Source organism: Glutamicibacter sp. BS14 (assembly GCF_056934375.1).
Genome location: NZ_CM167801.1, coordinates 456,731 through 512,237, shown reverse-complemented (window position 1 = coordinate 512,237; position 55,507 = coordinate 456,731). Strand labels below are relative to the sequence as shown.

At 62.8% G+C, this 55,507-nt stretch carries 56 protein-coding genes, 1 tRNA gene, 1 rRNA gene and 1 riboswitch (2 of these 59 cut by a window edge); of the genes, 34 read left to right on the top strand and 24 right to left on the bottom strand.

Annotated features, from left to right (window positions below; all coding sequences use genetic code 11):
• The 3 genes in view from AC1Z36_RS02470 to AC1Z36_RS02460 are tightly spaced (at most 3 nt apart) and all read right to left on the bottom strand, a layout consistent with a single transcriptional unit that may run on beyond the window.
• Window positions 1–1,010 carry the 5' portion of a PP2C family protein-serine/threonine phosphatase gene (locus AC1Z36_RS02470; protein ID WP_105658671.1) on the bottom strand. 385 nt of this gene lie to the left of the window's left edge, so only the first 1,010 of its 1,395 coding nucleotides appear in the window; its start codon is at window positions 1,008–1,010; its stop codon lies off the left edge, out of view.
• A gap of 3 nt (window positions 1,011–1,013) precedes the next feature.
• Window positions 1,014–1,493 carry an FHA domain-containing protein FhaB/FipA gene (locus AC1Z36_RS02465; RefSeq protein WP_105658670.1) on the bottom strand — a complete coding sequence of 160 codons (480 nt, stop codon included), beginning with the start codon at window positions 1,491–1,493 and terminating at the stop codon, window positions 1,014–1,016.
• Complete coding sequence (locus AC1Z36_RS02460) at window positions 1,490–2,305, bottom strand: FHA domain-containing protein (protein ID WP_181148929.1); 816 nt, start codon at window positions 2,303–2,305, stop codon at window positions 1,490–1,492. Before AC1Z36_RS02460 ends, AC1Z36_RS02465 begins: the two co-directional genes overlap by 4 nt.
• A gap of 283 nt (window positions 2,306–2,588) precedes the next feature.
• Between AC1Z36_RS02460 and AC1Z36_RS02455 the strand changes: the two genes are divergently transcribed.
• Window positions 2,589–2,672 (top strand) — tRNA-Leu (locus AC1Z36_RS02455).
• Window positions 2,673–2,757: 85 nt separating this feature from the next.
• On the opposite strand, the gene AC1Z36_RS02450 is transcribed toward AC1Z36_RS02455, so the two are convergent.
• The gene (locus AC1Z36_RS02450; RefSeq protein ID WP_483561622.1) at window positions 2,758–3,213 is read right to left on the bottom strand and encodes a 2-thiouracil desulfurase family protein; all 456 of its coding nucleotides are present in this window, start codon (window positions 3,211–3,213) and stop codon (window positions 2,758–2,760) included.
• Between the two features lie 78 nt (window positions 3,214–3,291).
• Between AC1Z36_RS02450 and AC1Z36_RS02445 the strand changes: the two genes are divergently transcribed.
• Window positions 3,292–3,828 (top strand): YdeI/OmpD-associated family protein, encoded by a 537-nt coding sequence (locus tag AC1Z36_RS02445; RefSeq protein WP_402735394.1) that lies wholly within the window; start codon window positions 3,292–3,294, stop codon window positions 3,826–3,828.
• Here the strand turns inward: AC1Z36_RS02445 and AC1Z36_RS02440 are convergent.
• The gene (locus AC1Z36_RS02440) at window positions 3,817–3,984 is read right to left on the bottom strand and encodes a hypothetical protein (protein WP_166650740.1); all 168 of its coding nucleotides are present in this window, start codon (window positions 3,982–3,984) and stop codon (window positions 3,817–3,819) included. The two genes, AC1Z36_RS02445 and AC1Z36_RS02440, sit on opposite strands and share 12 nt — an antisense overlap.
• Before the next feature lie 3 nt (window positions 3,985–3,987).
• On the bottom strand, window positions 3,988–5,037 hold the full coding sequence (locus AC1Z36_RS02435) for a LacI family DNA-binding transcriptional regulator (RefSeq protein WP_483561621.1): 1,050 nt from the start codon (window positions 5,035–5,037) through the stop codon (window positions 3,988–3,990).
• A 150-nt stretch (window positions 5,038–5,187) separates the two neighbouring features.
• Here AC1Z36_RS02435 and uriH point away from each other — a divergent pair, with 150 nt between their 5' ends.
• From uriH to AC1Z36_RS02390, 9 genes are all read left to right on the top strand, one after another.
• Entirely contained in the window at window positions 5,188–6,159 is a 972-nt protein-coding gene (gene uriH, locus AC1Z36_RS02430; protein ID WP_105658665.1) for a uridine-preferring nucleoside hydrolase UriH, read from the top strand.
• A gap of 87 nt (window positions 6,160–6,246) precedes the next feature.
• Complete coding sequence (locus AC1Z36_RS02425; RefSeq protein ID WP_483561620.1) at window positions 6,247–6,945, top strand: dienelactone hydrolase family protein; 699 nt, start codon at window positions 6,247–6,249, stop codon at window positions 6,943–6,945.
• 54 nt (window positions 6,946–6,999) lie between these two features.
• Window positions 7,000–7,431, top strand: coding sequence for a universal stress protein (locus AC1Z36_RS02420; protein ID WP_038992696.1), 432 nt, complete (start codon window positions 7,000–7,002; stop codon window positions 7,429–7,431).
• Between the two features lie 88 nt (window positions 7,432–7,519).
• Entirely contained in the window at window positions 7,520–8,236 is a 717-nt protein-coding gene (locus AC1Z36_RS02415; protein ID WP_359189300.1) for a LysR family transcriptional regulator substrate-binding protein, read from the top strand.
• A gap of 42 nt (window positions 8,237–8,278) precedes the next feature.
• Window positions 8,279–9,067, top strand: a complete 789-nt coding sequence (locus tag AC1Z36_RS02410; RefSeq protein WP_105662190.1) for an enoyl-CoA hydratase/isomerase family protein — start codon at window positions 8,279–8,281, stop codon at window positions 9,065–9,067.
• A 14-nt stretch (window positions 9,068–9,081) separates the two neighbouring features.
• Entirely contained in the window at window positions 9,082–9,747 is a 666-nt protein-coding gene (locus AC1Z36_RS02405) for an alpha/beta hydrolase (protein WP_332503170.1), read from the top strand.
• Between the two features lie 9 nt (window positions 9,748–9,756).
• Window positions 9,757–10,656: a PfkB family carbohydrate kinase gene (locus tag AC1Z36_RS02400; protein WP_359189306.1), complete on the top strand. Its 900-nt coding sequence runs from the start codon at window positions 9,757–9,759 to the stop codon at window positions 10,654–10,656.
• On the top strand, window positions 10,657–11,451 hold the full coding sequence (locus tag AC1Z36_RS02395; protein ID WP_105662188.1) for an HAD family hydrolase: 795 nt from the start codon (window positions 10,657–10,659) through the stop codon (window positions 11,449–11,451).
• Window positions 11,448–12,167, top strand: coding sequence for a glycerophosphodiester phosphodiesterase family protein (locus tag AC1Z36_RS02390; RefSeq protein WP_105658658.1), 720 nt, complete (start codon window positions 11,448–11,450; stop codon window positions 12,165–12,167). The genes AC1Z36_RS02395 and AC1Z36_RS02390 overlap by 4 nt, the downstream gene beginning before the upstream one ends.
• Before the next feature lie 9 nt (window positions 12,168–12,176).
• Here AC1Z36_RS02390 and AC1Z36_RS02385 read toward each other — a convergent pair whose 3' ends face one another.
• Window positions 12,177–13,154 carry a hypothetical protein gene (locus AC1Z36_RS02385; RefSeq protein ID WP_105658657.1) on the bottom strand — a complete coding sequence of 326 codons (978 nt, stop codon included), beginning with the start codon at window positions 13,152–13,154 and terminating at the stop codon, window positions 12,177–12,179.
• A 92-nt stretch (window positions 13,155–13,246) separates the two neighbouring features.
• On the opposite strand from AC1Z36_RS02385, the gene AC1Z36_RS02380 reads away from it, so the two are divergent.
• Window positions 13,247–16,429: an HAD-IA family hydrolase gene (locus tag AC1Z36_RS02380; protein ID WP_483561619.1), complete on the top strand. Its 3,183-nt coding sequence runs from the start codon at window positions 13,247–13,249 to the stop codon at window positions 16,427–16,429.
• Between the two features lie 82 nt (window positions 16,430–16,511).
• Here the strand turns inward: AC1Z36_RS02380 and AC1Z36_RS02375 are convergent, their stop codons facing one another.
• From AC1Z36_RS02375 to AC1Z36_RS02345, 7 genes are all read right to left on the bottom strand, one after another.
• A complete protein-coding gene (locus AC1Z36_RS02375; RefSeq protein ID WP_133833735.1) occupies window positions 16,512–17,918 on the bottom strand; it encodes a sugar porter family MFS transporter in 1,407 nt (468 codons plus the stop codon).
• Between the two features lie 215 nt (window positions 17,919–18,133).
• Window positions 18,134–19,417, bottom strand: a complete 1,284-nt coding sequence (locus AC1Z36_RS02370; RefSeq protein WP_105658654.1) for a uracil-xanthine permease family protein — start codon at window positions 19,415–19,417, stop codon at window positions 18,134–18,136.
• A 27-nt stretch (window positions 19,418–19,444) separates the two neighbouring features.
• Window positions 19,445–20,869, bottom strand: coding sequence for a bifunctional hydroxymethylpyrimidine kinase/phosphomethylpyrimidine kinase (gene thiD / locus AC1Z36_RS02365; protein WP_483561617.1), 1,425 nt, complete (start codon window positions 20,867–20,869; stop codon window positions 19,445–19,447).
• Window positions 20,866–21,507, bottom strand: a complete 642-nt coding sequence (gene thiE, locus AC1Z36_RS02360; RefSeq protein WP_483561616.1) for a thiamine phosphate synthase — start codon at window positions 21,505–21,507, stop codon at window positions 20,866–20,868. The genes thiD and thiE overlap by 4 nt, the downstream gene beginning before the upstream one ends.
• The gene (gene thiM, locus AC1Z36_RS02355) at window positions 21,500–22,294 is read right to left on the bottom strand and encodes a hydroxyethylthiazole kinase (RefSeq protein ID WP_013347455.1); all 795 of its coding nucleotides are present in this window, start codon (window positions 22,292–22,294) and stop codon (window positions 21,500–21,502) included. Before thiM ends, thiE begins: the two co-directional genes overlap by 8 nt.
• Window positions 22,284–22,378, bottom strand: a riboswitch (TPP riboswitch). (Overlaps the previous gene by 11 nt.)
• A gap of 34 nt (window positions 22,379–22,412) precedes the next feature.
• The gene (locus AC1Z36_RS02350; RefSeq protein WP_402741386.1) at window positions 22,413–22,781 is read right to left on the bottom strand and encodes a GntR family transcriptional regulator; all 369 of its coding nucleotides are present in this window, start codon (window positions 22,779–22,781) and stop codon (window positions 22,413–22,415) included.
• Window positions 22,778–24,307 carry a hypothetical protein gene (locus tag AC1Z36_RS02345; protein WP_483561614.1) on the bottom strand — a complete coding sequence of 510 codons (1,530 nt, stop codon included), beginning with the start codon at window positions 24,305–24,307 and terminating at the stop codon, window positions 22,778–22,780. Before AC1Z36_RS02345 ends, AC1Z36_RS02350 begins: the two co-directional genes overlap by 4 nt.
• Window positions 24,308–24,396: 89 nt before the next feature.
• Here AC1Z36_RS02345 and AC1Z36_RS02340 point away from each other — a divergent pair, with 89 nt between their 5' ends.
• Entirely contained in the window at window positions 24,397–25,830 is a 1,434-nt protein-coding gene (locus AC1Z36_RS02340; RefSeq protein WP_402741385.1) for an aldehyde dehydrogenase family protein, read from the top strand.
• Window positions 25,831–25,909: 79 nt separating this feature from the next.
• Window positions 25,910–27,358, top strand: coding sequence for an amino acid permease (locus tag AC1Z36_RS02335; protein WP_332487006.1), 1,449 nt, complete (start codon window positions 25,910–25,912; stop codon window positions 27,356–27,358).
• Here AC1Z36_RS02335 and pgm read toward each other — a convergent pair.
• Window positions 27,355–28,953: a phosphoglucomutase (alpha-D-glucose-1,6-bisphosphate-dependent) gene (pgm, locus tag AC1Z36_RS02330; protein ID WP_400341876.1), complete on the bottom strand. Its 1,599-nt coding sequence runs from the start codon at window positions 28,951–28,953 to the stop codon at window positions 27,355–27,357. The genes AC1Z36_RS02335 and pgm overlap by 4 nt on opposite strands.
• A gap of 56 nt (window positions 28,954–29,009) precedes the next feature.
• On the opposite strand from pgm, the gene AC1Z36_RS02325 reads away from it, so the two are divergent.
• Entirely contained in the window at window positions 29,010–29,348 is a 339-nt protein-coding gene (locus AC1Z36_RS02325) for a DUF4190 domain-containing protein (RefSeq protein WP_105658645.1), read from the top strand.
• A 63-nt stretch (window positions 29,349–29,411) separates the two neighbouring features.
• Here AC1Z36_RS02325 and AC1Z36_RS02320 read toward each other — a convergent pair whose 3' ends face one another.
• Window positions 29,412–30,869, bottom strand: coding sequence for a peptide MFS transporter (locus AC1Z36_RS02320; protein ID WP_105658644.1), 1,458 nt, complete (start codon window positions 30,867–30,869; stop codon window positions 29,412–29,414).
• Window positions 30,870–30,921: 52 nt separating this feature from the next.
• On the bottom strand, window positions 30,922–32,268 hold the full coding sequence (locus tag AC1Z36_RS02315; RefSeq protein ID WP_483561613.1) for an amidase: 1,347 nt from the start codon (window positions 32,266–32,268) through the stop codon (window positions 30,922–30,924).
• A 67-nt stretch (window positions 32,269–32,335) separates the two neighbouring features.
• On the opposite strand from AC1Z36_RS02315, the gene AC1Z36_RS02310 reads away from it, so the two are divergent.
• Together AC1Z36_RS02310 and pheA are read left to right on the top strand one after the other, a co-directional pair.
• Window positions 32,336–32,662 carry a rhodanese-like domain-containing protein gene (locus AC1Z36_RS02310; RefSeq protein WP_105658642.1) on the top strand — a complete coding sequence of 109 codons (327 nt, stop codon included), beginning with the start codon at window positions 32,336–32,338 and terminating at the stop codon, window positions 32,660–32,662.
• Window positions 32,659–33,582 carry a prephenate dehydratase gene (pheA, locus tag AC1Z36_RS02305; protein ID WP_133833728.1) on the top strand — a complete coding sequence of 308 codons (924 nt, stop codon included), beginning with the start codon at window positions 32,659–32,661 and terminating at the stop codon, window positions 33,580–33,582. The genes AC1Z36_RS02310 and pheA overlap by 4 nt, the downstream gene beginning before the upstream one ends.
• 65 nt (window positions 33,583–33,647) lie before the next feature.
• Here pheA and AC1Z36_RS02300 read toward each other — a convergent pair whose 3' ends face one another.
• Entirely contained in the window at window positions 33,648–34,694 is a 1,047-nt protein-coding gene (locus AC1Z36_RS02300; RefSeq protein ID WP_105658640.1) for a diacylglycerol/lipid kinase family protein, read from the bottom strand.
• Window positions 34,695–34,732: 38 nt separating this feature from the next.
• Here AC1Z36_RS02300 and serS point away from each other — a divergent pair, with 38 nt between their 5' ends.
• Window positions 34,733–36,010, top strand: a complete 1,278-nt coding sequence (serS, locus tag AC1Z36_RS02295; protein ID WP_105658639.1) for a serine--tRNA ligase — start codon at window positions 34,733–34,735, stop codon at window positions 36,008–36,010.
• Window positions 36,011–36,135: 125 nt separating this feature from the next.
• On the top strand, window positions 36,136–36,966 hold the full coding sequence (locus tag AC1Z36_RS02290) for an HAD family hydrolase (protein ID WP_483561611.1): 831 nt from the start codon (window positions 36,136–36,138) through the stop codon (window positions 36,964–36,966).
• A gap of 9 nt (window positions 36,967–36,975) precedes the next feature.
• Here AC1Z36_RS02290 and AC1Z36_RS02285 read toward each other — a convergent pair whose 3' ends face one another.
• The 4 genes from AC1Z36_RS02285 to AC1Z36_RS02270 form a co-directional block, all read right to left on the bottom strand.
• Window positions 36,976–37,578: a hypothetical protein gene (locus tag AC1Z36_RS02285; protein ID WP_105662174.1), complete on the bottom strand. Its 603-nt coding sequence runs from the start codon at window positions 37,576–37,578 to the stop codon at window positions 36,976–36,978.
• Window positions 37,579–37,690: 112 nt separating this feature from the next.
• On the bottom strand, window positions 37,691–38,350 hold the full coding sequence (gene yczE / locus AC1Z36_RS02280) for a membrane protein YczE (protein WP_105658636.1): 660 nt from the start codon (window positions 38,348–38,350) through the stop codon (window positions 37,691–37,693).
• A 179-nt stretch (window positions 38,351–38,529) separates the two neighbouring features.
• Window positions 38,530–38,751 (bottom strand): hypothetical protein, encoded by a 222-nt coding sequence (locus AC1Z36_RS02275; protein WP_133833724.1) that lies wholly within the window; start codon window positions 38,749–38,751, stop codon window positions 38,530–38,532.
• Between the two features lie 9 nt (window positions 38,752–38,760).
• On the bottom strand, window positions 38,761–39,384 hold the full coding sequence (locus tag AC1Z36_RS02270) for a pyroglutamyl-peptidase I (protein WP_483561610.1): 624 nt from the start codon (window positions 39,382–39,384) through the stop codon (window positions 38,761–38,763).
• A gap of 83 nt (window positions 39,385–39,467) precedes the next feature.
• Between AC1Z36_RS02270 and AC1Z36_RS02265 the strand changes: the two genes are divergently transcribed.
• On the top strand, window positions 39,468–40,676 hold the full coding sequence (locus AC1Z36_RS02265; protein ID WP_105662171.1) for a DNA recombination protein RmuC: 1,209 nt from the start codon (window positions 39,468–39,470) through the stop codon (window positions 40,674–40,676).
• Between the two features lie 100 nt (window positions 40,677–40,776).
• On the opposite strand, the gene AC1Z36_RS02260 is transcribed toward AC1Z36_RS02265, so the two are convergent.
• Window positions 40,777–41,256: an inorganic diphosphatase gene (locus AC1Z36_RS02260; RefSeq protein WP_105658632.1), complete on the bottom strand. Its 480-nt coding sequence runs from the start codon at window positions 41,254–41,256 to the stop codon at window positions 40,777–40,779.
• A gap of 97 nt (window positions 41,257–41,353) precedes the next feature.
• Between AC1Z36_RS02260 and dacB the strand changes: the two genes are divergently transcribed.
• From dacB to panC, 13 genes are all read left to right on the top strand, one after another.
• Complete coding sequence (dacB, locus tag AC1Z36_RS02255) at window positions 41,354–42,718, top strand: D-alanyl-D-alanine carboxypeptidase/D-alanyl-D-alanine endopeptidase (protein WP_105662170.1); 1,365 nt, start codon at window positions 41,354–41,356, stop codon at window positions 42,716–42,718.
• An 18-nt stretch (window positions 42,719–42,736) separates the two neighbouring features.
• A complete protein-coding gene (locus tag AC1Z36_RS02250; RefSeq protein ID WP_105662169.1) occupies window positions 42,737–43,663 on the top strand; it encodes a zinc-dependent metalloprotease in 927 nt (308 codons plus the stop codon).
• Window positions 43,660–44,586, top strand: coding sequence for a tRNA lysidine(34) synthetase TilS (gene tilS / locus AC1Z36_RS02245; RefSeq protein WP_286134349.1), 927 nt, complete (start codon window positions 43,660–43,662; stop codon window positions 44,584–44,586). Before AC1Z36_RS02250 ends, tilS begins: the two co-directional genes overlap by 4 nt.
• Before the next feature lie 64 nt (window positions 44,587–44,650).
• Window positions 44,651–45,202 carry a hypoxanthine phosphoribosyltransferase gene (gene hpt, locus AC1Z36_RS02240; protein WP_105658629.1) on the top strand — a complete coding sequence of 184 codons (552 nt, stop codon included), beginning with the start codon at window positions 44,651–44,653 and terminating at the stop codon, window positions 45,200–45,202.
• 107 nt (window positions 45,203–45,309) lie between these two features.
• Window positions 45,310–47,235 (top strand): ATP-dependent zinc metalloprotease FtsH, encoded by a 1,926-nt coding sequence (gene ftsH, locus AC1Z36_RS02235; RefSeq protein ID WP_402472122.1) that lies wholly within the window; start codon window positions 45,310–45,312, stop codon window positions 47,233–47,235.
• A gap of 9 nt (window positions 47,236–47,244) precedes the next feature.
• Window positions 47,245–47,823, top strand: coding sequence for a GTP cyclohydrolase I FolE (folE, locus tag AC1Z36_RS02230; RefSeq protein WP_286134348.1), 579 nt, complete (start codon window positions 47,245–47,247; stop codon window positions 47,821–47,823).
• An 8-nt stretch (window positions 47,824–47,831) separates the two neighbouring features.
• Window positions 47,832–48,734 carry a dihydropteroate synthase gene (gene folP, locus AC1Z36_RS02225; RefSeq protein WP_332728474.1) on the top strand — a complete coding sequence of 301 codons (903 nt, stop codon included), beginning with the start codon at window positions 47,832–47,834 and terminating at the stop codon, window positions 48,732–48,734.
• Window positions 48,721–49,563 carry a 2-amino-4-hydroxy-6-hydroxymethyldihydropteridine diphosphokinase gene (folK, locus tag AC1Z36_RS02220; RefSeq protein WP_166650737.1) on the top strand — a complete coding sequence of 281 codons (843 nt, stop codon included), beginning with the start codon at window positions 48,721–48,723 and terminating at the stop codon, window positions 49,561–49,563. Before folP ends, folK begins: the two co-directional genes overlap by 14 nt.
• Window positions 49,551–50,012 (top strand): DUF3180 domain-containing protein, encoded by a 462-nt coding sequence (locus tag AC1Z36_RS02215; RefSeq protein ID WP_105658625.1) that lies wholly within the window; start codon window positions 49,551–49,553, stop codon window positions 50,010–50,012. The genes folK and AC1Z36_RS02215 overlap by 13 nt, the downstream gene beginning before the upstream one ends.
• The gene (locus AC1Z36_RS02210; protein WP_332487030.1) at window positions 49,981–50,478 is read left to right on the top strand and encodes a PH domain-containing protein; all 498 of its coding nucleotides are present in this window, start codon (window positions 49,981–49,983) and stop codon (window positions 50,476–50,478) included. The genes AC1Z36_RS02215 and AC1Z36_RS02210 overlap by 32 nt, the downstream gene beginning before the upstream one ends.
• Complete coding sequence (locus AC1Z36_RS02205) at window positions 50,475–51,872, top strand: PH domain-containing protein (RefSeq protein ID WP_181148927.1); 1,398 nt, start codon at window positions 50,475–50,477, stop codon at window positions 51,870–51,872. The genes AC1Z36_RS02210 and AC1Z36_RS02205 overlap by 4 nt, the downstream gene beginning before the upstream one ends.
• A 2-nt stretch (window positions 51,873–51,874) precedes the next feature.
• Window positions 51,875–52,741: a Rossmann-like and DUF2520 domain-containing protein gene (locus tag AC1Z36_RS02200; RefSeq protein ID WP_332595340.1), complete on the top strand. Its 867-nt coding sequence runs from the start codon at window positions 51,875–51,877 to the stop codon at window positions 52,739–52,741.
• A 4-nt stretch (window positions 52,742–52,745) separates the two neighbouring features.
• Window positions 52,746–53,612: a pantoate--beta-alanine ligase gene (panC, locus tag AC1Z36_RS02195; RefSeq protein WP_402696970.1), complete on the top strand. Its 867-nt coding sequence runs from the start codon at window positions 52,746–52,748 to the stop codon at window positions 53,610–53,612.
• On the opposite strand, the gene AC1Z36_RS02190 is transcribed toward panC, so the two are convergent.
• Entirely contained in the window at window positions 53,609–54,562 is a 954-nt protein-coding gene (locus tag AC1Z36_RS02190; protein ID WP_105662165.1) for an NAD(P)H-dependent flavin oxidoreductase, read from the bottom strand. The genes panC and AC1Z36_RS02190 overlap by 4 nt on opposite strands.
• A 447-nt stretch (window positions 54,563–55,009) precedes the next feature.
• On the opposite strand from AC1Z36_RS02190, the gene AC1Z36_RS02185 reads away from it, so the two are divergent.
• Window positions 55,010–55,507, top strand: a 16S ribosomal RNA gene (locus AC1Z36_RS02185) (it continues 1,028 nt past the right edge of the window).

Genomic DNA, 55,507 nt, shown 5'->3' with positions numbered 1-55,507 from the left:
CGGCGCTGCTGCACCGGAGCATCCAGTGGATCCAGCACCTCGCCGGCCGCCGGGGAACGGTGGGTCAGCAAGGCAGCTGCACGGCGTTCGCCGGTGTGCTGGGTCACCACCGGGATCTGGCCGGTTTGCGTCGCAAGCTGGGCGGCGCCCACCAGCAGGTGGGGACGCTGGGAAATCTCATGGCGGAGCAGCGAAGCGCTGGCTTCGACATCGCCTTCGGCGGCAATGGTGAGCTGGCCGGTATCCGGTGCGGGTTCTGGTTCGGCGGGCGCTTCGCCTTCGACGACAGCGTTTTCGACAACCTCGAACATCACCACGGTGACGTTATCCGGCGCACCATTCTTCAAGGTGATGGCAACCAGGTCGTTGACCGCTTCATCCATATCGGCGGTAGTGCGGATGATCTGCTCGATTACCGGAACCGGCACCGCGTCGGTGAGTCCGTCAGAGCACAGCATCCAGCGTTCGCCGGGTTCTGCCTCGAATTGGTCGACATCGAGTTCCGGGGAGGCATCCGAGTCGCCCAGCACGCGCAAGAGCACGTTCTTATGCGGGTGGACCTCGGCCTCGGCCGGCTTGATGCGGCCTTCGTCGACCAGCCGCTGCACGAAGGTATGGTCCTTGCTGATCTGCTCGAAGACCCCGTGCTTCAAGCGGTAGGCGCGGGAGTCGCCGATGTGCGCCATGTGCAGGGTACTTCCCGAGAGCAGCAGGGAAGTGACGGTGGTACCCATCCCCGAAAGCTTCGGGTTGGCGCCGACGAGTTCATTCAGCACCAAATTGGCGGCCTGGATCTCATCCGGCAGGGCATTTTGCGGATCTGCGGTGCCATCGTGGTCCAGATGCACCAAATCAAGCACGGTGGAGGCTGACGCCACGTCACCGCCGACGTGTCCGCCCATGCCATCGGCAAGCACCGCGAGGTACGCGCCGGCGTAGGCGGAGTCGTCATTCTTCTTGCGAACCCGCCCCACGTCGGATTTCGCAGCAAATTTTAGTTTGAGGGCCATAGGCTAGGGCTTCAATTCCAGGACAGTCTTTCCGATGCGGATTCGCTGGCCGGGCTCCACTGCCTGGGCGCGTGAGAGCTGGTTGTCACCCACGAAGGTGCCGTTAGTTGAGCCGAGATCTTCAATGAACCAGCGCGATCCCTGCGGGAACAGGCGGGCATGGCGTCCCGAAGCGTAGTCATCATCGAGAACGACGGTGGCATCCTGAGCTCGCCCGAACATGATCGGTTGGCCGCGGAGGGGAATGCTGCTGCCGGCCAGTGGGCCCTCAACAACTTCCAATGACGTGGCGGCCTTGCGCGCAGGCACTTCTGGTTCCGCCAGCTCTGGATTCTTCTTCAGTTCCCGAGCGCTGGGCTTGCCGGTGCGTGCCCGCGATCCGATGGCCAAGTCGCGGCGCATCGATCCGACAACGCTTAATACGAGCAGCCATATGAGGACCAAAAAGCCCAATCGGAACAAGCTTAGAACCAGGTCGTTCACGCGCGGCCTCCGTTGTTCGAGGTAATCAGCCGAAAGACGATTTTTGTCTGTCCGATAGTAATGATCGAACCGTCAAATATACGGGTTTCTTCCGAAATCTTCTTGCCGTCCACGTAGGTTCCATTGGTTGAACCCAGATCGGTGACGACGAAACTGGTTTTGCCACGGGTTTCGACGCGCACATGCTGGCGGGAAACGCCGGAATCATCCACGGGAATATCGGTGCTGGCCGAACGGCCCAGCACGATGGAGTGGTGATGCAGGGCATAGCGCTGTCCAGCGACCTCAAGAATTGCCTGCTTCTGCATGGGCTTCTTGGGGATCTCTGCAATCGGACGGACCGATGGACGTGGCTGTGCGGTTGTCGGCGGGGTGGCGGATGGCGCTGCGGGCGCTGCTGCTCGCTCTTTTACCGGAGCCGAGGCTGCTGGGCGCGAGCTGGACTCCTTGACCGAGCTGGCAATCTCCATTTCTCCGGGCTTGAAATCGTCCTTGGAAACAAAATGGATCGTGATGTCGCCGTGGACCGAGTAGTCCTGGGCTGCCGCATGCTCAGCGGTGACCTTTGCCATTTCGTTGACGACGCCCCGCCCCCAACCCTGCGCGGTGTTGTAGTCCTTGGTGCTCAGCGAGACAACGAAGTCATTGGCTGCAAGGCTGCGGCCCTCGCTGATTGGCATGATTCCGCGGTCCATGTCATTGCGTAGCGCGGTAGTCAGTTCGACTGGCTTGAGATCTGCGGTGCTGGTGCCACGAAAGAAGCTAGTGACGACCTTCTCTAAGCCGCGTTCGACATTGTCGAGAAAGCCCATTATTCGTGCTCCTTCCTTAGGGTCCATGGCTGGTTATTGCGAGCCTGCATTCACGCCGTCCAAGCTGTGAACACAGAACTTCATATTCGATCTTACTGTTTTCAGCTGTGCAAATGCCGAAAAATCCTTGAGCGGCTCAAGTGCGTCAATATCAACGATAAATGCCCCAAAAAGGTTTCCCATGTGTCCCTAACCACAAATCAGGGTTTCGATTAGGTGAACGGAAAATGAGTGTGTAAGCTATTTCTTGTTGCAAAGAACGATGGCAACGAAAACAGAATATGCGCGAGTGGCGGAATTGGTAGACGCGCTGGCTTCAGGTGCCAGTGATCGCAAGGTCGTGGGGGTTCAAGTCCCCCCTCGCGCACAAATGGAAAATAACCCTTGATCTTCGGATCGAGGGTTATTTTTTTGTTTAAAAGAGCAACTGAATCGTTATCTTGCAGGGTGTGTCAGTTTGCCGGTGGCGCGCTGACATTGACGCCCCGGCGCTTGAGCAGGGCGGCCAGTACGCCATCGCCTGCAACGAGTTTTCCGGTGTGCGAGCCATCGTAGATGGTGCCGCAGCCGCACGAGGGGCTGCGATCCTGCAGGATCGCCTCGGTGATTCTCTGGTGCTGGACTAGATCCGAAACCTTCTGGGCACCAGCTATGAACTGCCCGCTGATGTCCTCGCCGTTGATGTCGATCACGCAGGCCCGGCCTTCCAGCACGTCGTGGCCATCGCCACCGACAATCTCCGCTGGCGGACGCGGAGTAGGGAGCTCACCCAATTCCTCAGCGCAGGCCGCAACGGCTTCTCCTCGTGCCACGGCCTCGACGATGGCAGGGTTTGTCTTCGCCTTGCCGTTGTAGCGGCAAGGGATGCCGGCCAGGCAGGAACTAACGAGCAGCGGAGGTTGGGTCATAACAGCAGTCTAGCCACGTGGAAGCGCAATGCCGCCGTGCCATAGACTGCCCTTGGACAACGGAGAAGGGGAATTCCCATGGCGGCATCCAATGAGATATTCGAACTGAATGGAACTGCAGATCTGGTCAACGATCGGAAGATAATCAGGCTCGACCAGGAATCCAGCGACAAATTGCCAAGCCGCGGACAGGTTGCGGTGGAACTTCTCCAGGCGCATGAAGGCCACGTGGTCGTGATAGATCCCGACGGGCGCCGAGGCCACTGGTTGGCCCTCGATGGACAGGGCGCGCCCCAGCTGTTGGCCGAGGCGGGGGATCAAGTGGAATTGACCGCCCGGGTCGCCCGAACTTGGCCGGAAACAGGCATTCCGCAGGACCTGGCCAGTGCCCTGGGCGAGGCTGGGGATCTGGATGAGATGTGGGCAGGGCTCACTGCCATGGCCCGCTGGGAATGGGTACGCTGGATCGGTGCGACCAAGAACCCTTCCACGCGCGAACGCCGAGTGGAGGCCAGTATTTCCAAGCTGCGTGATGGCAAGCGCCGGCCGTGCTGCTTCGATTTGTCCTCATGTACCGATCCCGAAGTTTCGAAGAGCGGAAAGCTAATCCAGTAGCACCCAGCTGCGCGCGGCGGATTCGATGCCGGTGCCCGGTGGGGTTGCCGGGCCGGTAATGAGGCCCAGCACTCCGCTGGACATGACGATCAGGCCCAAAGCAATCAGCAGGGCGATGGCGGCAGTGACCTTGGCAGGCCATTTATGCATGTTCACCGGCTAGTCTCCTTTGTTGCCCAGCGTCGATCCGCGGACAATCAACGAACTGGGCAGCATTGTCTGCAGTGGGTCAGGGGTTTTTCCATCGAGCAGCGCGCGCAGCTTCAATGCGGCCTGGCGCCCGCCTTCCTGGGCGTTGAGCTGCACGGAAGTGATGGAAGGGCTGGACGTCGCCGAGTAGGGAAGGTCGTCGAATCCGGCCACCGCAAGCTGCTGCGGAATGCGGATACCAAGCAGGCGCGAAGCATGCAGCACGCCGAAAGCGTGGTTATCGGTTGCGCAGCCCAGTGCGGTCACGCCCGATTCATGCCACTTGGGCCAATGCTGGCCAAAGGCTGCTGAAGCCTCAGTGACGTCGATCATCGAGTTGGCAACAGAAGATGGCAGCACTTCGATGCCGTACTCCCTTGCCGCCGCCAGGAAGGCCTCGCGGCGCACTGCCAGGGTCTCGGTGCCGGTGCTGGCATCCAGGTAGGCGGCCTTGGTGTGTCCCTGTGCAGCGAAATGGGCTACGACTTCCCGCGCTCCCTGGGCGACGTCCATATTCACGGCAGGAATCGATGGATCGATGCCCGGGGCATCCAGGGCCACCAGCGGGAGGTTGCTCGAAATTTCCTCGAGGAAATCCTGGCTTGGGGCATGGACCAGCAGCCCGGCCGGACGGAGGCCCATGATCTTCCTCGTTTCGCTGGCGCTGGGGGAGACGCCGGCATCCGTGACCGAGAGTAGGAGCTGGTAGTCGCTAGCCAATACCGAGCGCACGCCAGCGATCACCTTGGCAAAGAAGGGGTTGGAGATATCCGGGGCCACCAGGACCACCAGCGAACTGACGCCCTTGGCCAGCGAGCTGCCGATGCTGTCGACGAAGTAGCCCAATTCGCGAATTGATTCACGCACGCGCTGCTCATTCGCGGCCGAGACCCGGCCCGCCGACTTCCCGTTGGCAACAAGAGAGACCGTTGCGGTGGAAACGCCGGCGTGTTCGGCTACCATCGCTGCGGTCACGCGGCGTGGAGCGCGCGAGTTGCCGGACTTCTCACCATTCTTCATGGCTCCATCGTAGTCGGAGTTGTGACACGCGACAGCTTTGCGTTAAGCGCTTGACGATAGCATGGGGACGCGAAAGAATTATCAAAGGATGCCTATCCGCCCCCACGACTTAGCTACCGGCCACCAGCTGGCAGAGCGAAGGAAGAAGCCATGACCCAGGACAGCAATGCCCCGCGCAAGATCATTTTGGACTGCGACCCGGGTCATGATGACGCCGTGGCAATGATTCTTGCCCATGGCAATCCCAAGATCGACCTGCTGGCCGTGACCACCGTGGCCGGCAACCAGACCCTGGATAAGGTCACTGCCAACGCGCTGGCCGTGGGTACCATCGCCGGCATTACCGGCATTCCCTTCGCGGCCGGCTGCGCCCGTCCGCTGGTGCGCGAAGTGGAAACCGCGGGAGACGTCCACGGGGATTCCGGGATGGACGGGCCGGCCCAGCCGGAGCCGGGCATCGAACTCGATGGGCGCCACGCCGTGGACGTCCTCATCGACCTGGTGATGAGCCATGAACCCGGCGAAATCACCTTGGTGCCCACCGGCGCATTGACCAATATCGCTTTGGCGGCCCGGAAGGAACCGCGCATCGTTGAACGCGTGCGCGAAGTGGTGCTGATGGGCGGCGGCTACCACACCGGCAACTGGTCGGCGGTGGCAGAATTCAATATCAAGATCGATCCTGAAGCTGCGCACATCGTCTTCAACGAGGCCTGGCCGGTGGTGATGGTCGGATTGGACCTGACCCACCAGGCGTTGGCCACCTCCGAGGTGGTTGAACGCATCGAGAAGATCGGCACCGGCCCATCGACCTTCGTGCGCGAGCTGATGGACTTCTTCGCCCGGGCCTACCGAGACCACCAGGGCTTCGATGCACCGCCGGTGCATGACCCATGCGCCGTGGCCTACGTGATCGACCCGGATATCGTTCGCACTGTCAAGGCCCCGGTCAGCGTTGAGCTGCGTGGCGAGCTGACCTTGGGGATGACCGTCACGGACTTCCGCGCGCCGGCTTCCGCCGACTGCAATACTTCCGTGGCGGTGGACCTGGATCACGAAGGCTTCTGGAATCTGGTGGTCGATGCGCTGGAACGTATCGGCGAGGTCACGCTCGGAAAATAGAACAACTTTGGCGCAATGTGGGGCAGGTCAATGCCAATGGCGTCCAGACCTGCATAAACTGGAGACACACGCAGAGCAGGAGGCACCATGGCGGACAAAACCCCGCACGAGAACGTGACTTTCCCTTCTTCAGGCGCGCAAGCGCATGGCTATCTCGCCTTGCCGGAGTCCGGCAAGGGCCCTGGGGTCATCGTGATCCAGGAATGGTGGGGTCTGACCGACCATATCCGCGACGTTGCCGACCGGCTGGCCGCGCAGGGCTTCGTGGCTCTGGCTCCGGACCTCTATGGAGGCTGGATCACCCACGACGGTGAAGAAGCCGGGCAGATGATGTCCCAGCTCCCGGAAGCCGCCGGGGCCCAGCTATTGAGCGGTGCCGTGGACTACCTGCTGGCCAATGAGCACGTCACCAGCGAGAAGCTGGGCGTCATCGGCTTCTGCATGGGTGGCGGTTTCGTGCTGCAGATGGCTGCCCAGCAAGGCGGGAAAATTGCCGCGGCCGTGCCTTTCTATGGCGTCGGCCAGGGTGTGCCCAACGATTTTTCCGGAGTCCGCGCGGCCATCCAGGGCCACTACGCGAACCTGGACCAGATGTACTCGCCGGCTCAGGCGAAGGCTCAGGAAGAGCAGATTCGCCAGGAATCAGGCGCGGAAGTCCAGTACTTCTACTACGACGCCGATCACGCATTCCACAACGACGAGAACCCTGCCGGCAACTACGATCCCGAACAGGCTGCCATCGCATGGCAGCGCGCCGTGGACTTTTTACAGGCTAAAGTGGCCTGAAGGCCATAAAGTGTTACCCATCACTTAATGCATCACTCATATAAGGAGAACAATATGTCTGAAACCATCATCGTAGGCGTAGACGGTTCCGAAACCGCACAGCGCGCAGCCCGCCGCGCTGCAGAACTCGCCGTCAAGCTCGACGCTGACCTGGTGGTCATCACCGCTCACGCTTCGGATAACACCGAGGTCGTTTCCATCGGTTCCGATACCTGGATCCTGGATGACGCAGAGCAGGCCCGCAAGCTCGCCCAGCGCGTAGCCAACGACGTGAAGAACGCTGTGCCAGGCGTCAAGATCACCGCTGCTGCCGGCCACGGCAAGCCAGGTGACGTGCTGATCTCCGACGCCGAGGACCGCAAGGCTTCGATGATCGTTGTCGGCAACGTGGGCATGAAGGGCCTGGGCCGCGTGCTCGGTTCGGTAGCTTCCTCGGTGGCCCACTCGGCACCATGCGACGTTCTGGTCGTCAAGACCGACAAGTAGGCCTCCCCGGCTTGCGCGGACGCAGGCGGGCACCGGTTCACCGGTGCCCGCCTGCGCCATTTAACCCGGCAGAGCGTAGGCTTAACCCGTGCAGAAACTTCGAATCGCCTACGCAACCGGCGTCACCCCCGGCAAATGGATGGACCGCTTCCAGGAACGCTATCCTGCCATCGAGCTGAAAGCCTGGCGCCTGGATGAGGGGGAAATCCTGGATCTGCTGGCCAATGGCGAGGCTGACGCAGTATTCGTGCGCTATCGCGGCGACTCGCCCAAGGACGCAACGCGCCACGTCATCCCGCTTTACGAGGAACTCGAAGTGGTCTGCGCGGGCAAAGACCACGACGTGGAGTACTTCGAAGAATCCGTTCCGCTGGAGACCGTAGAGTCCTTCCCGCAACTCGACTTGGCCGACTACCCGGAATCCGTGGGCGGCATTCCGGTAGCGATGGAAGTTGTCGCTTCCGGCGCCCAGGTGCTGCGCACCACGCAGTCCATTGCCCGGCTCTTCGCCCGCAAGGACGTGGTGGTGCGCTTCATTGAAGACGGTTCGCCAACCCAGGTGGGCATCGCCTGGCCTACCGCCACCGAAGACACCGCCTTGCTCGAAGAATTCATCGGCATTGTGCGCGGACGTACCGCCAGCTCATCGCGCCAGACTTCGGTGCGCAAGCAGGAGCAGAAGGCCAAGCGCGTCAATGAGCAGAAGAAGGCCAAGGCGAAAGCCCAAGCCAAGGCAAAACAGCAGGCCAAGAGCTCATCCAAGAAGCCGCAGGGTGCCAAGGCAAAGCCACGCAAGCACCGCTGACAATCCAATACGTGACGCGCGTTACGTGAGAGAGTTAGGGGTATGAAGCAATTCGATACCCTCAGCCTGAGCACCCAGGGCTCGGCCCTCATCCTGACCGTCAACCAGCCGAAGTCGCTGAACGCGTTGGCAAAAGAGGTCGTCAACGACCTTGAAGCCTTCCTGGACTGGTTCGAGGCCACCGGCTATGAATACCGCGGCGTGATCCTCACCGGTGCCGGCGAGAAGTCCTTTGTCGCCGGCGCCAATATCGTGCAGCTGCGCGAAATGGACCCGGCGGCGGCGCTGGCCTACGGGCGCCAGATGCACGCGGTCACCGAACGCCTGGAGAAGCTGCAGGTTCCAGTGATCGCCGCAGTCAACGGCTTCGCCCTGGGCGGCGGCTGCGAACTCGCCCTGGCTTGCGATTTCATCTACGCTTCCGAGACGGCCAGCTTTGGGCAGCCGGAGGTCAACCTCGGGCTGGTGCCCGGCTTTGGCGGCATGGTGCGCCTGCCGCGACGTGTCGGCAACGCGATGGCCCGTGAATTGGTTTTCACCGGCCGCCGCATCAAGTCCGAGGAAGCATTGCGCATTGGCCTGGCCAACCGCGTTGTCCCGGCCGGGGAACTGATTGACCAGGCCGTGGCCACCATCGAGGAGATCGCGAAGGTGGCACCGACGGCCGTTGGCAATGCCAAGGCCGCGATGGTGGACATGGACGCGCTGAACACCCATGACGCCCTGCTGGTTGAAGCACAGTCCTTCCAGCAGGCCTTCGGAACCGCCGACTCGGTGGAAGGCCGTGCCGCCTTCGTCGAAAAGCGCGCCGCGGTCTTCCCGGGCAACTAGCCGGGGCGCCGACCATGCACTACGGGGCGCACCCGGACCAGCAGGTCCAGTTCTACGAGCCGGAACGCACCACCGCTCGCGGAGCGGTGATGATCATCCACGGCGGATACTGGCGTGAAAAGTACACCGCTAGCCTCGGCGTGCCCCTGGCAGAGGATCTCGCCGCCCGCGGGATCCCTGCCTACAACCTCGAATACCGGCGTGGGCCGGGCAGCGCGGCGAAAATGCTGGCCGATGCCCGGCTCGCGCTGGGCCTGGTCAAGGAAGAAGGGCCGATCACGCTGATCGGCCATTCAGCCGGAGCGCAATTGGCCTGCGTGCTGGCCGCCCATGATGCACGGGTCTCCCAGGTGATCAGCCAGGCCGGGGTCCTGGACCTTGAAACGGCGCAGCGCCTGAAGCTCAGCGGCAGCGCAGTGGACGAGATGCTCGCAGGCGCGCCATTGGGCGCCTGCAATCCGGTGGAATTATGGCCAATGCATGCCCGTGTCGTAATCTTTCATGGACGGGACGATGGCGATGTTCCGGTAAGAATTGCCCGTATCGCAGCCCAGAAAGCGGCTGCGCTCGGACAGGAGCACAGCTTCTCGCTGTTCGCGGGCGACCACTACACCTGGATCGATCCGCACAGCAGCCAATGGGCTGCCTGCGTGCGTGCCCTGTCCCCACTGCACTACTGAAGGAGCAGCATGAACCCGACCGTGATCGGCGAGGCCCTCGTTGACGTCCTGGCCTCCGGCATTGCCCCAGCCCAGGAGTTCGTTGGCGGCAGCCCGTTGAACGTCGCGGTTGCGCTCTCCCGCCTGGGGTACCCGGGAACCTTGATTTCCCGCTGGGGCGCCGATGACAAGGGCCGCAAGATCGAGGATTACCTCAAGGACAACAACGTGGCATACCTGGGCGGAGCCGATGACCAGGCCACCGTCATTGCCCATGGCATCCTCGACCCGGCCGGCGGCGCGGCCTTCGCGTTCAACGCCTACTGGCAGATGCCGACCATCGGGCCGGAGCTGGCCCAGGATGCCGAGCTGGTGCACACCGGCTCCATCGCCACCCTGTTCAGCCCCGGAGAACTGCTGCCGCTGCTTTCGGCCGCGCGCACCCATGCCACCATCAGCTACGACCCGAACCTGCGCCCGTCGCTGGTCACCAACCATTCGCAGACCGTGGCCGAGGTCGAGCGATTCGTCGGCCAGGCCGACGTGGTGCGGGTCTCCGGCATCGACCTGAAGTGGCTGTACCCGATGCGCTCGGTCCAGGACTCGGCCCGTGCCTGGCTGGACATGGGTCCGGCGATCGTGGTGTCCACCGCAGGCTCGCGCGGGTCCTGGGGCGTCGTTCGCGCCGGCGACGCCGAATTCACTGCGCCGTCGGTGGAAGTCACCGATACCGTGGGTGCCGGCGATACCTTCACCGCCGCGCTGCTGTGCTGGCTGGCCGAACATGGACTGATTGGCGCGGCCAACCGCGAAAAGCTGAACCAGCTGCAGATTGCGGAGCTTTCGCGAGCCCTGGAATTCGCGGCCCTGGCCGCCGCGGTGACCGTGCAGCGTGCCGGGGCGAACCCGCCACGCCGCGAGGAGCTGTAGATGATCAAGCTGATCGCCTCGGACCTCGACGGCACCATTGTCGCCAAGGACGGCACCATCTCCGAACGCACCCAACGTGCCTTCATCCAAGCCCGCGACGCTGGCATCCAGATCGTCTTTGTCACCGGACGCCCCTTCCGCTGGCTGAGCCCGATCATTGAAGCCTTCGGCGGGATGGGCACGGTCATCTGCTCCAATGGCGCGGTGCTCTACGACCTGGAACAAGACGAAGTGATCTGGTCGCGCACGCTCAGCGCGGCTACCGCGCGGCGGGCGAGCGAAATCATCCTGGAGCTGGAACCGCGCGCGTCCTTCGCTGCCGAGACCACCAAGGGGCTGCACCTGGGTGAAGGCTTTGCCGACCGCCACCACAACTTCGGGGTGCAGGCAGTCCTGGATCTGACTAGCGAGTCAATTGATTCCGAGGGCATCGTGAAATTCCTTGCCCGCTCCCAGCACCTGCCGATAGACAAGTTCTATTCCTCGGTTGAGCCGCAGCTGGCAGAACTGGTATCGGTGACCCACTCCGCCTTCGACGTTTCCCTATTGGAAATGGCGCATGTGGATATCCACAAGGCCACCACGCTGCATGAATACTGCCAGCGCCTGGGAATTGCCGCAGCTGAAGTGATGGCCTTCGGCGACATGCCCAACGACATCGAAATGCTCGAATACGCCGGCCACGGCTACGCGATGTCCTCCGGACACCCCATGGCGCTGGCCTCCGCCCGCTTCCGTGCACCCTCGCTGGCCGATGACGGCGTAGCCCAGGTCATTGAAGGCCTGCTGAAATGACCTACGCCTTTTCGCACCGCGGCGTACGCACGGGCAACGAGGAAAACACGCTGGCAGCCTTCCAGCGCGCCGCAGACCTGGGCATCACCCATCTGGAATCGGATGTGCACGCCTCAGCCAACGGCACGGTCTACCTGTTCCATGACCAGAGCCTGGACCGGGTGACCGACGCGAGCGGGAATTTCAACGACTTCACCGACGAGCAGCTGGCAATGGTGCGGGCCGGAGGGGAACCGCTGTGCACGCTTGATGCACTGCTCGATGCGTTCCCGCACGCCACACTGAACCTGGACGTCAAGGACGAGCACGTGATCGGCCCGCTGGCCGAGCTCATCGAGCGCAGGAAAGCCCATCGGCAAATTGCCCTCGCGTCCTTCTCCACGGCACGCAGCGCCGCGGTCGGCCACCTGCTTTCCGCTCCGATACGGCGCTCGCCGGGTCAACGGGAAATTGTCGCCATCTGGCTGTGCGCCCACCTGCTGGGCTGGGTTCCCAAGCGGCTGCTGGCAGGCTTCTGGGCGGTCCAGGTGCCGCTGAACCAGGGCATGCTGCCGGTAGCGACCCGTCGATTCATCAAGGCGGTCCACCGAGCCGGCGCCCAGGTGCATGTCTGGGTCATCAACGACGAGCCGACCATGCGGCTGCTGATGGAGCGCAAGGCCGACGCCATCATGAGCGATGACGCGGCCTTGCTGGCCAGGGTTCTGGGCTCTTGAACTGCGGCCCTAGGAGATATCCAGGGTTCCCAAAACGGTCTCGGCGTGCTCCTGCAGTTGCTCGTCGCTGGCATCCAGGAGCAGGCGCAACCAGGTCTCGTGCTGCGACAGCGGCGCAACCAGGCAGGCTGGATTAATCAGGTCGTACAGCTCATCTGCTGAGCCGTAGGCAGAGAACTGGTCCAGGTACGCGAAAAGCACCTTCATCACGCGCTCATCACCGGTATCGCAATCCCACGCTTCGCACATGGCGGCCAGCGGCGTGTTCAGGGATGAGAAGGGGTGAGCCCAGTGCGCGGAGGACAGATTCAGGATGCGGCCGTGGTCTCCGGCCTCGGCAGGAACCACCACCTGCGACAGATCGAAGTTGCCGTGCTCGATGCTCAACGGCACCGCACCGGCATGAAGGGCAGCGGTGGCCCTCCTCAACTCATCGAGATGCGAAACCATCTTGTCCGCCATGGATCCATCCAGGTACAGCGGGTGTGCCGGGTCCAGGGACACATGCATCATCAGCGCCTGCTCGTACTGCTCGGGCAGGAACTGCGGGTCCACCACGGTGACCCCGGAATCAAAGAATTCTTCCTCGTGGCCCATCAGCGCGACCTGGAAGGAACCGAGCGAGGCCATGGCCAGCTCCCAGTTCTCCACCGAATCGCCCAGATCCGCCAGGGTGTGCCCGAAATCCGGGCTGAGCATGTAGCCGGCGATCCGGTCGATAGCCAGTGGCATCACCACGCGATCGGGCAGCAGCTGGCCGGCAGCGACCGTGGTCGCTGGTTCCGAAGCCAGCCCCGGAGCGTTGGCGCTGAAGATCAGATCTGCGGCACCGGTCTGAACCGCCGCCTGGATCTGGTGCAAATCTGCGGGCCAAAAATCCGGTCCTGCGGTGCGTTGAATGCCATATGCCTCGCACGCAGCATCGATCCACTCGGCGGTTGCCTCACGCCAGTCTTCGCTATTCCATACATCTATCCACTGAGCCACATTCTTATCGTAGTATGTCGAAGCAAGCGCGTTCAGTTGCTACGGTAAGGACTACGGCCAGTAATTCGCTCCTCTTTCGAAGGATTTCGATTGTGAACGCTTTTCGTCCTGAGTACCGACATCGTGATTACAAGGCCGTCCTCTTTGATCTGGATGGCGTGATCACTCCTACCGCGTTGCTGCATCGCAAGGCGTGGGAAGAACTTTTCACCACCTTTTTCGACAAGCACCCGGGCGTGGCCCCATACACTTCCGAGGACTATTTCAACCTGCTTGACGGCCGTCCGCGTTATGACGCGGTGGCGGCCACCCTCGAATCCCGCGGCATCAGCTTGCCCCGCGGGGATGAAAGCGATCTGCCGGGGGAGGGCAGCATCTGCGCGCTGGGCAATATGAAGAACGAAAAGTTCACCCAAGTGCTGCAGCGCGACGGGATCGACCCCTATGCCGGCTCCGTGGCCTACCTGCAACAGGTGCTGGATGCCGGGCTGGACGTCGCGGTGGTGTCCTCCTCGCGCAATGCCCGCGTGGTACTGGCTGCCGCAGGACTGGCCGAGCACTTCCCATTGGTGATGAGCGGCCAGGAAGCTGCTGCGCGCCGGCTGGCGGGAAAACCAGCCCCGGACACGTTCCTGGCTGCCGCCGCCGATCTGGGTTGGCGTCCGGAAGAATGCGCCGTCATCGAGGATGCCACCAGCGGGGTGAGGGCAGCGCGTGCCGGAGGCTTCGGAGTCATCGGCGTGGCCCGCGAAGGCAATGAGGCCGCCTTGCTGGATGCAGGGGCCCATTTTGTGGTTCATGACCTTTCCGAACTGGTCTCCGAGCAAGCAGCCAAGGCCTGGGAAGAGGACTCCTGGTCGCTGTGGCGCGGGAACCAGCGTGACAGCGATGGCGCCGAAGACACCGTTTTCTCCTTGGGCAACGGTTTTCTGGGTGCACGGGCTGCGCAACTGGGTCTGGGGGACCAAGGAGGCGGCACATTCATCAACGGGCTGCATGAGACCTGGGAAATCCGCCATGCCGAGAGCGCCTTCGGGCTGGCCGAAACCGGGCAGACCATGATCAGCGCCCCGGATTTCCGGACCATGCGCGTGTTCATCAATGACGAAGCCCTGGAAGTCGGCCGCACGGAGATGCTGCGTGATGAGCTGCGCCTGGATTTCCTTGACGGGACGCTGACCGCGCACACCCTGTGGCGAACTGCCGAGGGGCACCGGGTAGCCGTCACTGCCCGCTCAATGATTTCCTTCACGGATCGCCACGTGGCGCTGCAGGACGTGCATGTGCGCCTGCTCGATGCTCCGGCGCAGGTGCTGATCCAGTCTTCGGTCATCGGGTACCGCTCCAGCCGGAAGGTGGCTTCCCCGGAGGAAACCGATGCCGGGGTTCCTGCCGATCCGCGCAAGAGCGAGGAAGCCAGGGCCAACCCGCTGCATCCGGCGGGCACCCACCGCGATGGCGCCCGGCTGGGCATCTCGTACCAGGTCTTCGGATCCGGGATGTCGGTAGCAGCAATGGTGGAGCACGAGGTGGCCACCACTGGCGGAGCGCAGGCGGAGCTGTCCGTGGTCCGCCAGGTGGACGATGACCGCGCGGATGAAGTGATCAGCACCAGGCTGGAAGCCGGGCAAGGCGTGCGCGTCTCCAAGTACGCGGTCTACCACTCCTCGCGGCGCCATCCTGCCCAGGAGATGCTCTTGCGTTCTGAGCGGGCCTTGGAGCACCTGGTGCCGTTGGGGATTGACGAGCACTTCCGCACCCAGCGCCGTTTCATGGCCGACTACTGGGACCGCAGCGATGTGGTGGTGGAGAGCGATGAGCCCGAGCTGCAGCGCAAGATCCGCTGGAACCTGTTCCAGCTCGCCCAAGCTGCCGGACGTGCCGACGGCCTGGGCATCAGCGCCAAGGGCGTGAGCGGCAACGGCTATTCCGGGCACTATTTCTGGGATACCGAAATCTATGTGATGCCGTTCTTGACCTATACGAACCAGCAGTGGGCGCGCAACACGCTCCGCGCCCGGGTCTCGATGATTCCTGCAGCGACCCGGCGGGCGCTGATCATGAACGAGGAAGGCCTGCTCTTCCCATGGCGCACGATTAACGGCGAGGAAGCCAGCGCCTATTATCCGGCTGGCACTGCGCAGTACCATATCAATGCCGACGTGGTGTATTCGCTCAACCGGTACCTCGGGGTCATGGAGGATGACGAGTTCCTGCTGGCCGGCGGCGCCGAAATCCTCGTGGGAACTGCGCGCATGTGGGCCTCGCTGGGGTTCTGGCGTGGCGAGCAGGGCAATGAGCGCTTCCATATCCATGGGGTCACCGGGCCCGATGAGTACACCGCGGTAGTCAACGACAACCTCTACACCAATGTCATGGCGCGCTTCAATTTGCGCCGCAGCGCCCAGCTGCTGGCCGAAATGGCCCAAGAGCATCCGCGCGAGTTCGCGCAACTGGCCAGCAGGCACTCATTGGAAAACGAGGAGATCGCCCTGTGGCTCAAGGCCGCTGATTGCATGCACATCCCGTATTCCGAAACGGTCGGGATCCACCCCCAGGACGAGCACTTCTTGAACCGCGAAGTCTGGGACCTGGCCAATACCGGTGCGGATAAGCGGCCGTTGCTGCTGCACTACCATCCGCTGGTGATCTACCGCTTCCAGGTCATCAAGCAAGCCGACGCGGTGCTGGCTTTGTGGCTGCGTTCCAGCGACTTCACCGCCGAGCAGAAACTTGCGGATTTCAACTACTATGACCCGCTGACTACGGGCGACTCGACACTGTCGGCGACAGTGCAATCGATTCTCGCCGCCGAGGTGGGCTACCGCGATCTTGCCTGGGAGTATTTCGAGCACGCGCTGAACGTGGATCTGGAAAACCTGCATGGCAATACCGCTGACGGCGTGCATGTGGCATCGACCGGTGGCGTCTGGTCGGCGCTGATCTACGGCTTCGCGGGACTGCGCGACGATGACGACCAGCTGCGCTTTGATCCGCGGCTCCCGGAGAAATGGCGGGCCCTGCGCTTCAACCTCGGGTGGCGGGGCATGAGGATTTCCGTGGGCTTGCGGGCTGAAGCCATTGATTTCACCCTGCACGGAGCCTTCTCCCGTCCGATCTGGGTGCGCGGCCAGCAGGTGGATCTGCAGCCGGGGCAGACAGTCAGCGTGGCGCTCGCCGGCCAGGGCCCGACGCTGGAAGGGCGGCCAAGCTTGGAGCATGTGCTCTCGCTGCAAAGCGACGTCGGCGTGGATGTGCCCAACAAGGCCTGGTAAGCATCCGGGCACGCAAAAGGAGGCAGGAACCATATTGGTTCCTGCCTCCTTTGCGCAATCCGCAATGCCCTGCGGGTGGTGCCTAGAGGGTCATCTCCTCGAGTTGGCGCCCCTTGGTTTCCTTGACCAGGAAGATCACGAAGATCAGGGAAAGCAGCGCGAAGAATGCGTAGATGCCGTAGGCCAATGCCAAGCCTGCCTCGGCGAGGGCCGGGAAGGTGGTGGAAACGGCGAAGTTGGCGATCCACTGCGCCGAGGCTGCCACTCCGAGTGCCATGGCGCGGATCGAGTTCGGGAAGATCTCGCCGAGCAATACCCATACGGCCGGACCCCAGGTGGCGCCGAAGCCGACCACGAACAGGTTGGCCGAGACCAGGGCGACGATGCCCCAGCTGCCCGGCAGCGACACGGCGCCGTCGATGGTGACCGACTGCGCGAACGCTACCGCCATCATGCCCAGCGACAAGGTCATGATGGCCGAGCCGATGGTGAGCAGCAGCTTGCGTCCCAGCACGTCGATCAGCAGCACCGCCACGATCGTTGCCAGCACGTTGGTCGCCGAGGTGATCAGCGAAATCGTGAAGGAATCCGATTCGGCAAAGCCGACGGACTTCCACAGCGTCGTGGAGTAGTAGAAGATCACGTTGATGCCGACGAACTGCTGGAAGACCGAGAGCAGGATGCCGACCCACACCAGCGGGTGGAAACCGAAGCGGCCCAGCAGGTCCTTGAAGACCTGGCGGCGCTCGATGTGCACGGTGGAGCGGATCTCTTCGATCTTCTTTTCGGTATCCGTGCCGGCGTTCATGCCCATATCGCGGGTCAGCACGGTAGCTGCTTCAACGAAGCGGCCGCGCTCGACCAGGTAGCGGGGAGATTCGGGCAGGCGCAGCGAGAGCAGGCCGTAGAGCACTGCTGGAACCAGCAGCGACAGGTACATCCAGCGCCAGGCCGCCAGGCCGAACAAGCCGACGGCATCCGCCGAGCCCATGACGAAGACCAGCAGCGCGCTGACCAGGAAGGCCACGAAGATGCCCAGCACGATGGCCATCTGCTGCATGGTGCCCAGGCGTCCGCGATGCGCGGCCGGGGAGACTTCGGCAATGTAGGCAGGGGCGATCACCGAGGCGAAGCCCACGCCGATGCCGCCGACAATGCGCCAGATGATCAGGTCGGCTACGCCGAAGCACAGGCCGCAGCCGATGGCTGATGCTGCCAGGAGGATGGAGGCGAAGAGCATGGTGCGCACGCGTCCCACGCGTTCGGAGACCACACCCGCTATCCAGGCTCCCAGTGCTGCGCCGAGCAGGGCGCAGGAAACGGTGAATCCGATGGTTACCGCGTTGAGCCCGAATTCGTGCTCGACAGCGTCCACGGTGCCGTTAACGATTGATGAGTCATATCCGAAAACGAACCCACCCAATGCCGCCCCGAGGGCGATGAAGATGAGCCGCGCGGAGAGTTTTCCGTCTGATGTAGTCGCAGTCACAATGAGCCATGCTATCGGATTCGAGAGCCGCAGAATCCCGATTTCTCGATTTTTTATGGGAGATCGATCACAAATTGGAAGGAGTCCTTACTTCAAGACCGGGGGAGGCCCAGTGCGCGTCGCCGCTTCATGACTGGCCAGCTCCCGAATTCTTGGCAAAAAAGCAGGCCGGCATTGCGAGTTATCGCGATGCCGGCCTGCGGGGAATTTATTTGCTAGCTATCCGCAGGCTTCTGCGAGTCCGCCAAATCGTTGCCGCGCATCTTGGCGACGATACTCATCAGGTGGAAGACCACCAAGGTGGCGATCGAGCCCAGGGCGATGCCGCCCAGCTGGAGCTGGCCGAAAGCGATTTCCTTGGTCACCGCAATGGCGATAATCAGGCCGGTGCCGGCGGTCATCAAGTTGATCGGGTTGCCGAAATCCACCTTCGCCTCGATCCACAGGCGCGCGCCGACGATGCCGATCATGCCGTAGAGCACGATGCCCAAGCCGCCGATCACGCCTTCTGGAATGGTGCCGATCAATGCGCCGAACTTCGGCAGGAAGGCCAGGGCCACGGCCACAATCGCAGCGATCCAATAGGCCGCGGTCGAGTACACGCGCGAAGCGGCCATCACGCCGATGTTCTCGGCATAGGTGGTCGTGGCCGAACCGCCGCCGAAACCGGCGAGCACGCTGGCAGCGCCATCGGCCATCAGCGCACGGCCGTTGAACTTCGACAGGTCGCGATTGGTCATCACGCCCACGGTGCGCACATGGCCGATGTTCTCGGCGATCAGCACGAACACCGCAGGCAGGAACATCAGCGCAGTGTCGAAGTGGAAGGTCGGGGTGTGGAATTCTGGCAGTCCGATCCACTCCGCGGCAGCAACCGCCTTGAAACTCACCTGCCCCTGGGCCAGTGCAACAAGGTAGCCGCAAAGAAGTCCCATGAGGATCGACAGCCGGCCCAGCAGGCCCTTGAACGCAACGGTCGCGACCACGGTAAAGATCACCGTGAGGAAAGTGGTCAGCGGGAACTCGGTCATGGGAACCAGCGTTGCGCTGGCCAAATTCAGGCCGATGAGCGCCACGATGGTGCCCATGACCACCGGCGGCATCAGGGCGTGGATCCAGCCGGTGCCGGTCTTCTGCACGATCAGCCCGACAACGAACAGCAAGGCCCCGGTCATCACGATGCCGCCCAGCGCGCCGGACATGCTGTGCGACTGGGTGGTCGAGAGGACCGGGGCAATCATCGCAAAGGACGAGCCGAGGTAGCTGGGCACCTTGTTCCTGGTCATCAGCAAGAAGATGACGGTGGCCAGGCCGGTGAACAGCAAGGTCGTGGTGACCGGGAAGCCGGTGATGGTTGGCACCAGGATGCTGGCGCCGAACATCGCCAGGATGTGCTGGGCTCCGATGGAAACGGTCTGCGGCCAATGCAGCCGCTCATCCGGGGCAACTACCTCACCTGGGGTGATGGTCCTGCCGTTGCCGTGAATGCTCCAACTCATGATTCCTCTTCCCGGGCCCTGCGGGTTTTAGGCCGTAGAGAAGTCTACTCGGTTCTCGTGCGCCTGCGCGAAGAAAGAGCGCTCATGTTCCGCGGAGCGGATGAAAGCGGCCTCCATGCGGGCCCGCAGCTGCGGATCTGCCTGCTCGAACGCCTGGCGGACCATTTCGATGGCCTGCTCGGTGGCGGAATCGAATTCCTCGGATGCATAGGTTTCCAGCCATTGCCGATAAGGATGCTCGGCATGGTTGGCTGCCGCCAGCCGCTTGCCGATGTCCTGGTACAGCCAGTAGCAAGGCAGGATCGCGGCAATCAGCTCCCCATAGCTCTCCTGGCTGGCGGCCAGGTGGTTGGTGTAGTTCAGCGTGGTGGCGCTGGGCGTATCAGCGAACTCATCCAGGTAGCTGCCGTGCAGCTGCAGCTCGCCATCGAGGATGCCGTTGGCGCCACGCGACCAGAAACGCTGGGCACCGAGATCCGGCGCCATCGAGCTGGCCAGCGAAAGCACCTTGGCGTAACGCAGCAGATACAGCGCATCCTGGGCGATGTAGTAGTGGAAGTCATCCCGGTCCAAGGTGCCCTCGGATAGCCGGGTGATGAAATCCAGCTGGTCGATTTCCTCGCGGATCGGCTGGATCTTCTGCCACCAGTCGCCCATGGGATCTGCCGTGCCGAAGAAGTCGATGAAGTGGTTGACCGGGCCGTGGCCGCTGCCCACCTGCAATTGGTCGGCCGCTGCGATGGCCTTGGAGAGGTAGGACTTGGACTGCTCCAACGCGGCGATCCAATCTCCAGTGGCAGCGAAGCGGGTAGCCAGAGTGCTGGAAAGGGTGCAGCCGGTGCCGTGGGTGTTCCTGGTGGCATGGCGCGGTCCGTGCAGCTCCAGCTGCACCCCGCCCGCCGACACCAGGGCATCGGGGCAATCCGCCCCGGCCAGGTGCCCGCCCTTGGCCAGCACCAGCGTGCCGTGCTTGGCAGCCAGCCGCTGGGCCTGAAGCAGGGCTTCGTCCCAGGAAGGGGCCACAGGCTCGCGCAGCAAGCTGGCCAGCTCCAGCAGGTTCGGGGTAATCACCGTGGCGCGATCCAGCAGTGAATCAAGGGCCGATTCGTCGTCGAGCAGGCGATCCCCGCTGGTCGCCACCATGACCGGGTCCAGCACGACGGGGGCGTCAACAGTTTCCAGCCAGCTGGTGACTGCGCGGATCACCTCGGCGTTGGCCAGCATCCCGATCTTGATCGCATCGATGCGGATATCTGTACTCACGGCTTCGAGCTGCGCGAGGACGAAATCGCCGCTGATCGCCTGAACTCCGGATACCCCATGGGTGTTTTGCGCAGTCAAAGCGGTGATCACGCACATTCCGTAGCCGCCGTTGGCGGCAATGGCCTTCAGATCCGCTTGGATTCCGGCGCCGCCGGAAGGATCGGAGCCTGCGATGGATAGGATGTTCATTTCGAGGCCTCCCAGGCTGCGACCAGCTGCGCGCTGGCAAGTTGCGGATCTTCGGCGTTGCAGATGGCGCGGACCACGGCCAGGCCTGCGCCGCCGCCGGCGCGGATCGCGGCGGCATCGTCTTGGGTAATTGCGCCGATCGCTACGCAGGGCAGCTTGGCCAAGGCAGCGGCTCGCGCAAAGCCGTCCAGCCCCAGGGGAGCAGGATGGTCTTTTTTCGTCGGAGTGGCGCGGATGGCTCCTACACCGAGGTAGTCGATCACCGAGGCGTCCTTGTTCGCCTGGGCCAATTGCTCATCGCTGGAAGCACTCAAGCCGATGATGCCCTCGCCGATGATCTGGCGAGCCAACTGTACCGGCACATCTTTTTGCCCGATATGGATGCCGTTCACTGCTGCGCCAGCAGCCCGTGCCGCGAGGTAGACGTCAATGCGGTCATTGATCAGCAACTGGGCTTTGCCCTCGGTGAGCTTGGCAGCCGCGCAGGCCAGCTCGAAGAATTCCCGGGCGCTTTCATCCTTGGCGCGCAGCTGGATCCACCCGATCCCTCCGGCGACGGCGCCCTCGATAACTTCCAGGGTGCTGCGTGGGGTGCAGCTGTCAGTGTTGGCTACTAGATAAGCGCCGTAATTATGCATGGTTCAATTCCTCGTACTTCAAAGTCTTCAGTTCCCCGGGATCGGCAGCCGACAGCGCATCAAGGAAGGCAACTGCGAAGCTGCCCGGACCGGAGCTGCCAGCCAGGGCCTTTTCCGCGGCCAGGCCATAGAAACCGTGGGCTGCGATGGTGGCCTCGAACGGGTCATCGTGGACCGCAACCATCCCGGCGCAGACCGCGCCCAAGGCGCAGCCGCCACCTGTCATCCGGGTCAAGCCAATTCCGTTGGTATGCACCAAGACGGTACGCGTGGCGTCGATGATGGCGTCAGCCTGGCCGGAAATGGCCACTACGCAGTCGTGTTCCGTGGCCAGTTCGCGTCCCGCCGCCAAGGCGGCAGAAACCTCATCCAAGGCATCGACACCGCGCGAAGCAGATTGCCGGCCGGCCAGGGCCAGGATTTCCGAGGCGTTGCCGCGAATCAGGGTCGGGCGTTGCCGGACAATGCGCCGGGCAAACTCCGTGCGCACCGGAAGCGCTCCCACTGCCACTGGATCCAGGACCCAGGGGGTGCCTGCAGCGCTCGCCGACTGCACAGCTTCTTCCATGGCGGTCAGCTGTTCAGTGCTTGGAGTTCCCAAATTCACCAATACGGCTGAAGCTGCCTGCGCGAATGGGCCGGCCTCTCCGGGCAGATCCGTCATGGCCGGGGAAGCCCCGGATGCCAGCAAGACATTGGCGGTGAAATTGGATACGACGGTATTGGTCAGGCAAAAAACCAAAGGTGATTGTTGCCGGTATTTTTGGGCAACTGCATGCAAAGCCATGCGACATCCCTCCGCTAGCGTGAACTAGATCAGGTTCTACGGGTCTTATCTCAGTCGGTTGATCCGACACCCCGTGTCACTGCCATAGAGCGTACGCACAACCGGTTCCGAGGACAAGTTACTTACGCTCGCGCCGCGCCACCAAGGCCTTGAGCGTGGCCGCATCCACCTTCTGCGCGACCGCCAACGCCCAGAGGTGATCCACGGCGGCCAGGAGATCTTCACTGGTATCCACCGGCTGCGGCCGCTCGTTGACCACTGTGCCGGCACGGCGCCGGGAGGTGATCAGCTCTTCGGCTTCCAGCTCCTTGTAGGCGCGCGCCACTGTACCGGCAGCGACGCCGAGGTCCGTGGCCAGCGCACGCACAGTAGGCAGCTTGCTCCCCGAGGGCAGATCTCCCAAGGAGATCAGTGAAGCAATCTGCGAGCGGATCTGCTCATAGGGCGGGGTAGCTGCTTGGAGGTCAACACTGATCTGCGTGCTCATGAAGTAGCTGCCGGCTGATGTTCCCGCACGAAGGCGCTACCGGGGCGCTCTAGGAAAATGACTGCTGGGACAACGAAGATGAGCAATGCAAAGAGTCCCAGCCCGGCCGGGAATCCGTAGCCAATGAGCAGCATGGCTACCACTGCACTGGTGTTAACACGCATTGAACGCAGTTCCAGGACCTTGCGGTACCAGATTTCTTCGGCCGACGAGACAGCCCAGGGAATAATTGCCCGGCGGGAGAACCAGACGAATCCAAGATGGGTTGCCAGCAACAGCAGGATCAAGCCTGCAACCATTGTCTTGCCTGGAGGCACGAAGCCCCACAAATAGTCCAGCGGCGGATCGAGCAGAAAATAGGTGCTGGTGGCAAACAGCAAGCCAGCGGCGATGTAGGACCACAAGGGCAGGGGCGCGTGGTACTTGGGTGCTGCAGACGCCTGCCGGGCCACCGTGCTGACGTAGCTGAGATAAAGCGCATTGAGAACGGCATAGCTCAAAGCCGCACCGGCAAAGATCATTAAGATCCACGTAGTTCGCTCATTGGTAGGCATCTGGAGCTCGTCATCCAGTGGCAAGAATGACCAGCCGATTGCAACGCTGAGCAAGGTGAGTGCTGCAGTTACGTATTGCAAGGTGAATAGTTGATCACGCAAACGCGAGAAGGCGGTCCGTTCCCTGGTGGTGGATTGAGCTGAGAATGTAGAGCGCGGTCCCCAGAAGAGCAACGTGAGGGCGACCGCAAGGGCGCCATAGCTAACGAACTCGTACTGTCCATCCGGCGAATTAGCCTGCGAGTAATTGACCACCGACACGGTGAAGGCCAGCAAGACGATGCCGATATTGCGCATCAAGCGGTTGAGCCAGACCGTGCGCAACGCTTGGTTGTCTTCGGCCGAGATGCCGGCCAAGGCAGGTCTTTTCAGGATAACTACGGTAATCACAGCCGCGGCCACGATGATCCCTGCCAGGGCCACGATGAATACCGGGAGCATCTGTGTGCCCGGCAACCGCCCATCATACGGACCCTCCGACGCGTATGAATAGATGCCGTCAAAATCAAAGGTCGTGAATTCCGAGGCCGGAACGCCAACGAGCCCTTCGACTTTGGACGCCGGCCACAGGGAGCCGACCGCGATCAGCAGCAAAAGCCCAACGAAAGCCCCTAGGGCCTTGGGAAATGGAGTTGTCAGGCTGCGGGCCTCTAATGAAGCGGTGCGCACTGGCTGGAGTTCCTTGGGCCAAGTGAACAAGCCGATGAGGTAAACCAGAAGAACCCAGATCCCCGGAGTGAGTGCTTCAGCGAGAGCCGAACCTGAATTGGGTTCGGTCATTGAAACGCGCCAGGTCTCGGACAAATCCCATGAGGTTGAAGCAAAGAATGCGATCAATGCGCACCAGAACGAGTGGGATCGGGCCCGGTCGATAGCTGGTGTTCCACGCCTGTGCGCCACCGAACGCAACCAAACGCAGATGATTGCGGCAACGAAAGCGATGGATATGGCGCTCGCCGAGAACTGGTTCATGGAAATCAATGTATCAACTATTTGATACATATTGAATCCTCCGGCGAATTAAACGATGAAAAATAGTCCCAGTGACGTACGCTCAAATCATGGGTCTGTTTACTTCCACTCCGTTGCCCGAACCGGTCGGTGATTCCGCACCTCCGGTGGACGAGCATCCATCGCGCATAGCAACAGTGCTGAGCCATTTGCGGCGTTCTGCGGACACGCGGATCACGCATCCGCGACGCTTCCGCCTGCAGCAGCTCAAGGCCCTGGAGAAGATGCTCGAAGAGCATCTGGAAGACTTCGTCCAGGCCCTGGCCGAGGACTTGGGCAAGAGTGCCACCGAAGCCAAATTCTCCGAAATCGACGTGGTGCGGGCAGAAATAGATTTCGCCCAGCGCCACCTCGTTGAATGGATGGATTCCACCAGCGTCAAGGTACCGCTGGCTTTGCAACCAGCCATTGCCAAGGTTGAGCCGCGCCCGCTGGGGGTCGTGCTGATTATCGGCGCCTGGAACTACCCGGTTCAGCTGGTGCTCGCACCGCTGGTCGCGGCCATTGCTGCCGGCAACGCGGCGGTGATCAAGCCATCGGAACTGGCTCCTGCGACCTCAGGCGCCTTGGCCAAGTTCCTCCCGGTCTACCTCGACGAACGTGTCTACGCGGTAGTTGAAGGCGGGGTGGATACCTCCACGGAGTTGCTCGGCGCCCGCTGGGATCATATTTTCTACACCGGCGGTGAACGCGTGGCCAAGATCGTGGCTGCAGCGGCTGCGAAGCATCTGACACCAACCACCTTGGAACTGGGCGGAAAGTCGCCGGCCGTGGTGGAAAACGATTCGTTGGCTTCCGCAAAGCGCTTGGCCTACGCCAAATTCATGAATGCCGGCCAGACCTGCGTGGCCCCGGATTACGTATTGAGCGTGGGCGACTCGTCTGAGCTCATCAAGCGCCTGGGCCAGGCCATCACCAGCTTCTACGGCAAGGAGCCGCTGACCCATCCGGACTTTGGCCGCATCGTCAGCCGCAAGCACTTTGACCGGCTGTTGTCGATGTTCGAGCAGGGCGAGGTGGTTTTCGGCGGCGAATACGACGAGGATACCTTGCGCATCGCTCCGAGCATCATGCGCAATGTGGACCTCGAGGGAAGTTTGATGACCGAAGAGATTTTCGGTCCTATCCTGCCGGTGATCGAGGTGGAAACCTTCGAGGAAGCCCTCGAATTCATTGCCCGGCGGCCATCACCGCTGGCCGCTTACCTGATGAGCGAAAGTCCGCGCCTGCAGTCGATTTTCTCTGATCGGGTGCGAGCCGGCTCCATAGTGCACAATGCTCCGTTGGCCCAGATGATCGTTCCAACCCTGCCTTTTGGTGGCGTCGGACCGAGTGGAATGGGGGCTTACCACGGCAAACATGGATTCGAACGGCTTTCGCAGATGCGCTCAGAACTCAACAAAACGACCGTAGTTGACACCTTGAGCGCAATATATCCTCCGTATTCATGGGCTAAGCGAAAGATTATTGATCGCTTACTGTAGCGCGGTTCATAGCGTTATGGCTTGTCAGGGTGCTTGGATGGATAGGTTGGAAATTTTCAAGCATCAGGAGATGTAACGCATGACTGAGCCCGCACCGTCCCAGGACGGTCTGAAGCGTGGCCTCAAAGCTCGCCATATGCAGATGATTGCCATTGGCGGCTCGATTGGTACCGGACTATTCGTCGCGTCCGGCGGCACCATTGCCCAAGCTGGCCCAGGCGGTTCGCTGGTGGCCTACGCGCTGATCGGCATGATGGTGCTGCTCCTGATGCAGTCGTTGGGAGAAATGAGCGCCCGCCTTCCGGTCGCTGGTTCCTTCCAGACCTACGCAACGGTCTTCGTGAACCGCCACTTCGGCTTCGCAATCGGCTGGAACTACTGGTTCAACTGGGCCATCACCGTGGCTGCCGAGCTGGTAGCCGCCGGCATCATCATGTCCTACTGGTTCCCTGATGCCCCGGGGTGGATCTGGGCGGCCATCTTCCTGGTGCTGCTCACCGGCTTGAACGCGCTGTCCGCCAAGGCCTTTGGCGAGGGCGAATACTGGTTGGCCGCGATCAAGGTCATCACCGTGGTGGTCTTCTTGATCTGCGGTGTCGCGATGATCTTCGGCATCCTGGGTGATTCCACCCCGGGCTTCAGCAATTGGACCGATGGCGAAGCGCCATTTGTTGGCGGCTGGCTGTCCATCGTCTCGGTCTTCATGATTGCCGGCTTCTCCTTCCAAGGAACCGAACTGATCGGCGTGGCCGCCGGCGAAGCCGAGAACCCCCAGCGCGATATCCCACGCGCCATCAAGGCGATCTTCTGGCGCATCATGCTCTTCTACATCGGCGCGATCTTCGTCATTGGCATGCTGATCCCGTATATGGATCCATCGCTGCTGTCTTCGGAGGCATCGGATATCACCACCTCGCCATTCACCCTGGTCTTCGAGCGTGCGGGCGTAGCATTCGCCGCGGCCCTGATGAATGCGGTGATCCTCTCGGCCATCCTCTCCGCAGGCAATTCCGGGCTATATGCCTCTGCACGCATGCTTTATTCGATGGCGTTGGACGGCAAGGCGCCAAAGATTTTCGCCCGCTTGAACAAGCGCGGCGTGCCCATGCCGGCAATGCTGCTAACCGCCTCGGTAGGCCTTTTCGGCTTCCTGACCGCCATCATCGGCCAAGGCTCGGCATATACCTGGCTGCTGAACGTTTCGGGCCTCTCCGGCTTCATTGCCTGGGTGGGTATCGCGGTGTGCCACTACAAGTTCCGCAAGGCATACATTGCTAGCGGACAGGATCTCGCGAACCTGCCGTACAAGGCGCCGCTATTCCCGCTGGGCCCGATTCTGGCTTTCGTGATCCTGATCGTGGTGATCGCAGGCCAGAACTACCAGGCGATCGTGGATGGAAACCTGCTGCAGATGGCTTCCAGCTACATTGGCCTGCCAATCTTCCTGCTGCTGTGGCTGGGCCACTGGCTGGCCACCCGCAAGCAGCCAGCCGTGGCCATCGACCCATGGACTGCAAAGCTGAACTAGCCAGCCAGCGCAGCATCAACAATCACCCGAGCTTCAGCCAGCACCTGCTGCAGATGCTCGGGTGATTTTGTTGATTCTGCATAGATCTTGTAGATGTCTTCTGTGCCCGATGGGCGCGCGGCAAACCATGCGTGCTCGCTGGAAACCTTCAAGCCGCCAATGGGGAAGCCGGCCGCTTGCGTGGCCTTGGCGGTAATCGGATCCGATGCCAGTTCGGTAGCGGTGACCATCGATGGGTCCAGCTTGCCCAGTACGGCCTTCTGCTCGCGATTTGCGGGCGCGTCAAAGCGGTCGTAGAAGCTGGGGCCGTGGCGCTCTACCAGTTCGGCATGCAGCTGGCTGGGGCTCTTGCCGGTTACTGCGCGGATCTCGCTGGCCAGCAGGGCCAGCATCAGGCCGTCCTTGTCGGTGCTGAACGCCTTGCCGGAGAAGTCCAAGAAGCTCGCGCCGGCCGATTCCTCGCCGCAAAAAGCGACCCTGCCGGAAGCCAGCGGTTCAACGAAGTACTTGAAGCCCACCGGTACCTCGCGCAGGGTCCGGCCGTGGGAAGCCACCACCTTGTCGATGAGCACCGAGGAGACCAGGGTCTTGCCGATCTGGGCATCAGCCGGCCACTGCGGACGGTGGGTGAGCAGGTAGTCGATGGCCACGGCCAGGAAATGGTTCGGATTCATCAGGCCGGCATCCGGGGTGACAATGCCGTGGCGGTCAGCATCGGCATCGTTGCCGGTCGCGATGTCGTACTTCTCGCGATTGGCCACGAGGGAGGCCATCGCATGGGCGGAGGAGCAATCCATGCGGATCTTCCCGTCCTTGTCCAAGGTCATGAAGCCGAAGCGCGGATCCACGGACTCGTTGACCACTTCGAGGTTCAGGCCGTATCGGCGGCCGATTTCGCCCCAGTAGTGCACCGAAGCCCCGCCCAGCGGATCTGCGCCAATGGAAATGCCGGACTCGGCGATGGCCTTGAAGTCGATGACTTCAGCCAAATTGGCGATGTACAGTTCGCGGAAGTCGAAGGGCCGGGCATTCGGCTCGCCGCGCTTGACCGCTCCGCTGGCCAGCAATTCGTTGGCCCGTGCAGCGATGGGTCCGGTGATTCCGGATTCTGCCGGTCCGCCATGCGGCGGGTTGTACTTGATGCCGCCGTCGGTTGGCGGGTTGTGCGATGGGGTGATGATCAGGCCATCGGCCTGTTCGCCGCCGCTAGCGTTATGTACCAGGATTGCGTGGCTGACCGCTGGAGTGGGAGTCAGTCCGTCATCGGCGAGCACGGTGACGCCGTTGCCTGCCAAAACTTCAAGGGCGGTGCGGTATGCGGGCGCGGAGAGTGCGTGGCTGTCCTTGCCCACGTACATCGGGCCGGTGATCCCCGCACCGTTGCGGTAGTCGACCACGGCCTGGGTGATCGCAGCGATATGCGTTTCATTGAAAGTGGTGTTCAGGGAGCTTCCGCGATGTCCCGAGGTGCCGAAAACGACGGCCTGGTCGGGGTTGCCGCTGGAAGGAACCAGGGTGCTGTAGGCATCGAGTACCTCCTGCAAATTGATCAGGTCTGATTCTTGGGCTGGCTGGCCAGCTCGGAGGTGTGCCACAGATTGCCTTTCAGATTGATGCGCTTATCGCAGTTTCGTAGAAGAATGGTAGGCAAATGAGCTACTACCAGTATCCGCAGAACCCCTACCAACGACCGCCTGAATCCGCCGGCCTCTCGGTGGCTTCCCTGGTGCTTGGCATCTTGTCGTTGCTAGGCTTCACTGTCATTATCCTTGTTCCGCTGGCCGGAGTCATTACCGGGCACCTGGCCTACCGGCGTGAACCCAGCTCCCGGGGCCTGAGCCTGGCCGGGCTAATTACCTCATGGATTGGATTGGCACTAGCCATAGTCATTTATGCGGTAGCCATCTGGTTCTTCTGGGCATTGTCAACCGGGTTCGGCTACGACTCGTATTACGACAACGTGACCTTCTCACAAGGGCTTCTTCGATAATCCCCGGGCATGAAAAAAGCGGTTGGTTCAAATGAACCAACCGCTTTTCGCATGATCGAACGCCTAGAGGATCGGGCCCATCAGCTTCTTCAAGGCCGGGGTAGCTGCCATCATGGCAATACCCAGGACAACAGCGGTGCCGCCCATGGCGATGAAGTACGGGATCTCGTTGCCCTCGGTGTAGTAGCCGGCCAGCACACCCGACAGGGTGGTGCCCAGCGAAACCGACAGGAAGAACAAGGCGATCATCTGGGTGCCGAAGGCGGCTGGAGCCAGCTTGGTGGCAATTGCCTGGCCCACTGGCGAGAGCAGCAGCTCGGCAAAGGTGCACAGCAGCAGGATGCCGACCAGCGCCAGCAGCGGGGTCTTCACGAAGGATTCCAGCGGGATGAACAGCAAGAAGGCCGCACCCACAACCACCAGTGCCAGGCCGAACTTCATTGAAGTGCGTGGCTGGCGCTTGCCCAGTTTGGTCCATAATGCGGCGAAGATACCGGCGAAGATGATGATGAAGACCGGGTTGATCGAGGTAACCCAGCTCGGTGGCATTTCCCAGCTGCCCAGGTGGCGGTCCAGGCGCTGATCCGAGTAAGCGGCAATGAAGGTGAACTGCTGCTGGAACAGGGCCCAGAAGGCAGCCGAACCGATGTAGAACGGAATGAATGCCCAGACTTGCTTGCGCTCGGTGGCGTCAACCTTCTTGCTGCGCAGGATCAACGCGAAGTAGATGATCGAAGCGGCGATCACCACGTAGGCGATGGTGCTTGCCAGATTCTCCGGAGTCACGATCTTGGATGCGAAAGCGGCAATGATCAAAACGATCACGGCAGCGAAGATGACCACATAGCGGTTGCGCTCAGAGGCAGGCAGCGGGTTGCTTGGGATGCGGCCGGAGTCCGGCAGCTTCTTGCGTCCAAGGGCATAGATCCCCAGGCCGATAGCCATGCCGACCGCGGCAGCGGCGAAGCCGATGTGGAAGCCGTACTGGACCTGCAGCCAACCGGTGAGCAGTGGGCCGAGCAGCCCGCCGATGTTCACGCCCATGTAGAACAGGGAGAAGCCGGCATCGATGCGCGGATCTTCCTTGGAGTACAGGGAGCCCACCAGGGCTACAGCGTTGGCCTTCAGGCCGCCGGAACCGACGGCAACGAAGATCAGGCCGATAACCAGTCCGGCATAGCCGGGCAGGAGCGCCAGGCCAATATGGCCGATCATGATCGCGATAGCCGAGAAGAACAGGACGCGTTCCGAGCCGAACAGGCGGTCGGAGAGCCACGCGCCCAGGATGGTGGACAGGTAGACAGCGCCGCCGTAGGCGCCGACCAGCGACAGAGCCAGACCCTGGTCCATGCCCAGGCCGCCGTCGGTGACCGAGTAGTACATGTAGTAAGCCAGCAAGCCCTGCATGCCGTAGAAGGAGAATCGTTCCCACATTTCCACGCTGAAGAGGCTTGCGAGCGCACCGGGGTGACCGAAGAAGGTCTTTCCGGAAGCTTTGGTGCTCGTTGTTGCAGTAGACATACGTAATATTTTTCGCCCTTGCCCACCCGAGTACCTACTTATATGGGAAAGGTCACACCTGCATCTGGACTGCCAGCGCGAGCAGCAGTCCTTCGTCCGAGCGCGGGGAAATCAGCTGAATACTCATTGGTAACCCCTCGTTGGAGTGGCCTACCGGAACGGTGATGGCCGCTACTGAGGCGACGTTCACCATGGAAGTGTAGGGGGTGTACTGGCACTGCAACATATAATCCACATCGGCTGTGAATTGTGTATAGTGCCCGATCTTCGGCGGGATCGAGGCCATGGCAGGGGTGGCCACGACATCGTAGGCGGACCATTGGCGCACGAAGTCGGCCGCAATCTGCTTCAACCTCGAACCTGCCTGCAGGCTCTGTTCCAGCGAGCGGTCGGCGGCACGTCGGCGGAAATCCCTTGCCAAATCGCCGAGCAGCGAATCATCCGCGACCGGAACGTCCTTCAGCCCATTGGTCCACACCGCCGCGAAGGTTTCCGGATAGTCCGTGGCGTAGTGCAGGTTGGCCGGCTGGACGCGATGCCGTTCTCCAAGGCGTTCAAGGCCCTGGGCAAATGAAGCCCGGGCTTCTTGCGCCAGGGTAATTTCATAGACCGGTTCAAACGGGGAATGGATGCTGTACCCAATCTTCAGCCCGTCCAGGCGCTGGGGGTAGCTTCCCTGCAGCAACGGCAGATAGTGGTCCTTGCCGCGCATGGCGTCAAGCAGCAAAGCCGCATCCAAGGCATCATGGGCCAACGGTCCGCTAACCGCTAGCTTCGGTGCGCCCATGGGATCGGTGTAGCCATCAAGGATGTCGCTGGGAACGCGGCCCAAAGAAGGCTTCAGGCCTACCAGCCCGCAGGCGGCCGCGGGGATGCGAACCGAACCGCCGCCATCAGAGCCCGGACCCAGCGGAATCATGCCGGCGGCAATCGCCGCGGCCTGCCCGCCAGAGGAACCGCCCGACGAGCGCGTGGGATCAAAGGGATTGCGTGATGGGGGCGCCACGAGGTTCTCTGAATAGCTGCTCAGCCCGAATTCCGGAACCTGCGTCTTGCCCAGGACCACCACGCCCTCGGCGCGCAGCCTGGCCACCAAGGAGTGATCACGTTCAGCGACCATCGCAGGCATCGCCGCAGTGCCATAGGTGGTAGGCATCCCGGCCACGTCATTGAGGTCCTTGAACGCGGTGGGGAGCCCATGCAAGCGGCCAATGTCGCCACGGGCATGCGCCTGGTCCGCCGCTGCCGCGGCCTCCATCGCATTTTCTGCCACGTGGACGAAAGCACCTAGGTCCGCCTGCTCTTCGATGCGCTTGAGGTAGTGCTCGGTGACCTCGCGGCTTGAACGCTCGCCGCGGGCCAGCTCGTCTCGCAATTTCAGGGCGCTTGAGGGAAACATGTCGGCTTTCGACGCAGGAAATGACTAGTCTTATAAGCAAACACCCTATGTGAGAGGAATGCTAGCCGTGAGCGATTTTGAGACTGTTTCGGTCAATGATGTCCCGAAGGATGCCTTCATCCTTGACGTGCGCGAAGACTTCGAATGGGAAGCCGGCCGTGCTGCCGGAGCAACCCATATTCCCCTTGGCTCCTTGCCAGAGAAGATTTCCGAGCTTGACCCGGATGTAGACACCTACGTCATCTGCCGTACCGGTGGCCGTTCGGCCCAGGCCGCATCGTGGCTCACCGTGATGGGCTACACCGCCTTCAACGTCGCCGGCGGTTCCGATGCGTGGATCGAAGCGGGCTTGCCAATGGAAGCGGATAACGGCCAGGAGCCAACCGTACGATGAACTATGCCTATCTGGGACCTGCTGGCACTTTCACCGAGTCGGCCCTGCTGCAGGTTCCCGGGGCTGCCGAGGCGCAGCGGATCGCGGCCTCCAACGTCAACGTGGCGCTGACCATGGTGCGCGAGGGGACCGCGGACGCGGCGATGGTCCCGATCGAGAACTCGGTAGAAGGCGGCGTTTCGGCCACCTTGGACGCCATTGCGCAGGGCGAAGCCCTGCAGATTGTTTCCGAAATCCTGGTTCCGATCACTTTCGTGCTGGCGGTACGCCCCGGCATCGACTCGCTGGAGCAGATCAGGCAGATCTCCACCCACGGGCATGCCTGGGCGCAGTGCCGCTTATGGGCCGAAGCGAATATTCCCGGGGCCGCATTCACCCCGGCTTCTTCCACGGCAGCCGGCGCCCTGGCTCTCGAAGAGGACGAACCGCCGCATGATGCGGCGATCTGCTCTCCGCTGGTAGCCCAGGAGCGCGGCCTGAAGGTGCTGGCCAGCGGGGTCGAGGACAATATCGGCGCGGTGACCCGCTTCATCCTCGTGACTCGTCCGGGAAGGATTCCGCAGCCTACCGGCGTGGACAAGTCAACGCTGATCCTGCCGCTGCCCGAGGACCGTCCCGGTGCGCTGATGGAAATCCTCGAGCAATTCACCGCCCGCGGCGTGAACCTCTCGCGCATCGAATCGCGTCCTACAGGCAAGAGCCTGGGCGAGTACTTCTTCTCCGTCGATATCGAAGGCCACGTGGCCGAGGAACGCGTTGCCGCCGCCTTGTCGGGGCTGCACCGGCTGTCCCCGCAGCTGCGCTTCCTCGGTTCCTACCCAGCCGCCCAAGGCCTGGAGCCGGCCGTGGATACGCATAATTCAGATGCGGCCTTCAGTGAAGCCCGTGCCTGGGTGCAGTCGCTGCGCGACCGGCTTTAAGCAGGCAGCGCGAAGGCCCGGCCTAGCTCCCCGCAAGGGGAAATCGGCCGGGCCTTCGGCATGCGCTACGGGGTGCGCAGGCGCAGGGCGCTCGGGTTCACGGACACCTGCAGTTCGTTGACCTGGCCGGTGGGGTCCCCGTCGATCTGGGTATTCATCGGCTCATCGCAACGCAGCGACACGCCAGAGGTCTGGTAGAAGCTCATCACCGGAATCTTGTTCTTGGCGCGGAATGCGGTCTTGAGCAGGATCCAGGTCCAGCCGGCGGCCGAGCGGGGAGAAAGGATCACTGCGTCGAGCACGCCGTCGTCGATCTTGGCGTCGGGCACGAAATCCAGGCCCTGCAGCTTTCCGCAGTTGGCGAAGAGCACCGAACGGACCTTGCGGGTCTGCCAGCTCTCGTCGCCCGAGAGCTTGAAGCTGACCTTCTTGCGCTGGCCCGGCAACTGGCGCAGGCCGGCTTCCGAGTAGGCCAGCCAGCCAACCTTGGATTTCAGCTCTTCGTTGGTGTCGTCAAACAGGTCGGCGTCGGTGCCCACGCCGGCGATGACCAGGAAAGCATGATCCGCCTCCTTGCCGTCCAGCAGCTGCAGCTTCATGTGCCCGACGTCGATCCGGCGAACCATCCCGCGCACTGCCACCAGCGCCGCGGTGTGCAGGTCATCGAGCGGAATATCCACGTTGCGGGCCAGCAGGTTGCCAGTGCCCAGCGGCAGGATTCCCAGGGATGCGCCGGTGCCTTCGAGCACTTCCGCGACGGCGCGGATGGTTCCGTCGCCACCTGCGGCAATAATTGTGTCGCATTGCGCATCGAGTGCTTCACGGGCTGCATCCTGGCCGGCGTTGTCCTTGGTCGTTTCAAGGACCAGCGGTGCTTCCAGGCCCGCTTCAGCGCAGACGCGGACCACGGCTTCCCTTGCTTCGTCAGCACCTGACTTGGAAGGATTGATGACCAGGGCCACCTTGGTAGCCGCTGCCTGTTCAGCCGCTTCGGGCTGCTTGATCAGCGGTTTGCTGTAGTTCGAAAGCTTGCGCACCGAATACCAACTGGTCGCCGCGGCGGCAGCTGCAGCAGCCACGGCAGAGAAAACGATCACACGATTTGTCTGCATAATGCTCTCATCGTACTCATGATTGCTACCCTTAACATGTGATCGACCTGAAAATGCTCACCGAAAATCCGGATTTGTACCGTGCCTCGCAACGCGCGCGCGGTGCCGACGAGTCGTTAATTGACCAGCTGCTGGCAGCTGACACGGCACGTCGTGAAACCATCGCCACCTACGAGCGCCTGCGTGCCGAGCAGAATGCGTTCTCCAAGAAGGTCGGCAAGGCCAAGGGCGACGAGCGCGCCGCCCTGCTTGCCGAGGTCAAGGAGCTCGCTGCCGCGGTGAAGTCCGCCCAGGCCGAGTCCGACGCGGCCTCCGCCAAGTGCACCGCACTGCAGCGTTCCATCCCCAACCTGATCATCGACGGCATCCCGGCCGGCGGCGAGGATGACTTCACCGTCGTCAAGCACGTGGGCACCGCCCGCGACTTCAAGGCCGAGGGCTTCGAGCCGCTGGACCACCTGCAGATCGCCGAGAAGCTGGACGCCATCGACATGGAACGCGGCGCCAAGGTTTCCGGCTCGCGCTTCTACTTCCTCAAGGGCATCGGCGCCCGGCTGGAAATCGCGATGATGAACATGGCCCTGGATGTGGCCATGGCGCACGACTTCATCCCGATGATCACCCCGACCCTGGTCCGCCCCGAAACCATGCAGGGCACCGGCTTCGATGTCGAGCACGACGACGAGATCTACAAGCTCGAGCGCGACAACATGTACCTGGTCGGCACCTCGGAGGTGGCCCTGGCCGGCTACCACGCGGACGAGATCATGGATCTGGCCGACGGCCCGATCCGCTACGCCGGCTGGTCCTCCTGCTACCGCCGCGAGGCTGGTTCGGCCGGCAAGGACACCCGCGGCATCATCCGCGTGCACCAGTTCAACAAGCTGGAGATGTTCGTCTACGCCAGCGTCGAGGACGCCGAAGCAGAGCACCAGAAGCTGCTGGCCATGGAAGAGGACATGCTCGGGCGCATGGAACTTCCCTACCGCGTGATCGACACCGCCGCCGGGGATTTGGGCATGAGCGCCGCGCGCAAGTTCGACTGCGAAGCCTGGGTTCCTACCCAGGGCACCTTCCGCGAACTGACCTCGACCTCGAACTGCACCACCTTCCAGGCCCGCCGCCTGAATATCCGCGAACGCGAGATCATCGACGGCAAGGCCGGCAAGACCCGTTCGGTGGCGACGCTGAACGGCACCCTGGCGACCACCCGCTGGCTCGTGGCGATTCTGGAAAACCACCAGAACCCGGACGGTTCGGTCAACGTGCCCAAGGCGCTGCAGCCCTACCTTGGCGGACTCGAAGTACTCAAGTAGCCAATGACCGGCCATTTGCCGGCTGCCCCTCGCGGGCAGCCGGCAAATGCTTTTAACCGGTTGTTCACTTGGCGCTGTGCCTTGGGTCATCGCCAAAAACCCGCGGTGGTGGTTAAACTTGAGCCATGACTGTTATGACTAAGCTCGGCAACGATGACCGGCTGACCAAGCAAAAATTGATGATTTGCCTTGACGTGGATGGCACCATCGTCAACCACCAGGGGGAAATGAGCCAGCGCGTGCGCGATGCCGCGCGGGGTGTAGTGGCCCAGGGCCATGAGGTAATCATCTCCACCGGCCGCTCCTTGGGTGCGGCCCTGCCCATCATGGCGGAACTGGGCATCGACCATGGCTATGTCGTGGTCAGCAACGGCGGCGTGCTCGCAAAGGTGTGCCAGGATGAAGTCGAGATCCTGCACCGCGAGATCTTCGACCCGTCGACAGCGCTCAAGGCGCTGCGCGACCAGCTTCCCAAAGCCAAGTACGCCTTGGAAAACGAGCGCGGCGAATTCCTTTCCAGCGAAACCTTCGGCGACATGAGCTTTGGCGCCGAGAGCAAGGTCGTTGATTTCGGCGAGCTGGTCAACAGCAAGGCCGTGCGCGTGGTGGTTTTCTCCACCGACAACACCGCCGAGGAATTCGGGCATGCCGTGCAGAGCCTGGGGCTCTCCGGGGTGACCTACTCGGTGGGCTGGACCGCTTGGCTGGATATTGCCGCCGAGGGTACCACCAAGGCCAGCGGCCTGGAGCGGCTGCGGGCGATCCTGAAGTTCGATTCGAAGGACTCGCTGGCAGTAGGCGATGGCCGCAATGACGTCGAAATGCTGCAGTGGGCCGGACATGGCGTGGCCATGGGCCAAGCGCCGGATGAGGTCAAGGCAGCGGCCGACGCCGTGACTGAAGGCGTTGACCAGGATGGCCTGGCCATCGTCCTGGAAGGGCTGCTGGGCAGCTAGCACCAGAGTCTAGAGCTGGTCGGTGTATTCCAGCAGCCGGGCGATCGCTGCCCGCGCGCCCAGCTCGTCGTTGTAGCCCGAACGCACGATCGCCGCAGATACTGCCTGGGGAGTGATTCCCAGGATCCCGGCGACCGCTTTTTGCTGCCCGCGCACACCGGGAGTCAACAGGTCAACGACGGACCATTCGGCCTCGGTGCGGGTGCGGATCCACTGTCCGAGCATGCGCAGCAGGCCCTCGAGCTCGCCGTCCATCTCGTCATTGCCCGAGGAAACGCAGATCGGGACCCTTTCGCCGCGGTGGCTGGCCGCCTCCAGCGCGCCGAGCGCGCGCCGCGCCGCCCTGCCCTCGACCAGGTCGGCCTCTACGGGCACCGGCTCGTACAGGCTGCCGATGCCCAGCCCGATATTGCAGAAGTTCAGCCGTGCCACGCGCAGCAGCGCGTCGACGGCGGCATCGGGGTCACTGGGCACTCCGAGCAGCAGCTGCCCGCTGAGCGCGGTGAACGGCGCGTGGGTGTCGACTTGTTCCAGCTGGTGCCAGAGCTGCTCGCTGGCGGCGGCAACATCGGTGACCGAGCGGGGCCGGGGGCTGAGCGCAACGACAAACATGATTCAAGTATTGCGTGTGCAACCGGGTTTGTCGCGCACTGTGCGGCACTTGGCGGCTAACGGTGCTGCTCCAGCCTGATGCTGGTCCGCCGGCTGGCGGGATCAGGAGGAACTAGGACAGGGTGCTGCTGGGCGCGCCCTGCTGGGCGGGCAGCGCAACGGTCGTGTACTTGAAGAAGAACTGCGTAGCGGGGCCAATCAGCAGCGCATAAGCCACCGTGCCCACGCCCACCGGACCGCCGAGCAACCAGCCGATCCCCAGCACGCACACCTCGATAATGGTGCGCAGCAGGCGGATCGATTTGCCGGTGCGCAAATGCAGCCCGGTCATCAGGCCGTCGCGCGGGCCGGGGCCGAAATGGCAGCCGATGTACAGGGCGCCGCCAAGGCCATTGACGGCGATGGCGCCAACCAGGGTCAGGATCTGCCAGCCCAACCCGTGGACATCAGGGATGAGCCAGAGAAAGAAGTCCAGGCCAAGCCCGATGAGCAGCACATTGGCGACGGTGCCCAATCCTGGCCACTGCTTGAGCGGAATCCAGGCCAGCAGCACCACGACGCCGACGATGATCACTATCGTTCCCAGCGACAGCGGAATGTAGTTGGCCAGGCCCAGGTGAAGCACATCCCACGGATCCACGCCGAGCTGGGCGCGGATCAGCAGTGCCATGGCCAGCGCAAAAAGCATGAGGCCGATGAACAGATTTGCAAGACGCAGGGGGAGCTTTCCGGCACGCAGCTGATCGAGCGGAGTGAGATTATGCAGGGTCATGATGCTTCAAGGCTAGCCCTGCGCTGAACCCCGGCAGTAATCCCGCAAGTATCAGATGGTCACATTCCTAGTCCCAGTCCAGCCATGGTGCAGCGAGCCCCGAGACAACCAGGGCGAAAGCTCCGATGAAAAGAAAGCCGATGGCAAGCGAAAAAAGAACCATCCAGCGGGTGGGACTGCTATTCATTATCGGATCCAGGCTTTCGTTTCATCATGATCCCGGTCAAGCGGGCCACCGAGTAGACGGCGCCAAACAGGGGAATAGGCATGGCTAGGGCCAGCGGTATGGCGGTGCGCACACAGCGTTCGCGGAGGAACTGCACCAGCACAAAGAGCGTGCCCAGCGCCCACAGCACCAGAATGCCAACTTCCAGGCCGTCCAGTGCCATTACCGCTTCCATGAAAGCAGTCTATCCACCGGGGGCGAGGCTTCCCAGTATCGCAATGCCCAGGGCCGACGATAGCTGGCTCAGGTCCCCGGGCCGAGGTTGGCTGGCCGATGCGTCGGTTTCAGCACCAACCGTGGCTTGAACCCCTGGCGGGCGCAGTGCGGGAACATGGATGAACAATGCCGGGACCGGTTGGGAATACGCCAAATACGCAGTGTGGTTGCACACGAAACGCCCGGCATCCTCGGAGACCCTTGCCTCATAGCCTGCGGCGAGCAGGGCGCGGACGGCCGCTGCTGGATCAAGTGTGGCATCCAAGCGTCCCGGCGCATTCGCCTTGATGGCCGCTGACCGTGGCTGGGCGCCATCATTGTCGGGGATGCGGGCATCATCTTCGTTAAAAGCCCATCGCTCCGGCGTGATTGCATTCCGGCCGCAGGCTTCGCCGACGCAAATCAGCGCATCGGGCTGGTGCTTCGCCAAGAGCGATTCGAGTGCTTTGCCGGAGGCCGCGAAGGACACCGGAAGCATGGCGGTGAGGACCTGATGCTCGCCCAGCTGCCTGGGAAGGCTGGAAACGGCTTCCTGGCTGGCATTGAATTCGTCGTTGCCGAACGGCTCGAAACCGGTGACCAAAATATGCATGGACCCATTATGGGCCCAAACTGTCGGTGTCCGCTGATAGGACTGAGGCAATGGTCCGCTCGACAGTTCTTGGTTAGGTGCTCATGGTAATCGCGGTTTTTGTACTCGTCATCCTGAATATTCTGGCAACGGCATGTATTGCCTTGCTGCTGGTGCGCAGGACATCCGGCTCTGATGGCACCCAGATCCAGGACTCGGTGCGTGCTGCTAATGCGGAGCTCCGGCAGGAACTGGGGACCCAGCGCACCGAACTGCGCCAGGGGATGGGCGAAGTGCGTACCGAGATCGACGCCAAGCTGACCGCGATGGCAGAAGCCAATGCGAACCGCCATCTGCAGGTCCAGGGGCTGCTCCAGCAGGAAATGGAGAAACTGCGCTCGGGCAATGAAGCCAAACTCGAGAAGATGCGCGAGACGGTGGACGAGAAGCTCCAGGGGACCTTGGAGAAGCGGCTGGGCGAATCCTTTGAACTGGTCAGCAAGCGGCTGGAAATGGTGCAGAAGGGGCTGGGGGAAATGCAGAGCCTGGCCCAGGATGTCGGCGGGCTGAAACGCGTGCTCACCAACGTGAAGAGCCGTGGTTCATGGGGCGAAGTGCAGCTTTCGCGCCAGCTGGAAGACATCCTCACCGCAGAGCAGTACGAGCAGAACGTGGCGGTCGTGCCCGGCAGCCGCGAGGTCGTGGAGTTCGCGGTGATCCTGCCCGGGCGGGATGCCGGAACGATCTATCTGCCAATCGACTCCAAGCTGCCGCAAGAGGACTACGAGCGCCTGCTCGATGCCCAGGAGCACGGCGACAAGGCCGTCATCGCCGCTGCGGGCAAGGCGCTGGACCGGGCGATCCTTGAGCAGGCCAAGCTGATCTCCAGCAAGTACATCGCCCCGCCGTACAGCACCGACTTCGCCATCATGTACTTGCCCACCGAGGGGCTGTTCGCCGAGGTTGTGCGCAGCCCGGGGCTGGCCAGCAAGCTGCAGGCCGAGCACCGGGTGCTGGTCACGGGGCCGACCACCCTGATGAGCCTGCTGAACTCCTTGCAAATGGGTTTCCGGACACTGGCCATTGAGAAGCGCAGCAGTGAGGTGTGGCAGGTGCTCTCGGCGGCCAAGGAAGAGTTCCGCAAGTACGGAGATGTCTGGGACAAGCTGGGCAAGCAGCTGGCCACGGCGCAGAACACGGTGCGCGATGCCGGTACCCGGACCCGTGCGGTGGAGCGGAAACTCAAGGACGTGCAGACCCTGGAAGTTTCCGCGCAGGAAGATGTGCTCAGCGGAATGCTGCCTGAAGCCTAGCGCCGGGCAAGTCCGGGTCTCCGGCAGTGAACCGGCAGCAAAAGCAATGGCGGCGACCCCGATTCGGGGGTCGCCGCCATGTTCGGCTTGAGCCTAGTGGCTAGGCCTTGAAACGCTCGATGGAGCGAGCCAGCTCGGCTTCGGCAGCCTCGCGGCCTTCCCAACCCTCGGCCTTGACCCACTTGCCTGGTTCCAGGTCCTTGTAGCGGGTGAAGAAGTGCTCGATCTCCTTGATCAGCCATTCGTCGATGTCTTCAAGTTCCTTGATGTGGTCAAAGCGCTTGTCGGCAGGAACGCACAGCAGCTTGGCATCGCCACCGCCATCGTCGGTCATGTTGAATACGCCAATTGGGCGTGCTTCGACAACAACACCTGGGATCAGGTCAACACCCGGGATGAAGACCATGGCGTCCAATGGATCGCCATCTTCGCCCAGAGTATCGTCGAAGTAGCCGTAGTGGGTTGGGTACTGCATCGAGGTGAACAGCACGCGATCCAGGCGCAGGCGGTGGGTCTCGTGGTCGATCTCGTACTTGACGCGCGATCCGGTGGGGATCTCGATGGTCACGTCGTGGCTCATGAAAAGCACACTCCTAAACTAGTCTTAGGGATATCCGCTAATAAGGGTATCGCCCCATTGCGCCTGATGGATAAAACTGCGAGAGGAATGTAACCATATGAACACTGCCGCCCGACGCGCTATTACGCTGGGGGTGGCGATTGTTGCCATGGTTGCAGTGATTGCCGCGATGCTGCTGGCCCCGCGATTCTTCACCGGAGAGCCCGAGGCTTTCTACACCCCGGCCAGCGCGCAGCTGGCCGATAAATCCCCAGTCGCCGTGCGGGACCTGGACCCCAACGCCGCGCAACCGGACCCCGGGATCCTCGCCGCGAAGCTGGATGGCATCCTGGCGGACAAGCCCGACCGGACGTCCTTCAACGCCCAGGTGGTCGACGTGGCCACGGGCACAGTCCTGTATGACAGGAACTCCGAAATAAATGGCACCCCGGCCTCCAGCCTGAAGGTAGTCACCGCCATCGCGGCCCTCGATGCCCTCGGCGGCGACACCCAGCTGTCCACCAGCGTGCTGCTCGATGGCGGCACATTGATCCTGCGCGGCGGGGGAGATGTGCTGCTGGGCGACGGGGAATCGGACCCGGCGCACCCCAAGGGCTATGCAGGACTGGCAACCCTGGCCAAGCAGACCGCCGAAGAACTTGAAAAGCGCGGCATCAGCGAGGTCAAGCTGTGGCTGGACGACTCGCTGTTCGGCGATGCGCACAGCAACCCCGCCTGGGACAAGTCGCTGTTCACCTCCAATAACATTGGCCAGGTCTACCCGATTGCGCACTACGCCGGGCGTGCCGGGGAAAGCACCAGCACCGCCTACCAGTCCGACCCGGCCGGGCAGGTCCGCAAGGTCTTCGCCCAAGCCCTGGGCGAGCGGGTCAAGGTGGATGAGGGTGGCCGCGGCCCCTATGCGGGGGGCGAGCAGATCACCGAAGTGAAGTCCGCACCGCTGCGCGATGTCATCAAGCACATGCTGCTGGTTTCGGATAACTACATTGCCGAATCCATGGGCCGCCTGGTGGCGCTGGACCGCCAGATGCCCGGGGAACAGGCAGGGGCCGCCGTCGCTGCTGTGGCCCAGGCCCATGGGGCTGCTGGACACACGCTCGTGGACACCAGCGGCCTGGCTGCCAGGAACCGGATTTCGCCCGCGGCGCTGACCGCGGTACTGCGCTCGGCCGCCACCAGCAAGAAGCCGGAATTGCGCGAGGTCGTCTACTCGCTGCCGGTCGCCGGCTACAACGGCACCTTGATGAACCGCCTGGGCGGTGCCGGAACACTTGGCCTGGTCCGCGCCAAGACCGGCTCGCTCACCGGCGTGGCCACGCTGACGGGCATGGCCATGACCGAAGACGGGCGCCTGCTCGCCTTCTCGATCTATGCCGATCAGCCCAACGGAACACTCGCACCCCACAAGCCAACCATTGACTCTGCTGTCACCGCCATCCGTGGCTGTGGCTGCCGGAGCTGAACGCCGCAGGAGCAGCAAATGAACCAGTTCGTCGATTGGAAGCTGGCGGCCAAGGCCGCGAAAACCCTGATGCCCGCCGGGCCGGGGATCCAGGCCCAGGATGCCGCACGGATCATCGAGGAACTGCGCATCGCCGCCGGCGAAGGCCTGGTGGAGGCCGAGAAGGTTTCCAAGCTGGCTGCTTCCGCGCCCTCGCAGACCCTGGTGGTGGACCGGTCCGGCTGGGCCAAGGCCGTCAGCCAGAATTTCGCGGCCCTGCTCCCGGCAGCGCGCCAGGACGTCCCCGGTGTGGTCCCCTTGATTGCCGGCGCAGAACTTGGCGCGGTGCTCTCGGTGCTGGGCACCCGGGTGCTGGGCCAGTTCGACCCATTCGTCGGCCCGCGCCTGCTGCTCAACGCCCCGACCATCACCCAGATCCGCGGCGAGCTGAATGTGAACGCCCGCGACTTCTACCTGTGGATCGCCACCCACGAGCAGACCCACCGCCTGCAATTCGAGCACGCTGCCTGGATCCCCGGGGTCATGAAGCAGACCCTGGCCGAGGCCTTCGAGCCGCTGGCCGGCACCACCCACTCCATGGGCGAACTGGGTGAACGCCTGAAATCCATGAAGTCCGAGGTCAGCGAACTGACCAGCATCATGTCGGTGCTCGAAGGCCACGCCATGGTCGTGATGAACGATGTCACCTCGATCCGCAGCATCAAGACCATCCGCCGCCGCTTCGAAGCCCGTGGCGAGAACCGTTCGGCCCTGGCGATCCTGCTGGGCAAGCTGCTGGGATTGGATGCCAAGGCGCTGCAGTACAAACGCGGGGCAAAATTCGTGCGGCATATCGTCGACGCGATCGGCTACGAGGGCTTCAACGAAATCTTCACCGCCCGCGAGATGTTCCCGAGCGCCGGGGAACTCGATGACCCGGAACGCTGGCTGGCCCGCACCCGATGAGCCGCGCCCTTCACCTTGCCCGCGCCGCCATCAGTGCCAGCAGCGCGCCCGGGCTGAACCTGATCGGGGTTTCCGGCGGTGCCGACTCGCTAGCCCTGGCCATTGCCGCGGCGACGCTGCCCGCTTCCTTCGGCGCCGTGGTTATCGATCACGGCCTGCAGCCCGGCAGCGCCCAGGCGGCCGAACGAGCCGCCGGGCAATGCCGCGAGCTGGGATTGGACCCGGTGGCGGTGCTCCAGGTCGAGACCTCGGATGACGAGGCTTCGGCCCGCACGGCCAGGTACCAGGCCTTTGAAGCAGCCCTGCAGCAGTTCAACGCGCAGGCATTGATGCTCGCCCACACCCGCGACGACCAGGCCGAGCAGGTGCTGCTGGGGCTGCTGCGCGGATCGGGAACCCGCTCGCTGGCCGGCATCCCTGCCCGGCGCGGAGCCTACCGGCGCCCCCTGCTGGAACTGTCCCGGGCGCAAACCGAGGAAATCTGCCGGCAGGCGGGGCTTGGCTACTGGGAAGATCCGAGCAACGCGGACACCGGGTACAAGCGCAACCTCATCCGCCATAGGATCCTGCCCTTCTTGCGCGAGGAACTTGGCGAGCATGTTCCCGAAGCGCTGGCGCGCACCGCCAGCCTGGCCGCCGCCGACGCCCAAGCCCTCGACGAATGGGCCCAAGCGGCCAAGGACGAGCACGGGTTGGCGATCCCGGACCTGGCCAAGCTGCCGGTGGCCATCAGCTCGCGAGTATTGCGCCTGGCCGCCATGGAAGCCGGGGCCAGGAATGTGGGCCATGAGCGAACGGCGGCGCTGTGCGCGCTGGCCGGGCTCGGCGTCCCCAAGTCCAAATCAGCTGGTCCTGTGCAGCTGGATGGCAGGATCAGCGCCTTCCGGCGGCAATCGGTGATCGTTTTCACCACAACCGGCTAAACAACCTTCCGCTAAATGTGGCACTCTAGGTAAGTACCACACCTCTAGAATCAGGAGAATTCTCGTGGATTCCAATGCAGTCAAAGCCGATCTTGCGCACGTTCTGTACACCAAGGAAGAAATCCAGGCCCGCGTGGAAGAACTTGCCGCGCAGATCGACAAGGATTACGAAGGCCGCGACATCCTCGTGGTAGGTGTGCTCAAGGGCGCCGTGATGATCATGGCTGACCTGGTTCGCGCACTGAACTCCCACCTGACCATGGACTGGATGGCAGTGTCCTCCTACGGTTCGGGTACCCAGTCCTCCGGTGTGGTGCGCATCCTCAAGGACCTGGATTCCGACCTCATGGGCAAGCACGTGCTGATCGTCGAGGACATCATCGATTCCGGCCTGACCTTGTCCTGGCTGAAGTCCAACCTGGAATCCCGCGGCCCGGCCTCGGTGGAAATCTGCACCCTGCTGCGCAAGCCGGAAGCAGCCAAGGTGGAAATCGACGTCAAGTACGTCGGCATGGACATCCCGAACGAATTCGTGGTGGGCTACGGCCTGGACTTCGCGGAAAAGTACCGCAACCTTGATTGCGTGGGCACCTTGGCCCCGCATATTTACCAGTAGGGAACTTTTCTCGCCAATGGGGCGTTGAGAAATATCGAAGGTGGCGTGACCCGGACGCCAGAGCAGTGCGTGAGGGGGATGCGCCAGGCGCGGGGCCTGTCGGATCAATGAAAACGAAGAAGCTTTTTAACAGCTGGATCATTTGGGTCCTGGTCGGCGTAGTCGCCGTGGTGTTGTTCCTGCCGATGGTCTTCGGCAATAACTCGGCCAAGGTGGACACTTCCGTAGGCCTGCACCAGCTCACCAGCGGCAATGTCACCGAAGCGAAGATGTTCGACGGCGACCAGCGCGTGGATCTGAAGCTGCGCGACTCGCTGAAGGTCGATGGCGTGGACAAGGGCACCTCGGTGAGCTTCTACTACTCCACCGCCCGTGCCGAACTGGTGGTCGATGAGATCAACAAGGCCAACCTGGGCAAGTTCACCGACCAGCCGGTGGAAAGCAACTGGCTGCTGTCGATGCTCGGGATCATCATCCCGTTCCTGCTGATCGCCGGCATCTTCTGGTTCATCCTCGCCCGCTCCCAAGGCGGCGGCTCCAAGGTCATGCAGTTCGGCAAGTCCAAGGCGAAGCTGATCACCAAGGACATGCCGCAGGTGACCTTCAAGGATGTCGCCGGCGCCGACGAGGCCGTGGAGGAACTCCACGAAATCAAGGAATTCCTTCAGGAACCAGCCAAATTCCAGGCCCTGGGCGCGAAGATCCCCAAGGGCGTGCTGCTCTACGGCCCTCCGGGCACCGGCAAGACCCTGCTGGCCAAGGCCGTAGCCGGCGAGGCGGCGGTACCGTTCTACTCGATCTCCGGTTCGGACTTCGTGGAGATGTTCGTCGGCGTGGGCGCCTCGCGCGTTCGCGACTTGTTCGAGCAGGCAAAGACCAACTCCCCGGCGATCATCTTCGTTGACGAAATCGACGCCGTCGGCCGCCATCGCGGCGCCGGCATCGGCGGCGGCAACGATGAGCGCGAGCAGACCCTGAACCAGCTGCTGGTGGAGATGGACGGCTTCGACGCCACCACCAACGTCATCCTGATTGCCGCGACCAACCGCCCCGACGTGCTGGACCCGGCGCTGCTGCGCCCGGGCCGCTTCGACCGCCAGATCCCGGTGGAGGCACCGGATCTGAAGGGCCGCGAGCAGATCCTGGCCGTGCACGTGAAGGGCAAGCCGATGGATGCCACCGTGGACCTGAACGCCGTCGCGAAGAAGACCCCGGGCTACACCGGTGCCGACTTGGCCAACGTGCTCAACGAGGCCGCGCTGCTCACCGCCCGCTCCAACGCGAACCTGATCGACGACCGCGCCCTGGACGAGGCCATCGACCGCGTCATGGCCGGCCCGCAGAAGCGCACCCGCCTGATGGACGAGCACGAGCGCAAGGTCACCGCCTACCACGAGGGCGGCCACGCGCTGGTGGCCGCGGCCATGAACCAGACCGCACCGGTCACCAAGATCACCATCCTGCCGCGCGGCCGCGCGCTGGGCTACACCATGGTGGTTCCCGAATCCGACAAGTACTCGGTCACCCGCAACGAGCTGCTGGACCAGATGGCCTACGCCATGGGCGGGCGCGTCGCCGAGGAGATCGTCTTCCACGATCCGTCCACCGGTGCCAGCAACGACATCGAGAAGGCCACCGCCACCGCGCGCAAGATGGTCACCGAATACGGCATGAGCGAGAAAGTGGGCGCCGTGCGCCTGGCCGGCTCGGCTGCCGAGCAGGGCATGGGCACCGCCTCCCGCGACTTCTCCGACGAAATGGCCCACCTGGTGGACCAGGAAGTGCGCGAGCTGATCGAGCAGGCGCACAACGACGCCTACCAGGCGCTGATGGCCAACCGCCATGTGCTCGACCGCTTGGCCCTGGCGCTGCTGGAGCGCGAGACGCTGAACCAGAAGGAGATCGCCGAGATCTTCTCCGACCTGGTGAAGCGCGACAAGCGCGAAGTCTGGCTGAGCAACGAGGCCCGTCCGGTGCACCACGAGGGCCCGATATTAAGCCCCAAGGAGCGCGCAGCTTCCTCGACCGACTAGGATCGAAGCGTGAGTGAACTACAAGAGATTGATCAGCCGCGGATCGCGGCAGCCGTGCGCGAGATCCTGGAAGCCATTGGCGAGGATCCCGACCGCGACGGCCTGGTAGACACCCCGAAGCGGGTGGCCAAGGCCTATGCGGAGTTCTTCGCCGGCTTGCACCAGAAAGCGGCAGACCACTTGTCCACCACCTTCGACATCGAGCACGATGAGATGGTGCTGGTCAAGGACATCCCGTTCTACTCGACCTGCGAGCACCACCTGGTGCCCTTCTACGGTTCGGCGCATATCGGCTACATCCCGGGCAAGGGCGGCAAGGTCACCGGCCTGTCCAAGCTGGCCCGGCTGGTCGAGGTGTACGCCCGCCGCCCGCAGGTCCAGGAGCGCCTGACCACCCAGATCGTTGATGCCCTCGTGGAGCACCTGAACCCCTCCGGTGCGATCGTCGTCGTTGAATGCGAGCACATGTGCATGTCCATGCGCGGGGTGCAGAAGCCCGGCGCGAAGACCGTGACCAGTGCGGTGCGCGGGCAGCTGCGGGAAACCGCCACCCGTGCCGAAGCCATGAGCCTGATCCTCGGAAAGTAGGAACCCCCATGTCGCTTGGAGCGATCCCGGGCACCGGCCCGAACACCAGCCCATTGCCGGTGATCCGCAAGTCCAGCAAGAAGACCATGGCCGACCTGCCAACCGGCCGCACCCTGGTCATGGGCATCCTGAACGTCACCGAGGACTCCTTCTCGGATGGCGGGAAGTACCTGTCCGCCGATGCCGCGATCGACCAGGGCCTGAAGCTGCTGTACTCGGGTGCCGACATCATCGACGTGGGCGGCGAATCCACCCGCCCGGGCGCCACGAACGTGGATCCTGCCCTGGAGCGCGAGCGCATCATCCCGGTCATCGAAGCCCTGGTGAAGGCCGGCGCGGTGATCTCCGTGGACACCATGCATGTCTCCACCGCCCGCGCGGCCATCGCCGCCGGCGCGCACCTCATCAACGACGTTTCCGGCCTGACCTATGAGCCGGGCATGCCGGAGCTGATCGCGGAAACCGGCGTCCCCTACGTATTGATGCACCGCCGCGGCACCGCGCAGGACATGGTTTCCGAGGCCAACTACCAGGACGTGGTCACCGAGGTCATCGCAGAATTGCGCATGCTGCGCGATGAATTCGTCGCCAAGGGCGTGGCCCCGGAGCAGATCATCATCGATCCGGGACTGGGCTTCGCCAAGGATGCGCAGCACAACTGGGCGCTGCTGGCCAACGTCCCTGCCATCGAGGAGCTGGGCCACCGGGTGCTGATCGGCACCAGCCGCAAGCGCTTCCTGGGCGAACTGCTGGCCGAAGGCTCCAAGAGCCGCGCGCCGATGGAACGCGATTCCGCGACCGCCGCGACCACCGTGCTGGGCGCCCGCGACAAGGTCTGGGCAGTGCGCGTGCACGATGTCACCGGCAACCGCGACGCCATTGAAGTCGTGCAGGCCTATGGATCGCATTAGCATCTACGGAATTTCGGCCACCGGCTACCATGGCGTTTTCGACCATGAGAAGCGCGACGGCCAGGAATTCATCATTGACGTGGTGCTGCACGTGGATATCTCACGTGCGGCAGCCAGCGACAATGTTCTTGACACGGTGCACTACGGCGAAGTCAGCGAGCTGGTAGTCCAGCAGATCCAGGCCGGCCCGTGGGACCTGATCGAGAAGCTGGGCAGCGAAATCGCCGAGGCGATCCTCGCCGCCTACCCGGGCGTGTTCACCATCGACGTGGTGGTGCACAAGCCGCAGGCTCCAATCCCGGTACCGTTCACCGATGTCACCATCTCGCTGACGCGGCACCAGAAGCAGCACACCGCGATCATCGCGTTGGGCGCCAACCTGGGTGATCCGCAGGCTACCCTGGCCGCCGCGGTGCAGGACCTCGGCGCAGAAGTCGAGCTGCTCAAGGTTTCCCCGCTGGCCATCACCAAGCCGGTAGGCGGTCCGCCGGAACAGCCCGATTACACCAACCAGGTCGTCCAGGTGCGTACCCGGCTGGCCCCGCATGAGCTGCTGGATCTGTGCCAGTGGATAGAAGCCAAGCACCACCGCACCCGCGAGGTGCGCTGGGAAGCGCGCACGCTGGATCTGGACCTGATCGCCTACGACCAGCTGAACCTGGATGATGAGCGGCTGACCCTGCCTCATCCGCGCGCCGCGATCCGCGGCTTCGTGCTGGCCCCGTGGAGCTGGATGGATCCGGACGCGGTGCTGAACGGGCAACTGGTTTCCCGTTTGGCCGCCGAAGCTGCCGATACGAAGGACATCATCCGGCTATGGCCAAGCTGAAGCTGCGCTGGCTGCTCTGGTGTGCCGGGCTCGGGGCCGTGGCCGGCTGGATCGCGTTGCGCCTGCTCACCGCGGCAGGCAGGTACGCGCCGGTGCTGGACTACTCCGCCCTGTACTCGCTGGGCGCAGTCTGCGCGGTGATCCTGTTCCTGGGGATCCGCGTGAAGCGCTCCACCTTGGGCAAATCGGACTTCGAGCCGATCGCCGCAGCTCGTACCCTGGTTCTGGCCCAGGCCTCGGCGTATGCCGGTGCGGTGATTGCCGGTTGGCATGTTCCGGCCATCATCACCCTCTGGGCGGCCACGGGGATCACCCCCACCCTGACCCGCGGCCTGGTGCTGACTGGTGCTGGTGTCCTCATGGTGATTATTGGGTATATTGTTCAGCAACTGTGCAAACTACCTCCAGAGGATACCGATGGCAACAGCGACTCCGTGGTCACCGAATAACTTCACCCCAGCCCACCGGGACTACGCCAAGGTCAAGTTCACCACCTGGGCGATCACCTGGGGCCTGTTCCTGCTGGCGGCCCTGGTCCCTGCCGTGCTGGCAGTCACCGGCGTCGGCATCCCGCTGTGGCTGGTGCTTTCCCCGGTCCTGCTGGTGCTGGCGATCGCGTTGCCGGCATTGCGCATCATCCGCCGCCAGGTCGCCGCACTGGGCTATCTCGAACGCGAAGAAGACTTCATCGTCCGCTCCGGGGTGATGTGGCGCAAGCAGGTGGTCATTCCCTACGGCCGCATGCAATACGTCGAGGTCAACAGCGGGCCGCTGGAGCGCCGCTATGGGTTATGCCAGCTGACGCTGAACACCGCCGGCAGCGCTGCCACCGCGCACGTCTACGGGTTGCCCGAGGGCGAAGGGCAGGCCCTGCGCGAACGGCTCGTGGCCGCCGGCGAAGAGAAAATGCTATGAGCCAGGCCGAAGAACTGGCCACCGGAGACAGTGCCGAGCCATGGCAGCGGGTGCATCCAGCCAGCCCGTTCGTCCACGGCTGGCTGGCCATCATCGGCCTGGGCTACATCTACTGGCAGAACACCGACGACCTGTCCTGGGCGGAGCGCTTCTCCGGCACCAGGCTGATGTGGACCGTCGCGGGCGCCGGCATCGCACTGGCCGTGGTGCTCATCTTCTACTTCCTTTCCTGGTACTTCACCCGCTACAAGCTCACCAGCACCCACGTGTACGTGAATTCCGGGATGCTATTCCGCAGCCAGAAGCAGGCGCGCATCGACAAGGTACAAGGCATAGACATTGCCCAGCCACTGGTAGCCCGGCTGCTGGGTCTCGCCGAACTGCGCTTTGACGTGGCCGATTCCTCCGAGTCGGTGCTGCGCCTTTCCTTCCTGCGCAAGGCCGATGCCCACGCGCTGCGCGTGGTCATCCTGGAGCGGGCCCGCGGCGAAGAACCTGCCGCTGCCCAAGAAAGCGGCTCCCACGACGCGGCGGATCGCGCGGCAGCCCAGCCGCAGGCCGCCGCGGACGCATTGCCGCTGATGGCCAACGTGCCCATTGGGCGCCTGATTGGCTCCATGTTCCTGCAATTGCCGGTGATGTTCGGGGTGCTCGCATGCCTGGCGATGCTGGTGCTTTGGCTTGCCGGGGTCGACGGAATCATCGCGGCCCTGGTCCCCGCGGCCTTGGCCTTCGGCAGCTTCTACTACAAGCAGCTGAACCAGGGCTGGAACTTCACCGCCAGCGCCTCGGACACCGGCATGCGCATCAGCTACGGGCTGGCTGACACCCGCCAGCACTCCATTCCTGCCGGCCGCGTCCAGGCCATTTCGGTGACGGCACCCTTCTTCTGGCGGATGCTGGGCTGGTACAAGGTGGAAGTCAACGTGCTGGGCACCAAGAGCGATGACGCGGATAACCTGCAGGTGCTCCCGGTGGGCGACTTCGAGTCGGTCGCCCGGATCATGGGGATCCTGCTGCCGGATCTTGGCGTCGCCAACCAGCGCGAGGTGCTGGCCACCGCGGTGAGCACCGGATGCGAACACGGTTTCACCGGCTCCCCGGAACGCGCCAAGCCGCTATCGCCCGGGGCATGGAAGCACCAGGCGTTCCTGGCCACCGGCACCACGGTGATTTCCCGGTATGGCTGGCTGGCCCGGCAGGCCAGCTTCGTGCCGCATAACCGGGTGCAGGGCATGAGCTGGGGCCAGGGACCATGGGAGCAAGGACGTAAACTGGCCGGTGTCCGCTTGCACTGTGCCGGCGGAAATATCATCGGATACCTGCATCAAATTGATGCGGACACCGCAGCAGAATTTATTCGGGCGCAAACCCGGCGCCTGGTTGAAAGGTAGAAGTGGACGCACCACGCTTGGGAATCGGCATCATCTCCGCCGGCAAGGTAGGCACCGTGCTTGGTGCGGCGCTGGCAGCCAGCGGACACCGGATCACCGGAATCCACGCCGTCTCGGAGGATTCGCGCGATCGCGCCGACGCCTTGCTGCCCGGCGTGGAACTGCTGGACCCAGCAGAAATCCTGCGCCGCAGCGAACTGGTGCTCTTTGCGGTACCCGACGACGTGCTCGGCGAACTGGTGTCCGGACTGGCAGCGGGCGGCCATATCGCCGCCGGGCAGTTGATCGCGCACACCGCCGGGCGGTACGGCACCTCGATCCTGCAACCGGCCTTGGATGCTGGCGCCTTTGGACTGGCAATCCACCCGGCCATGACCTTCACCGGCATGAGCATGGACCTCCAGCGCCTGACCGACTGCGTCTTCGCGGTCACCGCGGACGAGGCCATCCTCCCGGTAGCCCAGGCGCTGGTGGTGGAAATGCGCGGGGAGCCGGTGGTGATCGCCGAGCAGGATCGTGCCAGCTACCACGCGGCCCTGGCCCATGCGGCAAACCACCTGAACACCATCACGGCGCAATCGGCGGACATCCTGCGCCGGATCGGCGTGGAAGAACCATCCAATACCCTGCGCGCCCTGATGTACGCGAGCCTGGATAATGCCCTGCGTTCCGGCGCGGGCGCACTGACCGGCCCGGTAGCACGAGGCGATAGCGGAACGGTCACCGCGCACCTGCAGGCGCTGGCCGACGCCCCGGCGGAAACCAACAATTCCTATCGGAGCCTCTCGCGCGCTACCGCGCTGCGCGCCGCAGAACGCGGACTGATCTCCCAAGGCACGCTGGAAGAGCTTCTGCGAGTTCTAGAATAGAAGCGTGAAAACCCCGAAGATTGTAAAGACCCGTGCCGAGCTGAAGGCTGCTATTGCCGCAGCTAACCCGGGATCGCTGGGCTTCGTGCCCACTATGGGAGCCCTGCACCGCGGACATGCTTCGCTGTTCAAGGCCGCCCGCGCAGAAAACGAACTGGTAGTCATCTCCGTATTCGTCAATGAGCTGCAGTTCAACGATGCCAGCGACTACGCCAACTATCCGCGCCAGCTTGACGCTGATGTGCAGCTGGCCGCGGCCGCCGGCGTCGATCTTGTCTTTGCCCCGGACGCTTCCGAGATCTACCATGCCGGCCTTCCGCTGGTGAAGTTGAGCTCCGGCGCGCTGGGCGAAATGTATGAAGGCGCCTCGCGTCCAGGCCACTTCGATGGCATGCTGGCCGTAGTCGCCAAGCTGCTGCACTTGACCGACCCGCGTCGGGGCGAATACCGCGCCTACTTCGGCCAGAAGGATGCCCAGCAGCTGATGCTGATCCGCCGCATGGTTGCCGACCTGGACTATCCGGTAGAACTGCGTGCGGTGCCGATCGTGCGCAGCCCGAAAGGCCTGGCGCTTTCCAGCCGCAATGCATTGCTCAGCGAGGAAGAGAAGGAAGCAGCCTTGGTGCTGCACCGTTCGATCCAGCTGGTTGCCGACCGTGCGGCACACAATGAACCGCTGTACATCGAGGATGCCATCGGCATGTACCAGATGGCCCCGCTGGTGGAGCTGGACTACTTCGCCGTCGTTGACCCGGATACCCTGCAGGAACTGGCATTCAACTGCCAGGACACCCCCTTCACCGGCGAGGGCTTGATCCTTGTCGCGGCGAAGGTGGGCAACGTCCGTCTGATCGACAACCAGCCGATCTAGGCAAAGCGTCGAGCAGCCTGCCCGAGGACCTGGCGGAAGCCGCACAGCTCCTGCATGATTTCGGCGGCGGGCTGCTCGGCGCCAACGAACTGCACTGCCTCACCGGCATAGACCGGGGCTATGTCCGTCAGCGCTTCGGAGCGGGCCTGATCCATCTGCTCGCGCAGCGCATCGTTCGGCTCCCAGCTGGAAAGATCCGCGTGCTTGTCGCTGAACTCATTGCGCAGCGCCCGTCCGCCGAACTCGGGCGCCCATGGCAATTGCTGGGCGAGATCGAAGGCGCGGGTATAGATAGTGTCATCCAGGCCCGCATTGCGTGCTGCGCTCTTCATGTTCCCGTGCCCGCTGGACTCTGCTGCCGAGAGGAAACGGGTCCCGATCCAGGCAGCTTCCGCGCCAGCTGACAGCACCGCGGCGATACCTCGCGCAGTGCCGATGCCTCCGGCCGCCACCACAGGCTTCTGGTGCTGGGCGGTTGCCAGCTGCAGCAGCGGCAGAGTTCCGGCTTCATTGCGGCCATGTCCGCCACCTTCTGCGCCACGGGCAATGATGATGTCGATGTCATCAGCCATCGCGCGTTCCAGATCTGCCGCATTGCCTACCTGCATGGCGGTCAGAACTCCAGCCTCATGGGCTACCGCCGCGGCCCGGGTGACATCGCCGAAGCTCAAGGTCACCAACGAGGGCCCGAACTCCAAGAAGGCCTCTAGCGGGGAGAGATCCGTTTCCAACGCCCAGGCCATGAAGCCGACGCCCCATGGAGTACTCAGGGATTCAACGAATTGCGTTTGCTGTTCAATCCAGTCAGCTGTGGGAGTTGCAGGCGAACCGATCATCCCTACACCTCCCGCGTGGGAAACAGCTGCAGCCAAGGCGCCGCCAGCCGCGCCAGCCATAGATGCATTGAAGATGGGTTCACGGTATCCAAGGAGTCTTTGCAGGTCGCTCATGAGCCCAGACTAGAACAGCGAAATGAATGTGACCTAGAACGCGGCCCCTCGATTTGTAAGTGCCCAAGAACCTGTGTATAGTTTTTATCTGTTGCCGGAACGGAAACAACACGGAATCTACCGATTGTTTACCCGGCAGCCAATCACTTTTCACTGAAGGTTTTCCGCCGATTTTGATCGGATCAGGAAGTCTGGTAACTTGGAAAAGTTGCTCCGGAGCGAAGCAGTCATCGAAGGATTGGTGGTTGTGGTGTCGAGAGTGTTTGTTGTTTGAGAACTCAATAGTGTGCCAAGTTTGTTGATACCGAATATTTTTATTTGGTGAATACATAACATTTGCTTGAGGCATTGCACCCCCGTGCAGTGTTCTTGAGTGTTTTATTATTCGCCAGGACTTCATTGGCTTCGCCCTTATTTTCCAAGGGGTTGCCGGTGGCTTTTTATTTTTTTATGGAGAGTTTGATCCTGGCTCAGGATGAACGCTGGCGGCGTGCTTAACACATGCAAGTCGAACGATGAAGCCCAGCTTGCTGGGTGGATTAGTGGCGAACGGGTGAGTAACACGTGAGTAACCTGCCCCCGACTCTGGGATAAGCCCGGGAAACTGGGTCTAATACCGGATATTACCTTTGACCGCATGGTTGTTGGTGGAAAGATTTATCGGTGGGGGATGGACTCGCGGCCTATCAGCTTGTTGGTGAGGTAATGGCTCACCAAGGCGACGACGGGTAGCCGGCCTGAGAGGGTGACCGGCCACACTGGGACTGAGACACGGCCCAGACTCCTACGGGAGGCAGCAGTGGGGAATATTGCACAATGGGCGAAAGCCTGATGCAGCGACGCCGCGTGAGGGATGACGGCCTTCGGGTTGTAAACCTCTTTCAGTAGGGAAGAAGCGAAAGTGACGGTACCTGCAGAAGAAGCGCCGGCTAACTACGTGCCAGC

Excerpts from the sequence above, each read along its gene's own strand:
- AC1Z36_RS02320 (WP_105658644.1), bottom strand. The coding sequence starts at position 30,869 with ATGTCTACTGCAACAACGAGCACCAAAGCTTCCGGAAAGACCTTCTTC.
- AC1Z36_RS02275 (WP_133833724.1), bottom strand. The coding sequence starts at position 38,751 with ATGGAAGCGGTAATGGCACTGGACGGCCTGGAAGTTGGCATTCTGGTG.
- AC1Z36_RS02335 (WP_332487006.1), top strand. The coding sequence starts at position 25,910 with ATGACTGAGCCCGCACCGTCCCAGGACGGTCTGAAGCGTGGCCTCAAA.
- tilS (WP_286134349.1), top strand. The coding sequence starts at position 43,660 with ATGAGCCGCGCCCTTCACCTTGCCCGCGCCGCCATCAGTGCCAGCAGC.
- AC1Z36_RS02350 (WP_402741386.1), bottom strand. The coding sequence starts at position 22,781 with ATGAGCACGCAGATCAGTGTTGACCTCCAAGCAGCTACCCCGCCCTAT.
- pheA (WP_133833728.1), top strand. The coding sequence starts at position 32,659 with ATGAACTATGCCTATCTGGGACCTGCTGGCACTTTCACCGAGTCGGCC.
- AC1Z36_RS02260 (WP_105658632.1), bottom strand. The coding sequence starts at position 41,256 with ATGAGCCACGACGTGACCATCGAGATCCCCACCGGATCGCGCGTCAAG.
- AC1Z36_RS02400 (WP_359189306.1), top strand. The coding sequence starts at position 9,757 with ATGAACCCGACCGTGATCGGCGAGGCCCTCGTTGACGTCCTGGCCTCC.
- AC1Z36_RS02390 (WP_105658658.1), top strand. The coding sequence starts at position 11,448 with ATGACCTACGCCTTTTCGCACCGCGGCGTACGCACGGGCAACGAGGAA.
- AC1Z36_RS02435 (WP_483561621.1), bottom strand. The coding sequence starts at position 5,037 with ATGAAGAATGGTGAGAAGTCCGGCAACTCGCGCGCTCCACGCCGCGTG.
- thiM (WP_013347455.1), bottom strand. The coding sequence starts at position 22,294 with ATGGCTTTGCATGCAGTTGCCCAAAAATACCGGCAACAATCACCTTTG.
- AC1Z36_RS02285 (WP_105662174.1), bottom strand. The coding sequence starts at position 37,578 with ATGTTTGTCGTTGCGCTCAGCCCCCGGCCCCGCTCGGTCACCGATGTT.
- AC1Z36_RS02215 (WP_105658625.1), top strand. The coding sequence starts at position 49,551 with ATGGCCAAGCTGAAGCTGCGCTGGCTGCTCTGGTGTGCCGGGCTCGGG.
- AC1Z36_RS02290 (WP_483561611.1), top strand. The coding sequence starts at position 36,136 with ATGACTGTTATGACTAAGCTCGGCAACGATGACCGGCTGACCAAGCAA.
- AC1Z36_RS02395 (WP_105662188.1), top strand. The coding sequence starts at position 10,657 with ATGATCAAGCTGATCGCCTCGGACCTCGACGGCACCATTGTCGCCAAG.
- AC1Z36_RS02370 (WP_105658654.1), bottom strand. The coding sequence starts at position 19,417 with ATGAGTTGGAGCATTCACGGCAACGGCAGGACCATCACCCCAGGTGAG.
- folP (WP_332728474.1), top strand. The coding sequence starts at position 47,832 with ATGTCGCTTGGAGCGATCCCGGGCACCGGCCCGAACACCAGCCCATTG.
- AC1Z36_RS02250 (WP_105662169.1), top strand. The coding sequence starts at position 42,737 with ATGAACCAGTTCGTCGATTGGAAGCTGGCGGCCAAGGCCGCGAAAACC.
- AC1Z36_RS02315 (WP_483561613.1), bottom strand. The coding sequence starts at position 32,268 with ATGTTTCCCTCAAGCGCCCTGAAATTGCGAGACGAGCTGGCCCGCGGC.
- yczE (WP_105658636.1), bottom strand. The coding sequence starts at position 38,350 with ATGACCCTGCATAATCTCACTCCGCTCGATCAGCTGCGTGCCGGAAAG.
- AC1Z36_RS02190 (WP_105662165.1), bottom strand. The coding sequence starts at position 54,562 with ATGAGCGACCTGCAAAGACTCCTTGGATACCGTGAACCCATCTTCAAT.
- thiD (WP_483561617.1), bottom strand. The coding sequence starts at position 20,869 with ATGAACATCCTATCCATCGCAGGCTCCGATCCTTCCGGCGGCGCCGGA.
- ftsH (WP_402472122.1), top strand. The coding sequence starts at position 45,310 with ATGAAAACGAAGAAGCTTTTTAACAGCTGGATCATTTGGGTCCTGGTC.
- AC1Z36_RS02270 (WP_483561610.1), bottom strand. The coding sequence starts at position 39,384 with ATGCATATTTTGGTCACCGGTTTCGAGCCGTTCGGCAACGACGAATTC.
- AC1Z36_RS02425 (WP_483561620.1), top strand. The coding sequence starts at position 6,247 with ATGGCGGACAAAACCCCGCACGAGAACGTGACTTTCCCTTCTTCAGGC.
- AC1Z36_RS02410 (WP_105662190.1), top strand. The coding sequence starts at position 8,279 with ATGAAGCAATTCGATACCCTCAGCCTGAGCACCCAGGGCTCGGCCCTC.
- AC1Z36_RS02210 (WP_332487030.1), top strand. The coding sequence starts at position 49,981 with ATGGCAACAGCGACTCCGTGGTCACCGAATAACTTCACCCCAGCCCAC.
- AC1Z36_RS02300 (WP_105658640.1), bottom strand. The coding sequence starts at position 34,694 with ATGCAGACAAATCGTGTGATCGTTTTCTCTGCCGTGGCTGCTGCAGCT.
- folK (WP_166650737.1), top strand. The coding sequence starts at position 48,721 with ATGGATCGCATTAGCATCTACGGAATTTCGGCCACCGGCTACCATGGC.
- AC1Z36_RS02420 (WP_038992696.1), top strand. The coding sequence starts at position 7,000 with ATGTCTGAAACCATCATCGTAGGCGTAGACGGTTCCGAAACCGCACAG.
- AC1Z36_RS02340 (WP_402741385.1), top strand. The coding sequence starts at position 24,397 with ATGGGTCTGTTTACTTCCACTCCGTTGCCCGAACCGGTCGGTGATTCC.
- AC1Z36_RS02405 (WP_332503170.1), top strand. The coding sequence starts at position 9,082 with ATGCACTACGGGGCGCACCCGGACCAGCAGGTCCAGTTCTACGAGCCG.
- AC1Z36_RS02325 (WP_105658645.1), top strand. The coding sequence starts at position 29,010 with ATGAGCTACTACCAGTATCCGCAGAACCCCTACCAACGACCGCCTGAA.
- uriH (WP_105658665.1), top strand. The coding sequence starts at position 5,188 with ATGACCCAGGACAGCAATGCCCCGCGCAAGATCATTTTGGACTGCGAC.
- AC1Z36_RS02450 (WP_483561622.1), bottom strand. The coding sequence starts at position 3,213 with ATGACCCAACCTCCGCTGCTCGTTAGTTCCTGCCTGGCCGGCATCCCT.
- dacB (WP_105662170.1), top strand. The coding sequence starts at position 41,354 with ATGAACACTGCCGCCCGACGCGCTATTACGCTGGGGGTGGCGATTGTT.
- AC1Z36_RS02205 (WP_181148927.1), top strand. The coding sequence starts at position 50,475 with ATGAGCCAGGCCGAAGAACTGGCCACCGGAGACAGTGCCGAGCCATGG.
- AC1Z36_RS02445 (WP_402735394.1), top strand. The coding sequence starts at position 3,292 with ATGGCGGCATCCAATGAGATATTCGAACTGAATGGAACTGCAGATCTG.
- thiE (WP_483561616.1), bottom strand. The coding sequence starts at position 21,507 with ATGCATAATTACGGCGCTTATCTAGTAGCCAACACTGACAGCTGCACC.
- AC1Z36_RS02460 (WP_181148929.1), bottom strand. The coding sequence starts at position 2,305 with ATGGGCTTTCTCGACAATGTCGAACGCGGCTTAGAGAAGGTCGTCACT.
- AC1Z36_RS02265 (WP_105662171.1), top strand. The coding sequence starts at position 39,468 with ATGGTAATCGCGGTTTTTGTACTCGTCATCCTGAATATTCTGGCAACG.
- AC1Z36_RS02345 (WP_483561614.1), bottom strand. The coding sequence starts at position 24,307 with ATGAACCAGTTCTCGGCGAGCGCCATATCCATCGCTTTCGTTGCCGCA.